Consider the following 57,671-nt stretch of genomic DNA (forward strand, 5'->3'; position numbering starts at 1 on the left):
CAGTTCCCCGCGCCCCTAAAAGCAGGGGGCTGCACGGCGCCCCTTCAGGGGCGCGGGGAACTGCGCGACCGGCCACGACGGCGCCGCAGTCGGCACATGGCGTATCGCGGCACTTCCGGCCGAGCGCCTAGTAGGCACTCCGCAGCGCCTGTTCGAGGATCGTCGCGCCCTCCTCCGCCTCCGCCACCGTCAGGGACAGAGGCGGGGCGATGCGCAACGCGCTCGTGTTGTGGCCGCCGCCCTTGCCGATCAGGAGGCCGCCTTCGCGGGCCGCTTCCAGGACGGCGGAGGCGGACTTGGGGTCGGCCTCGTCGGTGCCGGGCTTGACCAGTTCGACGCCGATCATCAGGCCGCGGCCCCGGACCTCGCGTACGCCGGGCAGCTGGGCGGCGACCGCGCGGAGGCGTTCGATGAGGAGGCCGCCGACGCGGCGGGCGTTGCCCTGGAGGTCGTGTTCCAGGAGGTACGACAGGTTGGCGAGGCCCGCGGCCATGGTGATCTGGGTGCCGCCGAACGTCGAGATGCTGTTGGAGTCCAGGCAGTTCATGATCTCGGAGCGGGCCACCACACCGCCGATGGAGCTGCCGTTGCCGATGCCCTTGGCGAAGGTGAGGATGTCCGGCGGACCGCTCTGGCCGTGTGCCTGCCAGCCCCAGAAGTGCTCGCCGGTGCGGCCCCAGCCGGTCTGCACCTCGTCGGCGATCCAGAGGATGCCCTGCTCCTGGAGGACCTTGCGGAAGGCCGCGTACAGCCCGTCGGGCGGGGAGGTGAAGCCGCCGACGCCCTGGATGGGCTCGGCGATCAGCGCGGCCGGCGGGCGGGTGTGGCCGAGGAGGTCGCGCAGGTCGTCGACGCAGGCCGCGATGAAGTCACGGTCGTTCAGCTCGGCGAACGGTCCGCGGGTGCGGACGCCGCCGTGGACGTAGAGCGTCTGCAGCGGGGACAGGGAGGTCGGGGACCAGCCCTTGTTGCCGGTGATGCCGACCGCGCTGAAGGAGCGGCCGTGGTAGCTGTTGCGCATCGCCAGGACGGTGTTGGTGCGCCGGTATGTCGTCGCGAGCAGCAGGGCCGTGTCGTTGGCCTCGGTGCCGGACGTGGTGAAGAAGACGCGGGCGTCCGGGATGCCGCTCAACTGGGCGATGCGCTCGGCGAGTTCGACCATCGGGCGGTTGAGGTAGAGCGTGGAGGAGTGGATGATCCGGCCGGCCTGCTCGCTCACCGCCTTCGTCACCTCGGGCAGGGCGTGCGCGGTCATCGTGGTGAGGATGCCGCCGAAGAAGTCGAGGTAGCGGTTGCCGTCCGCGTCCCAGACGTGCCGGCCCTCGCCGTGGGTGATCTCCAGGGGCTCGTCGTAGTAGAGGGCCAGCCAGTCGGGCAGGACCTGGCGGTGGCGGGCGAAGAGGTCGTTCACGGCTGTACCAGCCCTTCGTAGGCGTCGGGACGGCGGTCGCGGTAGAAGGCCCACTGCTGACGCACTTCTTCGATGAGGTCGAAGTCGAGGTCCCGGACGACGAGTTCCTCACCCTTGTCGCTCGCGACCTCCCCCACGAACTGCCCACGCGGATCGACGAAATAGCTCGTCCCGTAGAAATCGTTGTCCCCGTACTCCTCCTGGCCCACCCGGTTGATGGCGGCGACGAAGTACTCGTTGGCGACGGCGGCGGCCGGCTGTTCCAGCTGCCAGAGGTAGGCCGACAGGCCGCGCGAGGTGGCTGACGGGTTGTACACCAACTGGGCACCGTTGAGGCCGAGTTGCCGCCAGCCCTCGGGGAAGTGGCGGTCGTAGCAGATGTACACGCCGACCTTGCCGACGGCGGTGTCGAAGACCGGCCAGCCGGCGTTCCCGGGCTTGAAGTAGTACTTCTCCCAGAAGCCCTTGACCTGCGGGATGTGGTGCTTGCGGTACTTGCCGAGGACGGTACCGTCGGCGTCGATCACGGCGGCGGTGTTGTAGTAGAAGCCGGACTGCTCGACCTCGAAGACGGGGACGACGATCACCATGCCGGTCTCGCGCGCGAGTTCCTGCATACGACGCGTGGTGGGGCCGTCCGGGACCGGCTCGGCCCAGCGGTAGTGCTCGGGTTCCTGGACCTGGCAGAAGTAGGGGGCGTTGAAGACTTCCTGAAATCCGATGATCTTCGCGCCTCGGCGGGCCGCCTCGCGGGCGTGCTCCTCGTGTTTCGCCACCATGGACTCGGTGTCGCCGGTCCAGGTGGCCTGGACCAGAGCGGCGCGTACGACGTTGGCCATGAGCTGCTCCTTCTACGCCCGTAGAGGGTCGAAAGTAGGCCTCCTCGGAGTCCTTGCCAAGACCATCGTCGTTAAGCCGCCGAGTCCATCGCGTTTCTTACCCCGGTGGAGGAGTCAGGGGGCTCCGCCATGGGGGTTCGGCCGTTCACCGGGTGCCGGTGCGTGGGGGCTGATCGCGCAGTTCCTCCCCCAGCGCCCCTGAGGGGTCAAGAAGCGAGGCCCGCCACCCGCAGTGCGTGCAGCAAGTCCCAGTGGCGCTGGTCCGAAATCGTCTGCGCCGAGCGGAGCAGCAGGGGCACCAGGCGCCGGGGATCCGGTTCGGCGCTGTGGGCCGCCTCCTCCGGGGTGCGGACCTGGACGTACGTGTCCAGCAGGGCCCGGGCCTCGCGGTGGCGGCCTTCCGCGTCCAGGGCGAGGACGGCCTCGCCGATCTCCGCGGCGGGGCGGGCGACGCCCTGGCGCAGGATCTGACGGCCGTCGTCGGTCCGGCCCGCGGCGGTCAGGGCGTCGGCGGCCGCGACGAGCCGGGCGGGCGGCAGCGAGGCCGCCTCCCACAGCAGCGTGGCCCAGTCGGCGCCGAGCCCGGCCCGCTGGAGGGCGTCCGCGAGCAGCGGGAACCGGGCGGCGGACCAGTGCGCGACCTCGGCCAGGAGCGCGTGCGCCTCCCCGGTGCGGCCCGCCGCCCGCAGCCCTTCGAGCCGCTTGACGGCCGCCGCCACGGCCCGCTCCGATTCCTCGTCGGACTCCGCGGGCGCCGGCTCCGGCCGCGCCGGTACCTCGACGGCCCCGGCGAAACGGGCTCCGCGCGGGGCACGACGGCCGGTGGCGGCCTCGGACACGGACGCCTCCGGCGTCTGCGGTACGACCGTGGGCACGGCCTCGTCCTCCGCCATGCCGGCGAACCGGGCACTGCCCCGTCGCCGCTTGCGCTGCTTGGCCGGGCTGGGAGCCGGGGCCGAAGCCTCGGCCGCGGCGGGGGCGGGAGCCGGGGCCTGGGCGGGAGCCGGGGTCTGGGCGGGAGCGGGAGCCGGGGCCTGGGCCGGCCGGGGAGCCACGGGGAGGGTCTCGCTCGTTGGGCGCCCGGCGAGCTCGGCCCGCTGTTCCAGCCGTCCCATCCGGGCCCGGAGCTCGGCGCACCGGGCGGCCGCGCGTGCGTGGTCGTCGCGGGCCCAGGCGAGGTCGATGTTCAGGGCCTCGGCCTCCTCACGGGAGCGCGCGGCGTCCAGGGCGCGGCCGAGGTGGGCCAGCCGTTCCGCCGCGTACCGCTGTTCCCTGAGGGTGACGTCGAGGCGGTCGCCCAGGTCCTCGCGGGCGCCCGGCCGGGTGTCGTACGCGGCGAGCGCTTCCGCGTGCAGCCGGCGGGCCTGCTCGGCCTCGCGCGCGGCCGCCCCGGTGCCGTGGACGGCGGCCAGATCCTGGAGCAGCGCCTCGACGACGTCCCAGGGCGGCACCTCGCGCCCGGCGAGGCAGCCCTGCATACCGTCGGGGTCGCGCTGCCAGAAGACGGCGCACCAGCCGCCGCCCTGATCCAGGCGCGCCAGCAGGCCGTTCAGGTAGTTCGCGAACTCCCGCACCCGGCCCGGGAGTTGATCCACAGTCATCGCTCGACTCCCACCAGACCGGAACACTCCGGCTTCGTAGGCAACACCAGTCGTGTTACGGCGTTGCTACGGGGAGTTTTCAGCGGGGGCGCGGAGCCCTCATTGCCCGATCTTGACCGATGCGCGTCAGACGACGACCAGGGCGCAGCGCTCCACCAGCTCGTCCATCGACAGACCGAGCGCACGGGCCAGCGCGGCGACCGTGAAGAAGGCGGGGGTCGGCGCCCGCCCGGTCTCGATCTTGCGGAGGGTCTCGGCCGAGATGCCCGCCGCGGCCGCCACCTCCGTCATGCTCCGGCCGCCGCGCGCCTCGCGCAGCAACCGCCCGAGCCGCTCGCCGCGTTCGCGTTCTTCCGGAGTGAGAGGGGTGCGCACCATGCCGCCATTCTAACCCGGTCGAGAAAACCGGTATATTAATTGGCATGGTGGAACTGAAGACAGACACATCGATCGACGCCATGTACGCGTCGGGCCAGGTCGTCGGACAGGCCCTGACGGCCGTACGCGAGGCCGCCGGCATCGGCGTCTCGCTGCTCGAACTGGACGAGGTGGCGCGGGAGGTGCTGCGCGAGGCGGGAGCCTCCTCCCCCTTCCTCGGCTACCGGCCCTCGTTCGCACCCACCCCGTTCCCCGCCGTCATCTGCGCGTCCGTGAACGACGCGATCGTGCACGGCATCCCGACCGGTTACCGGCTGCGCGACGGAGACCTGGTCTCCATCGACTGCGGTGCGGTGCTGGACGGCTGGGCGGGCGACTCGGCGATCAGCTTCACGGTCGGCAGGCCGCGCCCGGCGGACGTCCGGCTCATCGGGACCGCCGAGCGGGCGCTCGCGGCGGGCATCGCGGCGGCGGTCGTCGGCAACCGCATCGGCGACATCGCCCACGCGGTCGGCCGGGTGTGCCGGGACGCCGGCTACGGCATCCCACAGGACTTCGGCGGACACGGCATCGGCCGCCGTATGCACGAGGACCCCGGCGTTCCCAACGAGGGCCGCCCCGGTCGCGGCCTCCCGCTCCGGCACGGCATGGTCCTCGCGATCGAGCCCATGGTGATCGGCGGCGGCCGGGACGGCTACCACGCGGCCGAGGACGGCTGGACCCTGCGGACGAACGACGGCTCCCGGGCGGCGCACGCGGAGCACACGGTGGCGATCACCGAGGCGGGGCCGCGGGTTCTCACGGCCAGGAATTCAGAGAACTGACACAGGTTTTCCCTGTGTGTTTCTTGTCGTGATATGCGGGTCGGCACACCCCAAATGAATTCTCCAGAACACTGAACAACGACGGCGGTCCCCCCGTACTCCTTTCCGTGACGGGCGGAAAAACAGCCGCCCAATCAGCGAAGGAGTTCTCATGGAAAACGTGCGCATGCGCGTTCCGTTCCCCCGGCCCACACGGCGGCAGCCGGTGCCTCCGCCGCCTCCGCCCCATGGTCGGCGGCGGCCCCGGCCGAATACCAACGGCCGCTGATCACGTGACATAAAACGCGCCGGTCGCACCGGCCGGACTCCGGGTCCGGCCGGTGCGACCACGCGACACGAGAAAGGCGGAGATTATCGCGGCAGGACGTAAGGCGGCGCTGCGTTGCCGAATTACTCTGCTGGTTTCCCGTCGGCTCGGCCCGTCCCCCGAACGGCTGGACGTGCCCCCCTCCGGCGGGCGTGCGAAGGTGGTGTGACCGGGCCCTGCAGGGGCACCCGCGTGGACCGGCACGTCGACCAGCGAGCGCGTCCCGCCAGGCGCCGGGACGCCGGAACGGAACGAACGCTCATGACCAGCGGTTACCCCGGACCGGACAACTTCGGACAGGACCCTTTCGGAGAGTTCCTCGCGCGCTTCTTCGGCGGCGGAGCCCGCCAGGGCCCCCGCCAGATCGACATCGGCAGGCTGCTGAGCCAGCCGGCCAGGGAACTGGTCAAGGGCGCCGCCCAGTACGCCGCCGAGCACGGCAGCCGGGACCTCGACACCGAGCACCTGCTCCGCGCGGCGCTGACGGCGGAGCCCACCCGTTCCCTGCTGAGCAGGTCCGGAACCGATCCCGACTCGCTGGCGACGGAGATCGACGGCCGCGCGGGGCCGGTCCAGCACCCGCCCGGGGAGGCTCCCCCGCCGACCTCGCTCTCCCTCACCCCGGCCGTCAAACGGGCCCTGCTGGACGCGCACGACCTGGCCCGGGCAGGAGGAGCCGGGTACATCGGCCCCGAGCACGTGCTGGGCGCGCTGGCCGCCAACCCGGACTCGGCCGCCGGGCACATCCTGAACGCCGCCCGGTTCGCCGCCGCCGGCCTGCCGCCGGACACCGCGGAGACCGACCGCTCGCTCGCCGGGCCGGACACCCGGCGCCGTCCCAGCAGCACGCCGAACCTCGACAAGTACGGCCGGGACCTGACCGAGCTGGCCGGTCAGGGCCGGATCGACCCGGTCATCGGCCGCGACGACGAGATCGAGCAGACCATCGAGGTGCTCTCCCGGCGCGGCAAGAACAACCCCGTGCTGATCGGTGACGCCGGTGTCGGAAAGACGGCGATCGTCGAGGGCCTGGCCCAGCGGATCGCAGACGGGGACGTGCCCGACGTACTGTCGTGCCGCCGGGTGATCGCCCTCGACCTGCCCGGCGTGGTCGCCGGCACCCGGTTCCGGGGCGACTTCGAGGAGCGGCTCAACAACATCGTCAACGAGATCCGCTCGCACTCCGACCAGCTGGTCGTCTTCATCGACGAGCTGCACACCGTGGTCGGCGCCGGCGGCGGCGGCGAGGGTGGTGCGATGGACGCGGCCAACATCCTCAAGCCCGCGCTGGCCCGGGGTGAGCTGCACGTCGTGGGCGCGACCACCCTCGAGGAGTTCCGCAAGATCGAGAAGGACGCGGCGCTGGCCCGCCGTTTCCAGCCGATCCTGGTGCCCGAGCCGACGGTCCCGGACGCCATCGAGATCCTGCGCGGCCTGCGGGACCGCTACGAGGCGCACCACCAGGTCCGCTACACCGACGAGGCCCTGGTCGCCGCCGTCGAGCTGTCCGACCGCTACCTCACCGACCGCAGGCTGCCGGACAAGGCGATCGACCTGATCGACCAGGCCGGCGCCCGGGTCCGCCTAGGCGCCCGCACCAAGGGCACGGACGTCCGCGCCATGGAGCGCGAGATCGAGCAGCTCACCCGGGACAAGGACCAGGCGGTCGCCGACGAGCAGTACGAACGCGCCACCCAGGTCCGGGACCGCATCGGCGCGTTGAGGACCCGCATCACCGAACTCTCCGGCGAGGACGAGGCGGACGAGGGGCTGAACCTGGAGGTGACGGCCGAGGCGATCGCCGAGGTGGTCTCCCGCCAGACCGGCATCCCGGTCAGCAGCCTCACCCAGGAGGAGAAGGAACGGCTGCTCGGTCTGGAGGCCCATCTGCACCAGCGGGTCGTCGGCCAGGACGAGGCGGTCGCCGTCGTCTCCGAGGCGGTCATGCGCTCCCGTGCCGGACTGGCGAGCCCTAACCGGCCTATCGGCAGCTTCCTCTTCCTCGGCCCGACCGGCGTCGGCAAGACCGAACTGGCCCGCGCGCTCGCCGAGGTGCTGTTCGGCAGCGAGGACCGGATGGTCCGCCTGGACATGAGCGAGTACCAGGAGCGCCACACCGTCTCCCGTCTGGTGGGCGCCCCGCCCGGCTACGTCGGCCACGAGGAGGCGGGCCAGCTCACCGAGGTCGTCCGCCGTCACCCGTACTCCCTGCTCCTCCTCGACGAGGTGGAGAAGGCGCACCCGGACGTCTTCAACATCCTGCTCCAGGTCCTGGACGACGGCCGCCTGACCGACTCCCAGGGCCGCACGGTGGACTTCACCAACACGGTCATCGTGATGACGAGCAACCTGGGCTCGGACGTGATCACGAGGCGCGGTGCCGGCATCGGCTTCGGCGCCGACGACGAGGAGGCGACGGAGGCGGCCCGCCGCGAGCGGGTCCTGCGGCCACTCCGGGACCACTTCCGGCCCGAGTTCCTCAACCGCATCGACGAGATCGTCGTCTTCCGCCGGCTCACCGGCGACCAGCTGCGCCAGATCACCGAACTCCTGCTGGAACACACCCGCCGCATGCTGCACGCCCAGGGCGTCACGGCCCACTTCACGGACGCGGCGGTCAACTGGCTGGCGGAACACGGCTACCAGCCGGAGTACGGCGCCCGCCCGCTGCGCCGGACCATCCAACGGGAAGTCGACAACCAGCTGTCCCGTCTGCTCCTGGACGGCACGATCGCGGAGGGCAGCACCGTGACGGTCGATGTCACCGACGGCCGCCTGGAGTTCCGCCCGCAGAAGGCGCCCCTCTAGGGGCGCTGGGGGTACCCCCGGCCGAAGGCCGGGGGAGGAACTGCGCGACCAGCCCCACGCACCCGCACCCGGCAACTACGGCGCAGGATCCACCACCTGAGCCGACCCCCCACCCCGCCGCACCGTCTCAGCCGCCGCCAGCCACTTCCCACCCGGCAACCGCTGGACACCAGTAGCCGCCCCGATCTCCGGATTCAACGAGAACGCATGCCCGATGGCCTCCAGCTTCCCCCACACCGCGGGGTCGTTGTACAGCGCGGGCTCCAACTCGGTCTTCGCCGCATTCCGCTGCGACGCCCGAGGCGCGGCGATCGCGTCCACCAGCGGCAGATGCCGGTCGAGGAACTCGGTCAGCACCTGCAGCACCGTCGTGATGATGGTCGCCCCGCCGGGCGACCCCACCGCGACCACCGGACGGTTCGCCTTGTCCAGGACGACGGTCGGCGAGATGGAGGACCGCGGCCGCTTCCCGGGCCCCGGCAGGTTCGGGTCGTGCACCGCGGGGTTGGCCGGGGTGAACGAGAAGTCGGTCAGCTCGTTGTTGAGCAGGAAACCCCGCCCCGGGACGGTCATCGCGCTGCCACCGGTCTGTTCGATGGTCAGCGTGTAGGAGACGACGTTCCCCCACTTGTCGGCGACCGTGAGGTGCGTCGTGTTCTCCCCCTCGTACGTGGTCGGCGCCGCCGTCCCGGTCGACCCTGGGTTGTCGGGGTCGCCCGGTGCGACCGGGCTGGTCAGCACCGCGTCGTCGCTGATCAGCTTCGCCCGCTCGTCGGCGTACCGCTGCGACAGCAGCCCCTTCGTCGGCACGTTCTCGAACGCGGGGTCGCCGACCCAGCGCCCCCGGTCGGCGAAGGAGATCCGGCTCGCCTCGATGAAGTGGTGCAGGTACTGCACCTCACTGGCCGTGGAGAGGTCGGTGTTCTCCAGGATGTTGAGCGCTTCGCCGACGGTGGTCCCGCCGGACGACGAAGGTGCGATCGAGTACACCTTCAGCCCGCGGTACCCCGTCTCGGTCGGCGCCTGCAGCCTGGCCCGGTAGGCGGCCAGATCCTTGGTGGACAGCTTGCCCGCCCGCGCCTTCCATCCCGAACTCGGGTCCACGGGCGGATTGTCGGCCGTCGACACGATGTCCTTGCCGATGTCGCCCTTGTAGACGGCCCCGATCCCCTTCTTCCCCAGCTCCTCGTAGGTCCGGGCCAGTTCGGGGTTCTTGAAGGTGGAACCCACCACCGGCAGCTTCCCGCCCGGCAGGAACAGCTTGGCCGTGTCGGGGAAGTACCGGAACCGGGTCTCGTTCGCGGCGGTCTGCGACTGGAAGGTGTCGTCGACGACGAACCCGTTGCGGGCGATGCGTTCGGCCGGTTTCAGCACCGAGCCGAGCCGCTCCGTCCCCCACTGGCCGAGCGCCGTCTGCCAGGTGGCCGGCGTCCCCGGGGTGCCGACGCTCAGTCCGCTGCTGACGGCGTCGGCGAAGGCGAGTGGCTTGCCGTTCTCCACGAACAGGTCGGAGTCGGCGGTCAGCGGCGCGGTCTCGCGGCCGTCGATCGTGTGCACCGTACGGGACTTGGCGTCGTAGTAGACGAAGTAGCCGCCACCTCCGATGCCGGAGGAGTAGGGCTCGGTGACGCCGAGCGCGGCGGCGGTCGCGACGGCCGCGTCGACCGCGTTGCCGCCCTTGCGGAGCACCTCGATACCGGCGGCGGTGGCGTCCGCGTCGACGCTGGAGACGGCACCGCCGTAGCCGACGGCCACCGGGGTCTTCGCGGTGGTGGCACCGCCGGAGGCGGGAGGCGCTGCCGCCCCCACCGACACCACGGCGGCCGAGACCGCCAGGACCGTCAGTTTCCGCGCGACAGGGCGACGCATCCGCACCTCCAGTTCCGGAACGTCCGCGCAGCGTATCGGCGGGGCCGCGGCCCCGACAGCCACATTCAGGGCACTGTCATACGACCGCCACACTTCGAACACGGGTACGTTCCGGCCACCTGTGCCCGCTACCATGCGCGCCCATGAATGACGACCTGCGCAACATTATCCTCGGCGTCGTGGCGGCCGGCATCAGCGCGGCGCTCGGCTGGCTGGCCCGTACCTCGCTGTGGCGCCGGAGCCTGCGCCGCAAGCAGGCCTTTCTCGGGCTGCCGGAGAACTCGGAGTCGCTGCTGGTCGTCAACCGCGATCCCGCCACGTCCGAACCGGCCGTCCACCGTTTCGACGTGTTCGCGCTCCTGGAACTGGCCGCGCTCATCAAGGACTGCGGCGCGAACCTCCAGATGGTGACCCAGGACAACGTCCAGCAGGGCTTCGGCGAGCGTACGGAGTTCTGCGTGGGCGGGCCGGGGTCGAACCGGCGCATGCTGGCCCACATGTCCGCGATGCTGCCGGGCGTGCGCGTCAACATCGACCCGGAGCCGGGCCCGGACCGCGGCGCCTTCCAGATCGGCACCGAGCGCTACCGCCTCGACCCGGGCATCACGGAGTACGTACTGCTGGCCCGCCTCACCGCCGGCCAACGCCCGGACGCCCGCCCGGTGTTCCTCTTCTGCGGGCAGCGCGCGATCACCAACCAGGCGGCCACCCGCTACCTCGCCCGCAACCACGAGCGGCTCGCCCGCAAGCACGGCAAGAACTCCTTCGTGCTGCTCCTCAAGGTCGTCAACTCGCAGGCGTACGGCCCTGACGTGGTCGAACTCGTCGAGGACGTCACCCGTGCCGCGCAGGCACCGCTGCCGCCCGACGCGACCGAGACGCCGCGCGCCTCGCACCGCGCCTCCTGACTGCCCGCACCCTTCAACAATCTTTACTCGCACGTAACTTACCGACGGGTTACTTACGGTAAGAGGTCGCGGTTACCGTCGGGTCACTTTGCATTCACACGTATGGGGAGTGACCTGTGGGAACCCATCGCAAGGCCCTGCGCACGACCGCCGTGGGCGCCGTCTCCGCGACCCTGATCGCCGGAGGTGTCCTCGGGTTCACCCCCGCCGCCCAGGCCGCCACGGACGGCGTCCGGTTCGTCGACATCGCCGGCGACGGAGGTACGACGCTCAAGGCGAACGTCGTCACGCCCGCGGGCGCCGACGGCTCGCACCGCTACCCGCTGCTCGTCATGCCCACGAGCTGGGGCTTCCCCCAGGTCCAGTACCTGGCCCAGGCCCGGAAACTCGCCGACTCCGGCTATGTCGTGGTGGCCTACAACGTCCGCGGGTTCTGGCAGTCCGGCGGCGGGATAGAAGTGGCGGGGCCGCCCGACGTCGCCGACGCGTCCAAGGTGATCGACTGGGCGCTCGGCAACACCCCGTCCGACGCCGGGCACATCGGCATGGCGGGCGTGTCGTACGGCGCCGGCATCAGCCTGCTCGCGGCCGCGCACGACAGGCGGATCAAGGCGGTTGCCTCGCTCAGCGGCTGGGCCGACCTGATCGACTCGATCTACTCGGGGCGCACGGAGCATTCCGAAGCGACCGCCCTCCTTGACGGCGTCGGTCAGGTCACCGGCCGCCCGAGCGCGGAGACCAGCCAGGTCTTCAAGGACTTCTTCGCCTCAGACCTCTCCAAGGAACAGGAGCTGATCGACTGGGGAAAGAAACGTTCCGCCGCGACCCATGTCGACCAGATCAACAAGAACGGCGCGGCGGTCATGCTCGCCAACGCCTGGGGCGACACGATCTTCCCGCCCAACCAGATCGCCGACTTCTACAACACGCTGACCGGCCCCAAACGGCTTGAGCTGCGCCCCGGCGACCACGCCACCGCGGAGCTGACCGGACTGTTCGGGCTGCCCAACGACGTGTGGACGGACACCGAGCGCTGGTTCGACCACTACCTCAAGGGCGACGACAACGGGATCGACCGCGAGCAGCCCGTGGAGCTCAAGTCCCGTTCCACGGGCGGCTACGAGGGCTACCCGGACTGGAAGTCGGTCGGCGCCGTGCGGCGGAAGATCGCCCTGGCGGACACGGCCACCGTCCACGCCAACGTCGACTCGGGCGCGGACGGCGGGATCGTCTTCCTGTCCAGCATCCTCGACCAGGTCGCCCAGCTGCCCCCGGTCGCCTCGATCCCGCTGCTCCCCCGCCGTTGGGCCGCCGTCTGGCAGTCCGGGCGGTACACCGACGCACAACAGGTGCGTGGTACGGCCACGTTGCACACCACCCTCAGCCCGAGCGCGGAGAGCGGCACCCTCGTCGCCTACCTGTACGACGTGGGGCCGCTCGGCCTCGGCAAGCTGGTCACCAACGCGCCGTACACCTGGCACGGCCGGACGCCCGGCAAGGCGTTCGACGTGGACCTGGACCTGTTCTCCACGGCCTACGACGTGCCCGCCGGGCACCGGCTCGCGCTGGTGATCGACACGGTGGACCCGCTCTACATCGAGCACAACCCGTCCGGCGCGCAGCTGACCTTCTCCTCGCCGGTGGACGACCCGTCGTACGTGTCCGTTCCGCTGCGCGAGCAGTGATCTCCGGCTGCCGCCGGCCGGGCCTGGCCCTTTGGCTGCTGCCCCCTACGGCAGCAGCGTCCCCGGTTCGGCCGGGGCCACCATGCACATCCCGATGAAGACCGGGGAGATCACCATCTCCACAGGGATGAAGGGCAAATCGTAGTCGAGGTTGGACGCGATCGGTTTCCCGGCATGGAGGAACTCCTCGTAGGTGACGAGACGGCCCGGCGAGGTGTCCTCCAGGGTGCGGGGCTCGCGCACGCCGAGCGCGAACGCGGTCCCACGCGGGCCGCGTTCGCCGCAGAAAGCCCAGGAGAAGGGCTGGCGCCGACAGGTTCACGCGAGCACCGGTCGTAGTACTTGTTGACGTCCCGCAGTTCGATCAGAGGATCGACGGCCATCCGCAGCCCTACCCGCTCTCAGCTGTGTCGTGGTTGCCGCAAACTATCCAGCCGCGAGTGGGCGTAAGGCACGACACGCACTTTTCGGGCATTAGCCGTATTTATGCCGCCTTTATTGCCACGTTCATGGCAGTTCAGGCCTCGGCGACCTCCGCGTAGAGCTGGGAGAGTTCGGGGACGCCGCTCGCGGCCCAGTCGTGGCCGGACTCCACGACCTCGAACTCCCGCCCGGACGACAGCCGTACGACCGGCTCGCCGTCCGCCCGGATCTCCCACTCGGCGCCGGGCACGGTCCGGGTCAGGACGGTGCCCAGGTACAGGCCGGCGTCGGTGCCGAGCCAGGTCAGGGTCTCCTCGTCGTCCCGCCAGCGCGGGAGCAACTGGTCGAGGGCCTCCAGCGAGGCCGGGGTGTCGTCGAGCGCGACGCCCTCCTCGGCCGCCTGGGCGCGCAGGAACTCGCACTCGGCAAGCAGATCGGGATCGGCGTGGTGGGGGACGTCACCGGTCTTGCCGTGCCTGTTACCCAGAAAGGGGAAGTTCATGGTCCCAGGTTGACACTCACACCTCCAGGTCCACCACCACCGGGGCATGATCGGAAGCGCCCTTTCCCTTGCGCTCCTCGCGGTCGACGTAGGCGTCCGTCACGGCTTTGCCGAACGCTTCGTTGCCGTACACCAGGTCGATACGCATGCCGCGGTTCTTGGGGAAGGCGAGCTGGCGGTAGTCCCAGTAGGTGTAGGGGCGGTCGTACTTCAGCGGGCGCGGGACGACGTCGGTCAGGCCGGTCTCGCGCAGGGCGGTGAGGGCGGCGCGCTCGGCCGGGGTGACATGGGTCAGGCCCTCGAAGGCGGCCACGTCGAAGACGTCGTCGTCCGTCGGCGCCACGTTGTAGTCACCGAGCACCGCGAAGGGGCGGCTGCCGCCCGCGTCCCCGGCGACGGCGGCCTTCAGCGCCTCGAACCACTGGAGCTTGTAGGCGTAGTGCGGGTGGTCCACCTCGCGCCCGTTGGGCACGTACACCGACCAGACCCGGACCGGCCCGCAGGTCGCCGAGATCGCGCGGGGCTCGGGCCCGCCGTCGTAGCCCGGGTCGCCGGGCAGACCCTTGACGACGTCCTCCAGGCCGACCTTCGACAGCACCGCCACGCCGTTCCACCGGCCGGTGGCGTGGACCGCCGCCTCGTAGCCCAGCTCGCGCAGTTGCTCGAAGGGGAACTGCGCCTCGGCGACCTTGGCCTCCTGGAGGCAGAGCACGTCGGTGCCGCTGCTCTCCAGCCAGGCGAGGAGCCTCGGCAGGCGGGCGGTGATCGAGTTCACGTTCCAGGTCGCGATGCGCATGTCCCACAACCTACCGGGCCCCTCTGACAACCGGCCTCGGCCGTCCGGCCTCAGACGTCCGCCGAGGCCCCCGGCGCCAGCCGCTGGTGGTCCGCACCGCCCAGGGCGCCGATCTGGCGGTCGTAGATCGGCCGGGCGAGGTCGGTGAGCAGGGCGTCGTGGATGTCGTAGGCGCGCTGCGGCTTCACCTCACGGACGTAGTCGATGACCTCGGAGATCTTGCTCCAGGGCGCCATCACGGGGAGCATCAGCGTCTCGACGGGGTGGTCGGGGACGGTGAGGGCGTCGCCGGGGTGGAAGACCCTGCCGCCGTCGATCAGGTAGCCGACGTTGGTGATGCGCGGGATGTCCGGGTGGATCACCGCGTGCAGCTCTCCGTGCACCTGGACCTCGAAGCCGGCGGCGGTGAAGGTGTCGCCGTGGCCGACCGTGTGCACCCGGCCCGGGAAGGCCGCGGCGAGCTGGTCGGCGACCGACTTCAGGGTCCAGATCTCGGCGCCGGGGTCGGCGTCCAGCGCGGCCCGCAGCCGGCCCTCGTCGAAGTGGTCGGCGTGCTCGTGGGTGATCAGGATCGCCTCGGCACCGACGGCCGCGTCCTGCTCGCTGAACCCGCCGGGGTCGAGGACGAGCGTGCGCCCGTCCTTCTCGAGGCGCACGCACGCGTGGGACTTCTTGGTGAGCTTCATGGTCACCATCCTGCCCCCGGGCCGTCCCGCGGTCCTCGGGGACTCCCCGGTCCCCCGGGGGTACCTCAGCCCTTCGGCACTCACCGGTCCGCGGGGTCCCTCAGCCCTCGGGAGTGGTCTCCTCGCGAATGACCTGCTGGGCGACCCGGAACGCGCTGTTCGCGGCCGGTACCCCGCAGTACACCCCCGCCTGGAGCAGCACTTCCTTGATCTCGTCCGGCGTGAGGCCGTTGCGCAGCGCCGCCCGGACGTGGAAACCCAGCTCCTCCAGGTGCCCGCCCGCGACCAGCGCGGTGAGCGTGACACAGCTGCGCGAGCGCCGGTCGAGGCCCGGCCGGTCCCAGATCTCGCCCCACGCGTAACGGGTGACGAACTCCTGGAAGTCCCCGGAGAACTCGTCGGCCTGCGCCAGCGCCCGGTCCACGTGCGCGTCCCCGAGCACCTCCCGGCGGACCTTCAGCCCCGCCTCGTAGGGATCGGGCCGCCCGAGCGGCTGCGGCGCCACGGCGGCCGGGGCGATCTCGGCGATCGGCGTGACCTGGGGCGCGACCTGCGGCACGGCCTGGGGCGCGGCGGACAGCACCGGCTTCACCGGGGCCGCCGGGATGGCGATCTGGCCGGTGGTCGAGTCGTAGGCGGGCTGCCAGGCGGTGGAGAAGTGCCGCACCAGCAGGTCGGTGACGGCGGCGGGCTGCTCGACCGGGACCAGGTGGGAGGCGCCGGGTACGACCGCGAGCCGGGCGTCCGGGATGCCGGCGACCAGGGTGCGGGCCTCGGCGGGGCCGGTGACCTGGTCGTCGGAGCCGACCAGGACGAGCGTCGGTACGCCGACCCGGGCGAGCTCGTGCCGCACGTCGAAGCCGGCCAGCGCCTCGCAGGCGGCGATGTAGCAGCCGGGGTCGGTGGTGCGGACCATCTGGACCGCCCACTCGGTGATCGCGGGCTGGGCGGCGGCGAACCCGCCGGTGAACCAGCGCTCGGGCGAGGTCCGGGCGATCGGGTCGAGGCCGTTCGTCCGTACGATCACACCGCGCTGCCGGAACTCGTCCGGCGTCCCGAACCGGGGCGAGGTGGCGACCAGTGCCAGCGAGGCGATCCGCTCCGGGTACCGCAGCGCCAGCTCGACACCGACGGCACCGCCGAGCGCGCAGCCCGCGTAGCCGAAGCGCTGCACACCGAAGGAGTCCAGCGTGGCCAGCAGCCGTGCGGTCAGCTCGGCCACGGAACCGGCCGGGTGCGCCGGGGAGCCGCCGTGCCCGGGCAGGTCGTAGCGGAAGACCCGCCACTGCTGGACGAGCTCCGGGATCTGCCGGTCCCACATGTGCCATGTGGTACCCAGGGACGGGCCCAGGACCAGTACGGGGGCTTCTTCCGGCCCGTCAAAGCGGTATTGCAGGGTGTAGGACGTACTCTCACTCACCCGACTCACGCTCCCACATCTCACGGCCGCCCCCATGACGGGGGGTGTGAAGGGACGGGCTGGATCGGGTGAACGCCCTCTCGGGCGACGTGCCGTTCGAGGCATCGGACCGTCTCGCGTCGGGTCTCGCCCTCCTTGATCCGGCGCTCGCAGTAGTCCTGGGTGCGCGAGTCGACCCGCAGACGGGTGCACACGATGCGGTGGAGCGCGGCGTTTGCCTGCCGGTCGCCGCCACGGTCGAGGCGGCGGAACTGCCGGCGTCCCGAGGAACGCTCGACCGGACTGACCCCGCACAGCGCGGCCAACGACGCCTCACTGCCCAGGCGTTCCGGGTTGTCCCCCACCGTGATCAGCAGAGCGACCGCCGTGTCCGGACCGATCCCCACCACGTCGAGAAGCTGCGGGGTACGACACTGGACAAGCCGGGCAGGACACGCCTCCACGTCCCGGATCTGCTCGGAGACCCGGCCGATCCGGTGCGCCGGCCAATCCGCACCGGAACAGCACGGGCTGGGATATCCCGGGCACGGATCGGCACGGTGACCGGGATCGGATGGAACGGAAGTCCGTACGGGCCCGCCAGCACCCTGCTGACCGGCTACTTCGCCTGCCGCGGATCACCATTGACCGCCATGCGCCACTTCCCTCATGAGCGGTTTCACCAACGTTTGTTGGTTTTTTCGGGGCTCAGTCAAGCGGTGGGCCCCCGGCCGCCTCGCACGCCACCCTTGGGCGGCAGCGCCCCCATGCCTCCCGATCGGCGACGGCGGGACGGTGACTCGACAGGCCCCCTCGCGCATCGGCAGCCGAGAATCGAATTCCACGGCATATGCATTCGGGGCGGTTCAGTGAAGAATGAAATGCCTAGCGTGTTCGAATTCACGCCCCATTCACTTTCTTCACGGAATGTAATGCGCACATTGAGGCGGCGAGGTCCGTTCTCACAGTCCCCCCCAGTAAGAAGGTGAGGCAACGAAACGGGCGATTAACTGACGTGTAGCCGACAGGAATCGTCGCCTCTGGTCAACTCCTGGTTACCGCCGTTCACACACAGCGTCAGGAGGGGCCATGTCCTTCTTCGCCAGGGCGTCCTGGCCAGGAGACCATCGCGACGAGATCGTCGCCGGAACGCTCGTCGCGGCGGTGATCGTCGTGCTCGGCTACGCCTCGGGCATCGGCGCCCCGGCGGCGACGACCATCAGCACCGCCGCTCCTCCGGTGGCCGGGGCTCCGTCCGCCTCGCCCGGTGCGTCGGACGATTCCGGGGTCAGTAATTCAGGGGTCGGCGAGTCCGGTATTTCTGTCGGTGGGGCGGGATCCGGCTCTGCGGGGGATTCCTGGCCAGGAAGCGGTGACGCCGGAATTCCGCCGGTCGCCGAAACGCCGCCGACCAGCGGGCGGAGCGGCGAGGGAACGGCTGCCGGAGGCGGCGGACAAGAGTCGGCTCCCGTCCCGTCCGGCTCGGTATCAGATGCGCCCACTCCACCCCCCTCTCCCACTCCGCCGAACGGCTGCCAGGAGGGTGAAGCACACCTGGTGCGGCCGCTCTTGAACGGCGTGATCACTTCGGTGACCGGCCTGCTGGACGGTCTTCTCGACGGGGGCTCCTCCGGCGTCACGGCCTCCCCGTCACCGTCGTCCTCTCCTTGGCGGTCCACCTCCTCGGCCGCCGGGCTGTCGTCGGTGTGCGTCGGCGTGGCGGCCTCGCCCTCGGCCCTCACGGGGGTGCTCCCGTGAGACGCCGCCTCCCCTTCCTGCTTCTCGCCGCGCCGGCCGCGGTCGCCGCCCTGTTCCTCGCCGCGCCGGCCGCGTCGGCACACACCGAGCTGGTCTCCTCGGCGCCGAAGAACGGCGCACGGATCGCGCGCACCCCAGCCGAAGTCCGGTTGGCCTTCAGTGAGCAGGTCGACCTCGCGGACGTCCACGTCACCGCGGGCGGCAGGCGGCTGGCACTGTCCCGTCCGGCCCGCGGCGACGCCAAGGGCAATGTCGTCGAGGTCTCCGTCCCGAAGACCACGGGCAGGGACCGTCTCACCGTGGTGTGGCAGGTGCGCGACATGGAAGACGGCCACCCGACGTCCGGGACCCTGTCCTTCACACTCACGACGAAGGCCGAGGAGTCCGGCGCGGCCGGAGCGGGCACCCAGGCCGCGCCGCAAGGGTCCGAGTCGGTACGCACGGCCTGGACCGTGACCCGCTGGGCCGGGTATCTCGCCCTTGCCCTTTATGTCGGCGGGCTGGCATTCCTGGCACTGCTCTGGCCGCAGGGCGCCCACGACCGGCGTACCCGCCGGATCCTCACGCTGTCCTGGACGGCCGGGCTCGCGGCGAGTCTCCTCGCGCCGGGGCTGCAGGGTGCGTACGGCGTGATGGGCGCGCTCGGAGACGTCCTGAAGTCCTCCACCTACTCATACCTGTTGGGCACCGAAGTCGGCGTCGTCGCCGCATGCCGGGTGCTGATGTGGGTGCTGGCCGTGATCGTGCTGGCCGGGCTGCTCCAGGGTGGTGAGCGGACCGCCCGGTCGCCGGGCTGGCGCGTCGGTGCCCTCGCCGTCGCCCTCGGACTTCTGCGGACCACCGGCATGACCGGCCACAACGCCGAGGGCACGCACCCGGGTTGGGGCGCGGTGGCCGACCTGGTCCACCTACTGGGCGTCTCGCTCTGGCTGGGCGGCCTGACCCTGCTGCTGTTCGGCGTGCTGCCCCGGCGCCGGCCGGAGGAGCTGTCGGCCACCGTGTCCGGCTACTCCACGCTGGCCGGGGTGTCCGTCGCCGCGATCGCCGTCGCCGGAGCGGTCCTGACCTGGCAGATCGTCGGCTCCTTCGGCGCCCTGGTCCACACCGGCTACGGGCAACTGCTGCTGCTCAAACTCGCCGTACTGTCCGTTGTGCTGCTGATCGCCCAGGGCAGCCGCAGCTGGGTGAAGACGCGGCTTGACATCGCCGTGCTGCTGCGCGGTGACCGAGCCACCGTACGGCCCTTCGTCTACTCGGTCGCGGCCGAGACGGGGCTCGTCCTCGTCGTCCTCGCCGCGACGAGCGTGCTGGTCACGTCCGCCCCAGGGCGCTGACCGGCGATCCCTGCACCACCCCTCTCACCCTGCAAGGGAGACGCACCACCATGCACACCGAAGACACCACCACTCCCCCGCCGCGCCACCGCCGCTCCCGGATGGGCAACCGAGTGCTGCTCGCCACCGGCGCAGGCGCCGGCATCGCGGCCGTCGCCTGTCTCGCTCTGCTTCAGGCGTCGAGCGGGTCCGCCGCGCCCGCCACGGCCGCACCGGCGGCCGACGCCCACGCGATGACCTCCATGGACCAGGCGCAGCCCGCCGCTGCCCAGGCCAAGGCGGCCGACTACACCATCAAGATCACCAACTACAAGTTCGCCCAGCCGGCCCTGACCGTCAAGGTCGGCCAGACCGTGAAGTGGGTCAACGAGGACACCGCTCCGCACACGGTCACCACCACCAGCGGTCCGGCCAAGTTCGACTCCGGCACGCTGAACAAGGGCGACAGCTGGTCGTACACCTTCACCAAGGCCGGCACCTACAAGTACTACTGCGCGGTCCACCCGGACATGACGGCCTCCATCACCGTGGTCGCCGACAGCGGGGGCGGTGGCGGCAGCACCGGAGGTGGTACCGGAGGTTCCACGGGCGGTTCGACCGGTGGTTCGACGGGAGGCTCCACGGGCGGTTCGACGGGCGGCTCCACCGGGGGGTCTACGGGCGGTTCCACCGGGGGGTCGACGGGCGGTTCCACCGGGGGCAGCACAGGCGGTTCGTCCGGCGGCTCCAGCGGCGGTTCGACCGGGGGGAGCAGCGGCTCCGGCGGTATGGGCGGCGGCAGCGGTGACGGCGGCAGCGAGCAGTGCGTCAGCATCCAGCAGGTCCTGCTGCCCATCCTCCAGCACATCGACAAGGCCCACCTGGAGGAGTCCCCGGGCCAGCAGGTCCAGGACGCGCTCCAGCTCGACAGCTACATCAAGATGCACACGGCCTGGCTCGAATCGATCCTCACCCCGGCCGTGAACGGCACCGGCTCCGTGGCCGACAGCACGCTCACGGTCATCCTCCAGCACGTCACCTCCGCGCATCTGGAGGAGTCCCTCGGCCAGCAGGTCACGGACATCCTCGACCCCGACCAGTACGTGAAGACGCACACCGTCTGGGCCGAGCACCTGCTCGCACCCACCACGAACTACCTGACCAACTCCTGCTGACCCTCGGAAGAACGTGGCGGGCCGGCCGAGTCACAGTCGGCCGGCCCGCCACCGCAGGCCATTGTCCCTCGTCCCCTCGTCATGTCGAGGTGCCCGAATGAGCACTCAGACCCTGCCCACAGCGCCCCACCCGCCGACCGATCCGGTTCCCGCCCGGTTGCCCCGCCCCGGCACCTACACGGCGGGCGACCGCTGCATCATCGAACTCACCACCCGCCTCGGCCCGTTGGTCACCATGCGCCGCCGCCTCACCGCGGACGAGGCCGCGCTGACCGTCGCGCCGTCAGCGTCCGACACCGTCCTCAGCCTGAAACTGACCGGCGTCGCGCTCGGCGGCGACGAGCTCACCTTCGTCAGCACCGCCGTCGAGCCCAAGCCCGAGGCCGACGACGCCCGGCTGCGCATACCCGGCGCACTCGCCACCGGCGACCCGACCGCCTCCTCCATCCCGGCCACCCTCACACTGCGCGTCGTCGACCGCACCGACGACAGCCTCCTCGTCCTCGGCACCGTCCAGGTCCCGTACGGCCATCTGCGTCGGGCCACCGGCCTCGTCCTGTCCCGCATCCGCCCCGCAGACCGACTGCGTCTACTCGTCGCCGCGGAGTTCACATGTCCCGCCTGACCACGCGCATCCCGCGGATCCTGCTCGCCGCTCTCCTCTCCACGGGCGCCGTCACCTTTCTCGGCGCTCCGCAGGCGAGCGCCGCCGGCCACCAAGTCGTCATGTCCGGCTACGCGTTCGTCCCACGCTCCCTGACCATCACCGCCGGGGACACCGTCACCTGGGTCAACCAGGACCAAGCGCCACACGACGTGAAGACCACGTCCGGCCCTGCGTCGGTCCACTCCCCGATGCTCAACAAGGGCGGCACCTGGAGCTATACCTTCACCACTGCGGGAACGTACGGCTACGTCTGCACCGTGCACCCCGGCATGACCGCCCAGCTGATGGTCCAAGCCGCCGCCACCCGGAAGTCGACCACCGCGGCACCCGCCCACCAGCACAGCAACCCCTCGGGCCCCACCCAGACGGCTGACCGGCGCACCCCTGCCCGGGGCACCGCGTCCACGCACCCGCACAACACCGCGTCGGCGGCACCCGTACCGACCCCGTCCAGCAGCGCGCCCTCCCGTGCTCAGAGCACGGCGCCCGCCCTCCAGACGCAGGTCCCGGCAGCCGCCGACAGCGCCGCATCCGCCCGGCCACTCGACCCGCTGCTCGTCCTGGCGGGCGTCGTCGCAGGGGTCGCTGTGCTGTGCCTGCTGCTCGTCGGCTCCCGCTCCGCGGCCGCGTCCGGAGCTCCCCCGACGGCTGACGGCGAGGCGGACAGGAAGTGAGCACGGCGCCAAGTGCGACGCTTCCAGATGCCGGTGGCGTTGTCACCACAAGAGGCGGCTGCGCCAGGCTCACCCCCTGGCCAGGTGGTGGCAAGCTCCAGTGCTGGCTGTTGGTGTCTGCGTTGACGACGGCGCCCCACCGGCAGACCTGAGAGATCAGGGCCGTGGCGGCTCCCCAGATCAGTATCTGATTGAAGACGGGAATTTCCATCGACTTGCCTGCAGATCGCGGCGGCGCTGCTGGAAATTGTTTCCGCTGGTGCGGCCGCGTGGCAGCTCGAAGGGTCACCGCGATCCTCGAAAGCGGTGAGCCCGAGTACAACGGGGCCGTCAGCACGGGCAACAATCCCTCCCGACCGGCCACACGGCGAAGCCCCACCAGAGACCGGCGGGGTTTCGCCGTGCTGGACGCCCCTATAACGGGGGGGGGGTGGCAGACACCGTCCTGACCGGGTTGAAGACCTCGCCGGGCGGCATATCGCTTGAGGCATCGGATGCTCTCACGTCTGGTCTTGCCCTCCTGGGTGCGGCATTCGTAGTACACCTGGGTGCGCGGGTCGTGGCGCAGCCGGGTGAACCCCATGCGGTGCAGGGCGGCGTTCGCCTGCCGGGGATCTCGGGTTGCACGGGGCGCGGCACGGGTTCGCGTGTCATCCCATGTGAAGTGCTGTTCCTGGCCGCCCGTTTCCGTCCTTCGGCAGGGTCACAGCGCCCGGACCAGCCCCCTCACGGCGACAGGTCCCAAAGGGCGCCGACAGGATCGTCCCGGCATCCTGCTCGCCGCCGTCACGCCGACCCGGTGGTCTGCTCGGGAGCGTTTTCGATCTTCCACTGTGCCGGGAACTGCGGTAGCACCGCCGCCAGGACGACGGCGACCACCGTCAGCGCGGTGAGCGCGAGCACCGGCACCGTGTAGCTCCCGGTCGCCGTCTGCATCGCGCTGACCAGGAACGGCGACATACCGAGCGACAGGGTGGAGATGGCCAGCGTCAATCCCTGCAGCTGCGCGAACGAGGCGAGGCCGAAGTACCGCGCGATGAGGAAGGGTCCCAGCGACGACTCGGCGCCGGTGGCGAAGCCCAGGAGGATCATCGCGACGAACAGCAGCGGCGTCGAGCCGTGATTCGCGAAGGCAATCAGGAGCCCCACCGGCACCGCTGCGAGCATCGGGACCACCACCCGGGGCCGGTCGGTCCTGTCCAGGATCATCCCACCGATGAGAAGTCCGGCGACCGACGCGACGAACAGCGCGGACAGGGAGAGCGAGACCGTCGTCTCGGTGAATCCGCGCTCGTCGAAGAAGTCGACCGCGTTCTGCCGCACGGTCATCGGGCCGGCTGCCGCCAAGGCGAGGGAAGCCGTGATGGAGATCCAGACCCGTGTCCGGACCGCCTTGCGCAGCGGGACACCCGGAAGCCGTGGCAGCCCTGCTCCGGGCCCCGTCACACGCCGCTTCGTCGGTTCCATCGGCTCTGTCAGTTCCATCGGGCCCATCGGCTCAGTCGGCTCCACCAGCACCGTCGGCTCGGAGATGAGGAACACGGTGGTCGGGATCGCCACGACTGAGATCGCCGCAGCCACGACTAGGTAGGTTCCCTTCCAGCCGAGACCGGCGCTGCCGCTGATCAGCCACTGGAACACGGGTGAGAACACAGCGGCGGCCAGGCTGGAGGCGACGCCGATGAGGGCGAATCCGATGCCCTTGTGCTGCGGCAGCCAGGTCGAGACGACTTTGAAGACGACAGCCAGACCTGACATGAAGCCGAACACGGACGCCAGGATCAGCACGACCGCCAGCAGCGGCACGCTGAACCCGCACAGCGGGACGAGGGCCGTCAGCACCGCGTAGAGGACAGCGGAGGGGACCGCGACCCTGCGTGCGCCCAGTCGATCCACCCAACGGCCCGCGAAGGGCAGGACGATCGGTCCGATCAGCAGCGGGATGGAGACGAACACGAGAATGCCGGTTGATTTGGCGACGCCCGTGTCCTTGGCGAACGCCGGCACGATGAACGTCGTCATTGCGGAGAGGCCGGAGGGACTGACCAGCATGAGGAGGAGACAGCCGATCAGCGCCGCCTTGGCGCTCGCTGGTGCCCTCCAGAGGTCGGCGAGGTAGGACTTCCCGCCGGCTTCGGACGAAGACGGGGCGGTGTCGCCCCTCGGCACGGAAGTGGTCATGGGAAAGCCTCCGTTACGGATGCACCGCGGCCCCATTGGCGCGGCGAGCTATTCAGAGGGCGGCTCAATCGGTCATGGGCTGGGGTGGTGACGCTGGGAAACGCTTTGCTCCTGACCAGCTGTGGAATTGGTTCCGCCGGTGGTGCCCGCGGCGCCGGAGCGGCCGCAGAGCGGCGGCCGACGTCGCCACGGCGATCGGGAGGTGCCGGCGGTCACCGTGTTCTTCGGCATCTCCCGGGGTGTCGCCGGTGACAACTGCTGCTTTGTCGTGTCGGCCCGTTGGGCTCGACCGGCACCGGCACCGGACGGGTGGCGCCGTGCCCGGGTCCGTGGAGCCGGACCGGTCCCGGTGCACGATCGACTGCGAGATCGGGAGGGCGCTGGCAGGGGTCTGACAGATTCCGGGCGTCTGAGCGCCGTGGCCGGACTGTCGAGGGCACCGTTGCTCGGCTCACCAGGTGCCGCTGCTCCGCCGTCACGACGAGCGGAAAGGTGTCACTGCGAGCGGAGAGCCGAGTACTTGCTCGGGATCACCGGTGTCGCCGCAGCCCGCGAGTGGAATCGGGTCAGGCGGGGTGCGGCACCGGGTCCGGGAGCTTGCCGCCGGCCGCCGGCGGGGGCGTCTTCCCGGGAGGGGGCGAGCTGAGCGCGGCCATCATCGGCATCGGCTCCAGGCCGAAGATGTCGCGGCCGTTGATCTCGGCCATCGGGTCGATCCGGAAGGCGCCGTGGGTCGCGAGCACATGCACGTCCCGGACGAACCGCTGGATCGGGTTGGACAGGCCCACGGTCGAGGAACCGAGCGCCAGTTGGAGACCGTCGATCGCCTGGAGACAGGCATGGATCTGATGGACGAGGTCCATCGTGATCTCCGGTTCCTCCCACGGGTGAAAGTCCTCGCCCGCCAGCGCTCGCCGGTCGATCTCGTCGGCCTGCCGTTCGATGACCGAAGCGGCCGTGTTGATGACGGCCCTCGCCTTGCCCGCCACGACCTGGGTCGAGGCCATGTCGGCCATGGTCGGATACGGCAGGTTGAACGGCGGCCGCTTGACGGCCTGTTCGACGAAGGCCTTGAGGGCGCCCTGTGCCATGCCCAGGGCGAGCGCCGCGAACGCCGTCGTGGTGGCGACCATGGTTCCGATCGCGGAGTGCATGAAGCCGATGCCCTGGTACTTGCCGCGCAGGGCGTTCATGCGCGCGGGCATGTCCATGGTATGGACGACCCGGTCCTCGGGGACGAACACCTCCTCGTCGGCCCGCACACTGTTGCTCGACGTGGCGCTCAGGCCCATGACGTGCCAGTCGTCCACGATCGTGTACTGGTCCTGAGTGAGGAGCCCCATCGCACGGCGCCGCTCCCCGGTGTCGGGATCGTCGTACTCGAACCCGACCGAGGCCCACTTCGCGATCTTGCAGCCGCTGCCGAAGGACCACTTGCCCTTCACCATGTAGCCGCCGTCCACCTTGCGGCCGTGGCCGACCTTCGGCGCGAAGACGGTGGCGCCGAACAGGAGCGGCCCCTGCCAGGTCTTGATGTCGGCGAAGATCTCGTCCCTCACACGCTCGTCGAAGGTGAGCGCGCTTCGGGTCGCGCTGGACACGATCACCGTCCAGCCGGCCGACGCGTCGACGGTTCCGAGCTCACGTACGACCTCCATGGTGTCGCGAGCGCCGGAGGCGAATCCGCCCAGCTCCACCGGGACGGTGATGCGGAACACCCCGATCTCGTGCAGTACCGAGACCGTCTCGGGTGCGAGTGTGCCCTGCAACTCCCCCTCGCGGGCACGTTCGGCAAGGCCGGGCGCCGCCGCGCGCACCGCGTCGCGCATCCGCCGGCCCTCCTCGCTCAGATAGGGCGATTCGGGAAACCTGCTCACTTTGGGCGACGTCATTGTCATCTCAGTTCTCTTTCTTCAACCTTGGGCATCGTCGGCCGCAATCCGCCGCTGCGCACGCGCGGCGGCGGATTGCGATGCGGGGGAGGGAGCGCCTCGGCCCGGCGTTGTCGGGCACGGGCATGGGGCGCGGCCATCGGGGCCGGCCGGCCCGGGCGCGCCGCTCAGTTCCCCGGCAGGGGCGCGTCCATCTTGCGGAAGGCGCTCCAGTGCTCGGCGAGCCTGCCGTCGCGCACCCGGAAGACCGTCAGGATGTACCAGTCGTAGGTCTCGCCGGGGTTCGTCGGGTCCGGCGTCGGGGCCTTCATCATGACGCAGGCCAGGTCGCCCTCCACGGTCACGTTGACCACCGGCGGCGGGGTGCCGTTGCCGGTCGGAACACGGCGGAAGTGCTCGATGATGTTGTCCCGGCCGTTGCCGGGCGCGTTCGGGTCGTGCTGGACGTAGTCCTCGACGATGTAACGCTTCATCACGTCGACGACGTTCTCCTGCACGGTGTCGTCGCGGACCATGCGCGCGAGATCCGCCTCGAAGTCGACCAGCAGGCGCTTGACGGCGGTCCGCTCGGGCGTGTCGCCCTGGGCGACGGCGGCCTTGTAGTCCTCGCGGTCGAGCCAGGTCTCGTACAGCTCCGGGTCGGTGATCTGTGCGATGCCGTCGACGATGCTGAAGTCACTCATGCGCGGATGGGCTCCTTGTCTCGGGAGGGATCTGTTGAGGCGCGGCGCTCGGGGACGGCGCCGCCGATCATGGCGAAGGGGGGCAGGCCCAGGAGCCGGCGCCCGTTCTGTTCGGCCAGCGGGTCGATGCGGATCGCGCCGTGCGAGGTGAGGACGCGGGCGTCGCGGACGAACCGCTGGATCGGGTTCGACAGGCTCACCGTGGACGAGCCGATCGTCTTCTGGAGGAGGTTGATCGCGTCCTCGCAGAGGTTCGCCGCATAGGCGATGGAGAGGCTGATCTCGGACTCCTCCGGCGGGGTGAAGTCGAGGCCCTCCGCGGTCCGTGCGTCGATCTGGTCGGCCGCACCCTCGATGGTCGCGGCGGCGACATTGATCATGGCGAGTGCCTTGCCCGCCGCGACCTGGGCGGACGCCATGTCGCCGATCGTGGGGTAGGGCAGGGTGAAGGGCTTGCGCTTGTTCGCCTGCTCGGTGAAGCAGTCGAGCGCGCCCCGCGCCATGCCCAGGGTGATCGCGAGGTTCGCGAGCGTCGCACAGAGCAGCAGTGCCAGACCGCGCTGCCCGTAGCCGAAGCCCGTGTAGCGCTCGTGCAGCTGCTGGAGCCGCGGCGGGAACTCACCGAGGTCGATGAAGCGGTGCGCCGGGACGAACACCTCGTCCTGTACCCGAAGGCTGTTGCTGGACGATCCCGACAGACCCATGACCTTCCAGTCGTCGAGGATCTCGTACTGCTCGCGGCGCAGTGCGGCCATGCCCCGTCCGCTGCCGCCGGCCTCGGGGTCGAACTCGACGCCGACCAGGGCCCAACAGGCGTGCTTGCAGCAACTGCCGAACGCCCACTGGCCCTTCACCATCCAGCCGCCCTCGACGGGCCGGGCCTGGCCGACCTTGGTCGCGAACACGGAGGCACCCACGACGGCCGGGCCGGCCCAGTCCTCGGTCTCGGCGCGCACCTCGTCGACGACCTGCTTGTCCATCGCGAGCACGTTCTTCACGCCCACGCCGACGAACCCGGCCCACCCCGCGGAGCCGTCACCCTCGCTGAGGGCGCTGATCACCTCGACCAGGTCCCGTGCGCCGAGCCCGTACCCGCCCCACTCGACGGGCATGGACATACGGAAGACGCCGGCGTCGTCGATCGCTTCGAGCACCTCGGGAGTGAGCGCCCCGATCTTCTCTCCCTCACGGGCCTGGGAGCGGATCAGCGGGATCAACTCACGCACCCGGTCGCGGATCCGACGGCCCTCGTCGCTGAGCCACGGGGAGACAACGGGTGAGGCGGCCACCGGTGGCAACGGCGGGAGCGGGGCATCGGGAGAGGGAGGCGGCGGCGGAGGCGTTGCAGTCATCGGAGCACCATGGTTTCCATTGATATGTACTGCACAGTTCAGTGCATGTGGTGGACATGAAGCGGTACGGGTCGGGAAGCCGAAGCGCCCGGTCGCCCAGTGGCGCCGCCCTCAACCCAGCGGCGGGCCGGGGGCGTTGACACCGCGCTGGGGCACCGCGGCACCGACCATGGGGAAGGGCTCGAGCCCGAGGAGGCGACGGCCGTTCTGTTCGGCGAGCGGGTCGACGCGGATCGCGCCGTGCGAGGTGACCACACGTGCGTCGCGGACGAAGCGCTGGATCGGGTTGGACAGGGCGATGGTCGAGGAACCGAGCGTCTTCTGGAGCAGGTTGATGGCCTCCTCGCAGAGGTTCGCCGCGTAGGCGAGCGCGAGGCTGATCTCCGACTCCTCCTCGTCGGTGAACTCGAGACCGGCCTCGGTGCGCGCGTCCACCTGGTCCGCGAAGCGTTCGATCGTCGACCCGGCGAGCACGATCATCGCCTGCGCGCGTCCCGTGGCCACCTGGGCCGAGGCCATGTCGGCGACGCTCGGGTAGGGCAGGGTGAACGGCTTGCGCCTGGCGGCCTGTTCGGCGAAACAGGCGAGCGCGCCTCGGGCCATGCCCAAGGTGATCGCGGTGCTGCTGAGCGCCACGGTCATCAACAGCGCCCGGCCGCTCTGCTTGAAGGCGGCGCCGCTGTAGCGGTGCCGGATCCGGTCGAGCCGCGGCGGGAACTCGGCGAGGTCGAGGAAGCGGTAGTCGGGGACGAAGATCTCCTCGGTGACCCGCAGGCTGTTGCTGGACGTTCCGGAGAGGCCCATCACATGCCAGTCGTCGAGGATCTCGAACTGCTCCCGCTCCAGCACCACCACACCGCGGCCGGTACCGCCGGCCTCCGCCGGGTCGAAGGCGATCCCGACCATCGCCCAGCGGGCGTGCTTGCAGCCACTGCCGAACGCCCATCGGCCGCTGACCATCCAGCCGCCGTCCACCTTGCGGGCGTCCCCGACCGTGGTCGCGAACACGGAGGCACCCACGAGAGCGGGGCCCACCCAGCCCTCGACGTCCTTGCGGATCTCCTCGATCAGCTCCGGCTGGAGCCCGAGGAAGTTGCGCAACCCGACACCGACGAAGGCACTCCAGGCCGCCGATCCGTCCCCCTCCCCCAGGGCCGCGACCACCTCGACCAGGTCCCGCGCGCCCAGGGCGGTGCCACCCCACTCGACCGGCATCGTCATCCGGTAGATGCCGGCCGCGTCGAGCGCCTTCAGCACATCAGGGGTCAGCGCCCCGATCCGCTCCCCCTCCTGTGCCTGCTCCCGGATCAGCGGCCTGAGTTCGCGGATCCGGTCGCGCAGCTCGCGTCCGGCATCGGTCAGCCACGGCGACTCCACAACCCCGAAATCCGGGGCGACCTGATCGAACATCGGCTCTCCTCGTTGAGATTCAGCAGGAACAACCAACTCATCTGCGTGAAAGGCGAATTGATGACGGCCCCGCTCAAGCGGGGACCGCAGACCTGGCGCCGTCATCGAGCCGCCGGAAGCGGCTTCCGTGGAAGACCAGGGGCTCTGCCGACGGCAGCGTCCACAGACGGTCTATCTCCAGCAGGGCGATGGTGTGGTCGCCCGCCGGGAGTTCGGCGCGCAGCGTGCAGGTGTACCAGGTGACCGCTCCGGGAAGGACCACCGCTCCTTCTCCGGTCGTCTCCCAGTGCACCTGCGCGAACCGCTTGTCCTCCGCGCCCGCGAGCGCGCGGCACACCTCGCCCTGCTGCTCGCCCAGGACACTCAGGCCCAGCCGCGGCAGCTCCCTGAGCTTCGGCCAGGTGCGGGACGAGGTCTGCATGCACACCGAGACCAGGGGCGGGGCCAGCGACACGGAGGTGAAGGAGCTCACCGCCATTCCGACGGGGCGGTCGTCCACCATCCCGCACACCGCGATCACCCCGCTCGGGAAGCGCCCGAACGCCTCCCGCAGCGCCTGCGCGTCCATCAGGGCCACCGGTGTGGGCTGCGGCCCGAGGCCGGAGCCGGGACTGATGAGCCCCTGGGGCCCGTGCTGATCGATCGACATGGTCCTCACCTTCATTCTTCCTGCAAGGCGGTCGGCCTGGGAGGCGGTCGGCTCAGCCCACCTGGGGCACGCCGCCGGAGAACATGGGAAACGGTTCGAATCCGAGGAGCTGGCGCCCGCTGAGCTCGGCCAGCGGGTCGAAGCGGATCGCTCCGTGGGTGGCCAGCACGCGCACGTCCCGCGCGAAACGCTGGATCGGGTTCTTGAGGCTCACCGTGGAGGAGCCGAGGGAGAGTTGGAGCTTGTCGATGGCGTCCGCGCACAGCCGTACCGCGTAGACGAGGTCCATCGTGAGCTCGGACTCCTCGGCACCCGTGAACTCGATGCCGGCCAGGGCGCGGCGGTCCACCTCGTCGGCGTGGCCGAAGATGATCGCCTCCGCGGCGTTGATCATCGCGCGGGCGGTCCCGGCGGCCACCTGGGCCGACGGCATGTCGGCCACGGTGGGGTAGGGCAGGTTGAACGGCTTGCGGGCCTTCGCCTGCTCGACGAAGCAGTCGAGGGTGCCACGGGCCATGCCGAGGGCGACGGCCACGTTGCTGAGACAGGTGATCAGCATGAGCGCACGGGTGTCGTTGCGGAACCCGATGCCCTCGTAGCGGTCCCGCACGCTGTCCATGACCGCGGGGAAGTCGGCCAGGTCGACGAAGCGGTGGTCGGGGACGAACGCCTCTTCCTCGGCGGTGATGCTGTTGCTGGAGGTGGCCTGCAGGCCCATGACCTTCCAGTCGTCCAGGATCGTGTACTGCTCACGGCTCAGCAGTGCCATCCCCCGGCCCGGTCGGCCCTGCGCGTCCTCGCAGGTCACGCCCACGGCCGCCCAGGCCGCGTGCTTGCAGCCGCTGCCGAACGCCCACTTCCCGGAGACCAGCCACCCGCCGTCGGCCCGGCGGGCCGATCCGACGCTGGTGGAGAACACGGAGGCACCGACGACCAGGGGGCCGATCCAGGTGTCGATCTCCTTGAAGACCTCGTCGACGGTCTGCTGGGGGAAGCCGAGGACATTGCGGATGCCGCCGGCCACGAAGACCGTCCAGGCGGCGGATCCGTCGCCTTCGCCGAGCGCCGTGATGATCTCCACGACGTCTCTCGCTCCGAGAGCGTAGCCACCCAGCTCGACGGGCAGCGAGGTCTTGAAGACGCCCGCCTCGTGGATCGCCCTCAGTGTCTCGGGAGGCAGCGCGCCGAGTCCTTCTCCTTCCCGTGCTTCCTCCCGCAGCAGGGGGATGAGCGCGCGTGTCTCGTCCCGGATCTGTCGGCCGCGGTCGCTGAGGTACCGAGAGGGGCGCCGTTCGGCCGCCGCGGCGGCCGGTCCGGTGGCGGAAGGGGTCGGAGAGGGGGGCTTGCTCATGGGGCTCCTTCGGGGCTCAACTGTACTGCACCGTTCAGTCCAGTTGAACCGTACGGTAGGGTTCAGTGAAAGGTCAAGACATTGAGATGTGTACCGGCTCCGAGAGGGGCGGGACTCGACAAGGAGTGAGATGGCTGAGCAGGGACGCCCCCAGCGCACGGGCGCGGGCGGGCGGAGCAAGCGGGGATCCATTCTCGACGCGGCCGTCGAGCTGTTCCTGGAACTCGGCTTCGACCAAACCTCGATGGATGCCGTGGCGGCACAGGCCGGCGTCTCGAAGACGACCGTCTACGCCCACTTCGGCGACAAGCTGGAGCTGTTCCGCGCGGTGATCGCCCGCGGCGGGGACTCCCTGGACTTCGACCTGGACCAGACGATGCTCGCCTCCCTCGACGATCCCCAGGAGAGGCTGGTCCGCATCACCCTCAAGCTCCTCCAGGCCACGACCGCCCCGAACTATCTGGCCTTCATCCGCGTGCTGACGGTCGAGGCGGCCCGTCGGCCGGAGCTGACCGAGACGCTGAGATCCCTCGGCGTACCCCATGTCGTCGATCTGGTGGCCGTGGCGCTCCGCGAGGACGCCCGGCAGCGCGGTTACACCCTCGCCGACGCGGAGGCCTACGCCGGACTGTTCGTGCGCATGACGGCGGCCGGACCGCAGATGGACGCGCTGCTGGATCTGGAGGCCGACCGCGACCCGGCCCATCTGGAGGCGTATGCCCGATGGACGACGGCCATCTTCCTGCGGGGCCTGAGCGCCGAGGACCGTCCGGGGGTGCCCGATTCCGCGATGCACCAGGTCTTCCCCTGGCTGTCCCGGGCGAACTCCTGACACTTGCCGTGGCGCGGAGGACGGGACCTTCCGCGCCACGGCGATCCCGGGCGCCCCTGCGGGACGTCCGGACACCGCACGTTCCGGCCCCTTCCGCGCGCCCCTTTCGGGACGACGGCGACTGTTCGATTCCTGCAGACCTCTTGACCCACGGTCTGCACTGAACCGTACAGTGCATCGATCGGAGTGCCGCTCGGCGCTCGGCGCCCTCGGCGAGCCATCGGCAGCACGAGACCGCCCCGCCTTTCAGCCGGCGGCCGCCATCGCCTCGCGCGAGGAAGGACGACGATGTCCCCGCCCCACACCGAATTCGCTCCGCCCGGCCGACCGGGCACCCCCGCCTCCCTGCGGGAGTCCCTGTCCGCACTGCGCGGCTATCCCAGGCCGGCCTGGAAAGCGGCGATCGCCTGCGTGCTCGCCATGGCCTTCAGTCCCCCGGCTCTCGTCACGGCCGTCACCTTCCTCATCGACCCGGTCGCCAAGGACTTCGGCTGGTCCCACTCGGAGACGCTGAGCATCTTCAACATCCCCACCGTGGCCGCCCCCTTCGTACTCCCCCTGGCCGGCCGCTGGGTCGACCGCTGGGGCGCCCGCGCCGTCGCCGTTCCGGGCACCGCCCTGTACGCACTCTCCACGGCCGCGGTGGCGCTCGTGGGCGCCAACGGCGTCGTACTGACGACGGTCCTGCTGGTGAGCACGGCTCTGGGGTACACCTCGATCCTGGGCGTGGTCTACAAGGTCGTCTCGGAGTGGTTCCCCCACCACCGCGGACTGGGCTACTCCCTGCTCATCGGCGCGACCTCCAGCCTCGCCGGCGCCGCCCTCTCGCCTCTGAGCCAGTTGTCCATCGAGCACTTCGGCTGGCGGACGACCTATCTGCTGATCGGCGGATGCGTGCTGCTGATCGTCTTCCCGGCCCAGTACTTCCTGATGTACGAGCCCCTACGGGCACCCCTCGCTCCCGCAGCAGCCACCGACGTGCCGAAGGGCAAGGACCGGCCCCCGCACCGGGAACTGCCGGGCCTCCCCCTGGGCCGAGCCCTGAAGACCCGCGCCTGGTGGTACACGGTGCTGGTGCTGACCGTGGCGGCGGGCGCGGCGATGAGCGTGCGCCTGAACGCCGTGTCGCTCTTCGGCGAGCAGGGCTATTCCGCGACCGAGGTGTCCCTGTCGGTGTCGGTCATGCTGGTGGCGTCCGTGGCCGGGCAGATCCTCGCCGGCATGGTCCTGGACCGGTCCCGCACCCCACGCGCCTTCGTGCCGTTCATGGTGTGTCTGGTACTCGGCATGGTCATGGTCTTCGTGGCCACCGGGGGCATGTGGGCCCTGTTCGTCACCATGGCCCTGCTCGGCGTCGTGACCGGCGCGGAGTCCACCACCGGGCCGTACCTCGTGGGGTGCTACTTCGGCATGCGGGCCTTCGCCCAGATCCAGGGCATCACGCTGGGCGTCGTCAGCCTCGTCGGCATCGGAGTCTTCCCGGTGCTGGCGCAAGGAGCCGCCGAGAGCACGGGCGGGTACACGGCGACGCTCGTCGCGCTCACCGCCGCGGGCCTGATCGTCCTTGCGCTGTCGGTCTTCCTGCCGGCCTACCCGAGCCCCGCCGCCCACGACTCGGACGCCGACGAGCCGGCAGCCGACAGCGCCGACGAGCGTATGGGCAGCTACTGAACCCGGCTTGCGGGCGATGCACCCGGCGCATTTCAGATCGCCGACAAAACTGAACCGTTCAACTTGACTGCACTGAACCGTACAGTGCGCAATTCACGCGCCACGGAACCCACCGGAGGAAACCTTGCAGGAGTACACGATCGCGGGCGGGGTCGCACAGATCCATGACCCCGCCTTCTTCGAGACGTGGATGTACCGCGACGACTTCACCGACGCACTGTCGAAGTCATCGACGGCCGAGGCGACCGCGATGAAGCGCCTGGTCATCGAGTTCGAGGCGGCTCTCGCCCGGATGATGCCGAGCGGCCGGGTCGACGAGCAGGTCGACGGCGTCCTCGAGAAGTTCATCGTCGACGACTACATCCAGAACGACCCGAACGTGCCCGGCAACGGGCGCGCGTTCCTGGCGGACGGGTTCCGCAGGATTCCCTCGACCGTGGACGCGCCGCCCCCTCCGGTCGCGTTGATCGTCGAAGGCGACCTCGTCTGTCTGCTGATGCAGAAGCCGTGGCCCGATCCGACGGCCCCCGGCGAGACGTACGACTGGTTCATCCCCACCCTCTTCCGGGTCAGGGACGGAAAGCTGGTCGAGCACTGGGGCTCCTACAAGAAGGGCGGCCACGAGGCCGGACCCGCGCCGGAGTAGCGGACCGGGGATCCCCCCGAGCACCCGAACTTCCCGTCCGTCGCGCAGCCCTCTCGACCCACGATATGGACTGAACCGTACAGTATCGCATCAAGCCGAATGCGGGCGTGCGTCGCACCTCGCGTACGGAAGTAAAGGACGACGATGTCCCCGAACCCTCACGCCGATCTCACGGCACCCGAAAAGCCGGCCCCTGCCGCAGGCACCCTGCGCGGGTACGTGACCTCCTTGCGGGGCTATCCCGCCCCCGCCTGGAAGGCCGCGACCGCCTGCGTACTGGCCATGGCCCTGAGCCCGGCCGCCTCCAGCGCCACCATCACGCTGTTCGTCGGGCCCATCGCCCGGGACTTCGGCTGGTCGCAGTCGCACACGCTGACCGTTCTCAACATCCCGATCATCGCCGCTCCGCTGATCCTGCCGCTGGCCGGACGCTGGGTCGACCGCTGGGGCACGCGCGCCGTGGCGGTGCCGTGTGTCGCGCTGTACGGCGTCTTCACTGCGGCGATCGCACTCGCCGGCGGCAACGCCGTGCTCCTGCTCCTGCCGATGCTGGCCTCAGCCCTGTGCGGATACATCGGCATCATGGGCCTGACCTACAAGGTGGTCGCCGAGTGGTTCCCCCGCCACCGGGGCGTGGGCTACTCCCTGTTCATCGGCGGCGCCACCAGCCTGGGCGGAGCGGTCATCGCCCCGCTGTTCCAGCTGTCCATCGACGGTTTCGGCTGGCGCCAGACCTACCTCCTGTTCGCCCTGTGCATCCTCGGGATCGTCTTCCCCACGCAGTACTTCCTGCTCACCGAGCCGCCGCGGGATCCCGCCGACCTCGCGGCGAGGAAGGAAGGACGCGCTCCCAGGGAACTCCCGGGCATGCCGCTCGGCGCCGTGCTGCGCACCCGGGCCTGGCTGATCACGGTCGCGGCCATCGTCCTGACCGCGGGCGTGGCGACGAGCGTGCGGTCGAACGCCGTGTCTCTGTTCGGCGAGCGCGGATATTCGCCGACGACCGTGTCCCTGTCCCTGTCGGTACTGCTCGTGGCCTCCTTCGTGGGCATGTTCCTCGCCGGTGTGGCCATGGACCGTTCCAGGAGCCCACGCGCCTTCGTACCGTTCGTCGCGTGTCTCGTGGCCGGCACGGTGGCGATCTTCGCCGCCAGCGGAGGCACCTGGGCCCTGCTGCCGGCCATGGCGCTGCTCGGCGTGGTGATGGGCGCGGAGTCGTCGGTCGCGCCCTACCTGGCGGGCCGATACTTCGGCATGCGCGCCTTCGCACAGGTCCAGGGCATCACCCTGATCGTCATCACTCTCCTGGGTGTCGGCTTGACCCCGACCCTCGTCCAGGCGGCCGCCGAGTCCACGGGCAGCTACGACGCCCCCCTGATCGCCCTGACCGCCGCGAGCGTGCTCACCCTGGCACTCGTCTTCCTGCTCCCGCGCTACCCGGCCGACGAGAAGCGCGAACCCACGACGGCGGACGAGGCCGCACAGCCCGAAGCGGTCTGACGCACCCCGTGCGCCTCAGCACCCGGTAGCGACCGACAGCCAACCGCACAAAAGATCCCGGTAGGGCACGCGATGCGCGTGCCCTACCGGGCGTTGACGGAGGCTCGGCCGCTGCTAGCCCCGCGGCGCGGGTACGACCGGCGCCGGCGGCCCGGGGGGAGCCAACGGCGGCGGGTTCAGACGCAAGGACTCCAGCGCCTCGCTCCAGCGCAGCAGTTCGTCCAGCATCATCGTGGCCGCGGCCTCCAGCGGCTCGTCGGCCCGGAAGCCGCCCTCCCCCATGAACTTGAAGACGAACGGGATGGCCACGGCCTCGGGGATCGGCATCATCTTGAGCGCCGTCGAGACCTCCTTGAGCACCTGCACGGAGCGCAGGCCGGCCGCGACACCGCCGTAGCTGACGAATCCGACGGGCTTGTACAGCCACTCCCGGTACAGGAAGGACATGGCGTTGAGCAGCGCGGCGGGAGGGCCGGAGTTGTATTCAGGCGTGACGAAGACGAAGGCGTCGGCCTCGTCCACCGAGGCGCTCCACTTGAGCGTGTGCTCGTGGGCGTACTGACCCGCACGCGGATGGCCGGGTTCGTCGAGGAGCGGGAGGCCGAACTCGGCCAGGTCGACGAGCTCGACGTCGAAGCCGCCGTGCTCCTTCGCGGCCTGGGCCGCCCACTGGCCGATGGGCAGCCCCAGTCGGCCAGGACGGGTGCTTCCTATGACAACGTGCAACTTCGGCATGGGTGGGCCTTTCTGCGTATGTATGGATTCGAGGGCGAACAGGACGAGGGAGCCGACGACCGATCAGGTGCGGGCGGCGGGCGGCGGGCCGGGAGGCTTGGGCGGGGCGGACTTGTCGATGCCGCTCCAGTGCTCCACCAGCCGCTGCTCGCGCACGCGGTAGGCGTCGTAGACGTAGTACGGGTAGAGCGCGCCGCTCCCGTCGGGTTCGGCCTGCGGAAGCAGTCCGGCGACGACGACGATGTCGCCCTCGGCGACGATCAGCGCGGGCGGGTTGAGGGGCTCGGCGGGCGTGGGGACGGGGCCGTCGGGGAAGCGGCCGCGCACGAACTCCTCCAGCCCCGCTCTGCCGGGCGGGTAGAAGGAGACGTGCTGGCGGTAGTCCTCGGCGACGAAGTCCTTGACCGCGTCCGGGTTCTGCGCGTCGAAGACACAGCGGTAGAAGTCCACCACCAGGCGCTTGTTCGCCTCGATGTCGATCGACGGCGATGACGAGACGGTGGTCGCCCGCGTCGGCACACCCGGTGCGGGGGGCCGCGGTGGGGCGATCTTGTTGAGGGACGGCCACCGCTCGACGATCCGTCCGTCGCGGATCCGGTAGGTGGTGAACGCGTAGTAGTCGTAAGGGGAACCGGGGACGTCCGGGTCCGGCTGCGGCATGTAGTGGCAGACACAGACCAGGTCGTTCTCCCCGACGACGAACACCGGCTCCCGCGGCCCGGACGCAGCGTCCTCTCCCTGGTCCACCGTCGCTCCACGGCCGAACTCGCGGCGCAGGAGATCGGTGAACGCCTGCGCGCCGTCGGGGACGTCGGCGCCGTGCTGGACCAGGTCCGGGGCGACGTAGTCGACGACCGCCTCGGCGTTTCTCGCGCCGAGGACATCGGTGAGGAACCGGCCGACCAGAAGCTTGTTGATACGTGGCTCTTGCTCGGTTGATGTAGCCATGCGGCTAACTAAACTGTACCGTACAGTGCACGTCAACATGACGCCTGACATCTCCCCGATGCAAAGGGGAGTGTCCTATTTAACGAATCACCTATTCTACATTATGGGACTATGACGGCTTGTCCCGCAGAGAAGGGGCCATCATGACTTTTCTGGACGCCAGCGAATGGCAGGAGCGGATCTTCTCCGGGGAGTGGATCAAGGGGGCGGGAGAGTCGTACGACTCGACCGAGCCGGCCACCGGCAAGATGCTCGGCCGAGTCGGCTCCGCCACCCCCGCCGACCTCGAGCGGGCCGTGGAGCGAGCCGCGTCGGTGCAACGCGACTGGGCCGCACGGCCGTACAACGAGCGGGCCCAGGTGCTGCGGCGCGCGGCGCGCCTCTTCGAGGAGCACCAGGCAGAGATCGCGGAATGGATCGTGCGGGAGGCCGGCACCCTGCGACCGTTCGCCGACTTCCAGACCTCGAACGGGGCGGCCGAGGAGTGCTACGAGGCCGCCGCCCTGGCGGCAGCTCCGTACGGCGAGGTCCTGCGGTCCGTCGAGGACCGGCTGTCCTTCGCGCGGCGACGCCCGGTGGGCGTGGTCGGGGTGATCTCCCCGTTCAACGCGCCCATGGTGCTGGCCATGCGCGCCGTCGCCCCCGCACTGGCGCTGGGCAACGCGGTCGTGCTCAAGCCCGACCCGCGCACCGCCATCTGCGGCGGTGTCACCATCGCCCGGATCTTCGAGGAGGCGGGTCTGCCCGCGGGCGTGCTGCACATGCTGCCGGGCGGGGCCGACGTCGGTGCCGCGCTGGTGGACCACCCGAACGTGCCCGTCATCGCGTTCACCGGCTCCACCCGGGCCGGAAAGGCGATCGCCACCGCGGCCGCCCAGCGTCTGAAGCGGGTCCACCTGGAGCTCGGTGGCAACTCGGCGCTGATCGTCCTCGACGACGCGGACCTGGAGAAGGCCGTCTCCGCCGGTGCGTTCGGCTCCTTCCACCACGCCGGACAGGTCTGCATGGCCTCCAGCCGCCACCTGGTGCACGCCTCGGTCGCCGGGGAGTACGCCGAACTGCTGGCCCAGCACGCGAACGCCGCCCCGGTCGGCGATCCGGCCGGCGGGCAGGTCGCGCTGGGCCCGATGATCGACGAACGGCAGCTTCAGGCCGCCCACTCCATCGTCACCGACAGTGTGGCGAGCGGTGCGCGGCTGGCGGCCGGCGGCACCTACGAGGGCCTGTTCTACCGGCCGACGGTGCTGGCCGACGTGCCGCTCGACGCCCGCGCCTACGCGGAGGAGATCTTCGGTCCGGTCGCCCCGGTCGTGCCCTTCCAGGACCTCGACGAGGCCGTCCGGCTGGCCACGGACACCGAGTACGGACTGTCGCTGGGCATCCTGACCCGGGACGTGGCCAAGGGGCTGGCCCTGGCCGACCGCATCCCCACCGGGCTGGTCCACATCAACGACCAGACCGTGAACGACGAGGCGACCGTGCCGTTCGGCGGCGTGGGCGAGTCCGGCAACGGCTCCCGGCACGGCGGGACCGTCGCCAACCTCGAGGCCTTCACCGAACAGCAGTGGGTCACCGTCCGCGGCGAGATCCCCGACTACCCCTTCTGACCCGCTCTGCTCTCTCACCCCCGCTTCACCCGCACTTGGAGCATGCAGATGACCACTTCCTCGCGGCAGGGCCCCTCCCTGCCCGACCCCATGACGATCGCGCCGCGTACCACCCCGCAGCCGCCCACCCCACGGCTCGCCCAGGACGCCGCCGGCTGGGCGCCCGGCAACAAGTTCCTGGAGGGCCCGTTCACTCCCTGGACGGAGGAGGACGGCGCGTACGACCTGGAGGTGGACGGACGGATCCCGGACGACCTCGCCGGGGCGCTGTTCCGTATCTCCTCCAACCCCCGCTTCCAGCCGCGCGATCCCGACCGCTACCACTGGTGGGAGGGTGACGGCATGGTCTGCGGGATCTATCTGCGCGAGGGACGCGCGGCCTACCGCACCCGCTGGGTGATGACCGACTCCATGAAGTTCGAGGTCGAGCAGGGCGAGGCGGTCTACAGCGGATTCGCCAACGGTGGCACGGCCCACTCACTGCCCGCCGGGGCGCCGAGCGCGAAGAACGTCGCCAACACCAACGTGGGCATCTTCGACGACCACCTGCTGGTCTACTTCGAGGGCGGCCTGCCGTACTCGATGCACCCCGAGACGCTGGAGACGTACGGCACGTACGACTTCCACGGCGGCATCGACGTCCTGTGCACCGCCCACTACAAGATCGACCCCGACAGCGGCGACATGCTGTTCTTCGCCGCCACCGGGCCGACCATCACCTGGTACCGGGCGGACGTGAAGACCGGGCACGTCGTCGACAGCCACAGCTTCGACATCAAGGTGCCGGTGCTGATGCACGACTTCGCCGTCAGCGACAACTACGCGATCTTCTTCGTCACCCCGGCGCAGTTCCGCCTCGACCACATCATGCGGGGTGAGCCGGGCGTGGTCTGGGACGAGGCCTCGCTGCCGCACGGGGTGCAGATCGTGCTCATGAACCGGCGCACCCACGCCGTCAGTTGGCACGAGGCGGGCGGCCACTGGGCCAACACCCACTTCTACAACGCCTACGAGGACAACGGCCAAGTCGTCATCGACGGACACCGCATCACGCGCCTGGGCACCCCGGCCGACCGGCTGGACACTCCGGTGACGTCCCACTCCTGGTTCCCGCCGTCGGTGCCCCACCGCTGGCGTGTGGACCTGGCGACCGGACGGGCGACGGAGGAGCTGGTCGGCGGCGTGGCCGGGGAGTTCCCGAGGATCAACGACGCCTACACCGGCCGGCCGCACCGCTACGGATACTTCGTCACCACCCGTTACCTGGCCGACGACACCATGAGCGACGGTCTCGCCAAGCACGACGCCCTGCGCGACTCCACCACGGTCGTCGAGGGCCCGGACCACCTCACCAACCCCGGCGAGCCGGTCTTCGTGGCCCGCGAGAACGCGGTCGCCGAGGACGACGGCTACCTGCTCACCCTGTGGTGGAACCGCGAGACCGGCCTGAGCGAGCTCCTCATCCACGATGCCGCCGATCTACGACGCACCCCGCTGGCCCGGGTGAAGCTGCCCAGCCGCGTGCCCTTCGGCTTCCACGGCAACTGGGCCGACCACAGCACCCTCGATCAGGCCGTGGCCACCCGCGGCGACGCCAACTGATCCGTCCCTCGCCCTGCCCGTACTGAAAGGAGAACTCCATGGCCATCACCGGCCTGGGACACACCGGCTTCTGGGTGGACGACCTGGAGTCGATGCGTGACTTCTACACCCGTGTCATGGGGCTGACCGTGACCGACGAGGACGAGGAGCGGGGCATCGTGTTCCTCTCCTCCCGGCCCGAGGAGGAGCATCACGAGTTCGTCCTGCAGCGGGGCCGCACCGCCCCTGCCGGCGCCAAGCTCACCCACCAGGTGTCATGGCGGGTCGACTCCCTGGAGACGATCATCGACTTCCATCACCGGTTCCGCGCCGAAGGCATCGAGGTCCAGCAGGAAGTCACCCACGGCAACGCCATCGGCATCTACTTCTTCGACCCCGAGGGCAACCGCAACGAGGTCTACCTCCGCATCGAACGCGACGTACGCCAGCCCTTCCGCAAATCGCTCAACCTCGACCTGTCCCCGGAGGAGATCTTCGCCGAGGCCGAGCGGCTGCTGACCGAGGGCGGCCCGGCCTACCAGCCGGTCCAGTGACGGGGGCGTCCTCGCGACGCCACGCGCCCTGGGGCGACCAGCCTCGAACGCTCGTGCCCCGAGCCCTCTCCAACGTCACTCACACACCCGGGGCGTCGGCCGCTGCGCCGCCCCTTGCCGCCGTTTCGTCCACTTTCTCCGGAGAGCCATCATGAGACTGAGTACGGTCCGTCTGCCCGCCCCCGACTCCGGCGCGCAACTCACCGCTGCTGCCCGCCTGGAGGCCGATGAACTGGTCCTGCTGCCGTACCCGGACGTCGCAGCACTGCTGGCGAGCGGGGAGGACTGGCAGCAGCGCGCCGCAGCGGCCGACGGCAAGCGGGTGCCTCTGGAGGGGGCGTCCCTCGCCCCCGTCGTCCCGCACCCCAACAAGATCGTGTGCCTCGGCCTGAACTACGCCACACACATCAAGGAGATGGGCCGGCCCACCCCGACCCACCCGACGCTCTTCGCCAAGTACGACGGGTCCTTGATCGGTGCCCACGACGACGTCCATATGCCGCCGGTCAGCGACGACCTCGACTGGGAGGCCGAACTCGGTGTCGTCATCGGACGGCGAGCCAGGCACGTCGCCCGGGACGAAGCGCTCGCCTACGTGGGCGGCTACACCGTTGTCAATGACGTGACCGTGCGGGACTGGCAGCATCGCACCCGGGAGTTCCTCTCCGGGAAGACGTTCGAGGCGACCACGCCGGTCGGGCCGTCTCTCGTCACTCCCGACGAACTCCCCCCGGGAGCCTCCGGGTTGACGGTCGGCTGCAGTGTGGACGGCCACACCATGCAGAAGTCCAACACCTCCGACCTGCTCTTCGATGTCGCCACGACCATCGCCTACATCAGCACCGTCATCACGCTCCTGCCGGGTGACCTGATCGCCACCGGCACCCCGGGTGGAGTGGGGGCGGGACGCGACCCCAAGGTCTTCCTGCGCCCCGGGCAGCAACTGGTCACGTTCGTCGAGGGAGTCGGCGAGCTGCGCAACACCGTCGTCAAGGACCGGTGGTGATCTCCGCTCGCCGGGAGGTACCCGCACGGGAAAGTGTCTCCCATGTCAGGAACAGCGTCCCCCGGCTATCGGGAGCGCAACTCCACGGCCGACCGGGCCCTGGACATCCTGACCATGTTCGACGACACCCGACTTGTCATTTCCGGTAGCGCGGTCGCCGAGCGTCTGGGAGTCGCCCGTTCGACCGCCTACCGATATCTGCAGTCCCTGGTGAGCAGCAGGTTCCTGGAGGAGGCGCCGGGCGGCGGCTTCCGGCTCGGGCTGCGTGTCCTGGAGATCGGCCGGCTGGCAAGGCGCAGCTACGGACTGTCCGAGATCGCCGTTCCAGCGATGACCGAACTGTCCGACGAGGGCGCTCCGGCCCGCCCCCCTGCGCGGGGCGGGCCTGAGACAGGAACCGGGCGAGCGTCCGTGCGACGTGATCCACCTGCCCGGGGGTGAAGACGGCCGCTGTCAGCCGGTCGGGACGGACCAGGATCAGACGGCCCGGCAGTGACGCCAGGCAGGCGTCGAGCGCGCCGTCCCCATCGGCAACCGCGGCCCGTCCGCCGCGCTCACGCGGTGCACGGTCGCCGAGCACGACGTCCACGCGCCGCGCGTCGGGCAGACCGGCTGCCGAGACCAGGGTCCAGTCGTCGTCGGACAGGCCGATGCCCAACAGGCTCCAGCCCGGGCCGAGGAGATCGTCGAGGCGCGTGAGCGTGCATCCGGGGCCGCGCAGCACGACCGGCTGGTGCAACAGGGTGCCGGCCAGTGCCTGTCCAGGGCCGTCGGCCGGTACCACCGCTCCGGCCCGCACCCGGGTGTCGGCCCGGTACCGCATCTCGGTCAGGTACCGACGCCCGCGCCGGCTCCGCAGGGCCGCTCGCACGCAGAGATCCCTCACCCGGGCCCGTCTGTGATCGGTCGTCATGACGACACGGCCCAGCCGCACGGACAGCTCGATCATCGCCTGAGCATGCGGGCGGCGCTCCACGTCGTAGGTGTCGAGGAGCGTGTCGGCGGCCCGCCCGGCGAGCACTTCGGCCACCTTCCAGCACAGATTGGCGGCGTCCCGGACACCCGAGTCGAGACCCTGTCCGGCGAAGGGCGGCATCATGTGCGCCGCGTCGCCGAGCAGGCAGCAGCGGCCGTCGCGCAGCCGCTCGGCCAGCAGTGCGTGGAAGGTGTAGGCGACCGCGCGCTCGACCTGTGGCGAGGTGATGTCCCGATACGGGCGCAGCAACTCCCGTACCAGGCCGAAGGGCACCGCGCCGCCGGGGGCGCAGTCGCCCTGGCGCAACCGGAACTCGTATCGGCACCGCCCCTCGCGCCCGGGCACGATGACGAGGGGCCGGTCAGGGTCGCCGACGTGCATGCCGTAACGCTCGTCGTGCGGATCCTCGAGAGTGTCGACGACGAGCCAGACGTCGTCGGGATAGCTGCGTCCGCGCATCGGGACGGACAGCTGTTCCCGCACGGTACTGCGGCCTCCGTCGCACGCCAGGACGTAGGCTGCCTCGATCTGCCGCGTCACCTCGGCACTGCCACCTCACCGGTTGCCAGGGTGGCCCGCACGCGGTCGGGATACCGGCTCAGTTCCACGAGGCGGGTCCCGAAGCGAACGTCGACGTGCGGGAAGCGGTCGAGAGCGGAGCGCAGGACGCGCTCGAGATCGGCTGGGCGAACGGATTCTTGAACGGGTGCCCGTACCGCCGCTCTCCGGTGCCGCGGGCATGGACGAGCGGTCGTCCGCCGACTCCGTAGTACCTCGTGCCCGTCCCCGGCACGATGATCGGGTGGACGGCTTCGTCCAGGCCGGCCAACTGCAGTGTGCGGAGCGACTCGTCGTCCAGACTGATCGCCTTCGCGTCATCGCTCGTGGTCGCGTGACGCTCTACGACCAGCACGCGCACACCGAGCGCGCCCAGGAGGTCGGCCGCGGTCAGCCCGACCGGTCCCGCGCCGACGACGAGCACCAGTGGCGCCGCGCCGGACGACGCCGGGGGTGGTGTAGCCATGGAGGGGCCTTTCGGGAGTGTGAGCCGAACGTGCGGTCGTTCTGTCTGGGCGAGGACCTGCTGGGCCCTGGTCGAGGTGGATCGTCTGCGGGAACGGGAGGGTGAGCTTCGCCCCGCACGGTCGTCCGGCCACGCCGGATCGACACGGCCCCCCTGTAGAAGTGGCGCCGCCAGGTCCTCGACCTGGAATCTGCCTCCCAGACCAGCGACGCTCACCTTGTCTCTATTATCAGGACCCGTGCCACACATATCGAGACACTAGGACCCGGCTCCTTCTCTTGACAACCCCCAACCCTCGGCACGGCCGCAGGTGGCTCCAACGCGAAAACGGGGCCGACGGCGGAACGGTCCGCGCCCCGAGGCACCCGGCACCGGACACAGAAGACGGCTCCGCCCCGGTAGCGCACATCGGGGCCGAGCCATCAGAACGCGCGCGCTTCCCCGAGAAGGCGAACTCTCACGCCCTCGCCACAAGCGGCGCGCGCGGCCGGCCACGAACACCACCCCGGCTCCGACGGCGACCACCAGAGCCGCTCGGCCGGCGGCGGTGTGCCGCGCCAGTCTCGCGGTGACACATGTGTCGTTCACCGCAGGAGGCACACCCGGGCGCCACTGGATGCCACTTCAAGCGCGCCCCCGGACGGCGGCACCCGCGAAAAACCATGACGCGCAGGTCTTGACGCGCAATATGAACTGAACCGTACAGTTCATCATCCGATGCGTCCCACGACGGTCGCCCCAGCTCAACCGAGGAAACACGCCGATGTCCGCCACCCGGTCCGGCCCGAACCCCACGTGGCCCGCCGAAGACACCGAAGGCACCGCCTCCGCGAAAGCACTCCGGCGTGCCTCACGACGACCACCTTCCTCGTCGAGCCCGTGGCCCTGGACTTCGGCTGGTGCCAGTCACACGCCTTGGCGATCGTCAGTGCCCCGACCATGCTCGCTCGCGCTTCCCCTCCCCGGGCGCCGGGTCGGCCCCTGGGGCACGCGGACCATCGCTGCAGTGGGCACCGCCCTTCACGCCACCGCGCTCGTCGCAGTCGTCGGCGCCAACGCCGCGTCAACGCGAGGTCGTCTCCGAGTGGTTCCCCGCGCACCGCGGTTCGGGCCACTCCCCCACTCCGACCGCCCTCGGTACTGCGATTCACTCACCTACCAGGAGAAGACCCGATGCGTCACAGACCCGACCCGTCCGCGTTCCCGGCTCACCGCGACACACAGAGAGGTTCATCGGCTCTGCAACACGCACGGCAGCAGGCCCTGCGACTGGACCGGGCCTTTCTGACGTCGAACGCGATCGGCTTCACCGTCACGTTGGTTCTGGGCGCGACGGCCGGCGATCTGTTGGCCCTTCGGCTGCCCGGCACGCACGTGACCGTGGGGCTGCTGCTCTCCCTGGCCCAGGTGGCCTTGCTGCTGGTGACAGCCCGGCGCTTCGACCGGCGCTGCACCCGTCTGCTGGACCCCTGGCAGCAGGCGTACGGGCAGTCCGGTGCGGGAGCGGCCAACGGCGGTACGGGGGGCACGAGATGACCGGCGGGACGTTGCACATGGCCGTTTCCGGCAGCCCGAATCATGTCTTGATCGGCTTCATGCTGTTCATGATGCTGACCCTCTTCCTGACGGTCTTCTCCAGCCCGGACGAACACACCGCACGGGAGTTCTACACCGGCGACCGAACACTGCCGGCGTGGAAGAGCGCGATGGCGCTGGCCGGAAGCTTCACATCGACAGCCCTGCTGCTCACCGTCACCGGTGTGGTGGCGACCGCGGGCTTCGACGGCATCACCACGGCCACCAGCATGTTCCTCTCTCTCGGGGTGCTCCTTCTCCTCGCCCGGCCGATCCAGCTGAGCGGCGCCTGCACGCTGGGCGAGCTCCTGTCCCTACGGGTGCCCGGAACGGCTCCCCGGATCGCCGCCGCGGTTGCCACACTCGCCATGGCAGGACCGTTCCTGGTCGTGCAGCTGACGGCCGCGGGCAATATCACCGCCTCCCTGCTCGGTTTCACCGGGATCGGCGTCCAGAAGATCTGCACGGTACTGATCGGCTGTCTGGTCGTCGTCTGCGGTCTGCTCAGCGGCGCCAAGGGGCTCACCTCAGTGCAGGTAATGGCAGTCACGGTGATCGGCACGGCGATCTTCGTGATGTGCGCGTACGCCGTCCGGGCGTTCCACGGCGACGTCGACACCCTGATCGGCGCCGCCGCCCAGGGCAGTGCCCATCCGGGCCGGTACCTGTCCCCCGGCGGCACGATCGGCATCGGGAGCAGTTCACGCCTCGACTTCGCCGGAGGTCAGCTCGCGCTGGTCCTGGGCAGCGCCTGCATGCCGCACGTCCTGAGCCGGGTCTACGCGATGAAGGACCCAGCCACCGCTCGACGTTCCATCCGATACGCGGCCGGCATCGTCGCCGTGCTGTGCGCCGCGTCGGTACTGCTGGGATTCACGGCCGCGGCACGGATCGGCACGCGTGAGATCTTCAGCGGGCAAGCGCACTCCGACGGCGCGCTGATGCTCCTCGCACGGAGCCTGACAGGGGGTACGGGGAACGGGTTCGGCGAGCTGATGTTCGCCGCTGTGGCCTGTGCCCTGTTCCTTTCCATTCTGTCGGTCGTCGGCGGCACCACACTGGCCGCTGCCGGCGCCCTGGCCCGGGACTCCTACCCCTACGTCGCGCGGCACAAGCGGTCAGGTCCGTCGGACGAGGTGTTCACCGCCCGTATCGCCGTGGCGCTCTTCGGCGCCCTGGGCATCGCGACCGCGGTGTTCCTCCAGGGTCACTCCGTCGGCTTCCTGGCCCAACTCGCCACCACCGTAGCCGCGTCGAGCGTCACACCGGCCCTGCTGTACACCTTCCGCTGGCGCCGCTTCAACCGGACGGGGCTGCTGTGGGCGGTCTACGGTGGAACGACGCTGCCGATCGGCCTGTACCTGTTCTCCACTGCCGTGTCGGGCAGCCCGACGGCACTGATCCCGACCGCCGACTTCGCATGGTTCGGCCAGAGCAGCCCAGCCATGGTCTCCGTACCCGGGGCCTTCCTGCTGGGGTGGGTGGGCAGCCTGGTGGGACGGCGCCGCGGCGGACGGACCCAGGCTCCGGAGGAGGATCCGCTCGCCGTCGACGCACTCCTGTTGACCGGTCGGCCGCTCGCATCCCGCGCTGTCACCCCCCAGAATCCCTCCACACCCCTCCCCGGAATGCACCGACCACTGTGACGTTCCCCGGGCTCGGGGTCGGCGCGGTGGAAGCGCTCGAAGACGAGCTCGGCCTCGGCGGGTGCGAGGCCCGGCCCTTCGTCCGCCACCTCGATCACGCCGATCGGAAGGTGGGCGTGATCAGTGAGCGCACGCGATGGGCTGTTCGGACCAGATGGTCTTGTGGTTCTGGCCATGGCGGCAGCCCCAGCGGTCGGCGAGCTGGGCGACGAGGAACAGGCCGCGTCCGCCCTCGTCGGTGGTGCGAGCGCGGCGCAGGCGGGGTTGGGCGCTGTTGGAGTCGCTGACCTCACAGACCAGAACGTGGTCGCGGATCAGTCGCAGCTCCGCCGGCGGACGGCCGTAGCGGATCGCGTTGGTGACCAGTTCACTGACGATGAGTTCGGTGGGGAAGAAGAGGTCGTCCAACCCCCATGCGAGCAGTTGGCGGGTCGCCCATGCCCGGGCCTCGGAGACGGCGGCGGGATCGGCCGGTATCTGCCAGTGAGCGGTGTCCTGTGCGTGTATGGCGCGGGTGCGGGCCAGCAGGAGGGTCGCGTCGTCCCGCGGTGCCTCGTCCACCAGATCGTCGAGGAGGGCCCTGCCGGTCTCGTCCAGAGCGCGGTCGGGGCGGCAAGACGTGGCGAGCGCATCGGTCAGCCGCCGGAGCCCGTCGTCGATGTCGTGGGCGCGTCGGTGGACCAGGCCGTCGGTGTAGAGCGCGAGGACGCTGCCCGGCTCGAGGCCGATCGTGGTGGTCTCGTACGGCATGCCGCAGACGGCGAGGGGTGGCCCCGGGAGGATGCCGACGGCTTCGGCGGTTCCGTCGGGCCGGACGAGCACGGGCGGTGGGTGCCCGGCACTGGCCATGGCGCAGCGTCGGGTGACCGGGTCGTAGACCGCGTAGAGGCAGGTGGCGCCCATGACGTCGTGGCTGCCGGGTGATGCTTCCGCTGCGAGGCGCTGGACCAGGTCGGCGATCCGGGTGAGCAGTTCGTCCGGCTCCAGTTCGAGGTCGGCGAGTGTCTGGATGGCGGCGCGCAGGCGGCCCATGGTGGCGCTTGCGGGGATGCCATGGCCGATCACGTCTCCGGCGACGAGGGCCAGCCGGAGAGAGGGCAGGCTGATCGCGTCGTACCAGTCGCCTCTGGTGCCCGCTCCACGGCCTGTTGGCAGGTAGACGCCGGCGGTCTCGGCTGCCGGGGTGTCGGTCGTGGCGGGCGGAAGCAGGCTCTGCTGCAGGGCCATGGCCGCTCTGTGCTCGCGGGTGTAGCGGCGGGCGTTGTCCATGGCGAGCGCACCCCGTGAGGCGATCTGCCGCATAAGGTCCACCTCGTCCGGGGTGAACGGTTCGGACAGGCCGGTGCGCCAGATCACGATCGCGCCGAGGGTGAGGCCGCGGGCGTACAGCGGTGCCGCCATGACCGTATGGGCGTCGGGCGGAAGGAACTGCTCGACCGGCTGCCGGCCGCCGATCAGCGCGACGAAGTCGTCCGGCCCGTAGACGACCGTCTCGCCATGCTGGAAGCGGCGCAGGAGCGGGTGGTCGGACAGGGGTGGGACGAGGTTGCCGCTCCTGATGCCGGCCGGCCACGCTGCAGTGGCCGGCACCAGAGCCGCCACGCGCAGTTGCAGATCTCCTCCGCCCAGCCGCTCGGGGGGTTCGTCACCGTCGAAGACGGCCTGCGCAAGGTCGACTGCGGCCAGATCCCCGAAGGCGGGTACGAGTACGCCCGCGAGGTCGTGCGCGGTTCGCATGACGTCCAGGGAGCCTCCCACACGCTCGGCAACCTCGCGGGCGAGATCCAGTTGTCGGCGGGCACGCAGTTGGTCCGTGTCGTCTATGTACAAAGTCGCGACCCCCGCGGGGCGTCCTCGTGCGTCCTCCAGACGGAAGGCGGACAGCGACAGCGCGTGCCGCCGCATCGCATGGTCCCGCCAGCTCACGTGCTGCTTCCTGCCGAGCACCGGGACGCCCGTCTCGAGGACCTGGCGCAGTACCGCCTCGATGCTCTCGGCGTCCTCGGCGCACAGCACGTCGTGCAGCCGGGTGCCCGGCTGTACGGGACGGCCGTCGAGCGTGTCCGGCATGGCGTTCGTCTGCACAGTGGTGAGGTCCGTGTCGTGCAGAGCGATCGTGATCCGGTTCTGTGCGGTCAGTGCGCGCAGGAGCGCTGCGCCGTGTTGATGGTCGGCGGCGTGCAGGGTGGGGGCCGCGAGCACGAGGACGTCCGTCGAGCCGCTCACCCGCGTGGTCCGGAAGGTGACGTCGACCGTGTTGCCGCACCGGTGCCGCAGTCGTACCCGGCCGGTCGCCGGCACTTGCGTGGCCCTGCGCAGGTCGTGCGGAAGGTCGGCCACCAGTTCCCGCAGGGGGCGGCCGTGGACCTCGTCGGCGCGGAACCCGGTCAGGTCCTGTGCTGTCCCGGTCCACCCCACGACCGCGCCTCGATCGTCGAGCACGGCGGCGGCCAGACCGTCGAAGGCGTAGGGGCCGGCGCCGGAGACGCCCGTCGCTTCTTGGGAGGCGCCTGCCGAGTCGGCGTTTTCACCATTCGATGCGTCCATGTCTGTCGCTTCCTTTGCGAGAGCCCGCGGCTCCGGGAGGGGGGATCCTGTGGTGGCCGTCGGCCACTGACGCGTCAGAGGGCGCCGGCTGTGGAGGGCAGGTCCTGTTCGGCCCAGACGACCTTGCCGTCTGCTGCGGAGCGGGAACCCCACCTGCGCGACAGCCGAGCCACCAGGTAGAGGCCGCGGCCGTGCTCGTCGAGCGTGCGGGGATGGCGTGGGCGTGGCTGGCCGGTGCTGGTGTCGGAGACTTCACAGGTCAGCACCCGGTGCTGGATGAGCCGTAGGCGGCTCGGGCCGTCTCCGTGGCGGATCGCGTTGGTGACCAGTTCGCTGACGATCGACTCCATGGGCGTCACGAGCGGCTCCAGACCCCACTCCCTGAGCTGACGGGCGGCCAGGTGCCGGGCTGTCGGGACGGTGACGAGTTCGTTCGGCAGGTCCCAGGAGGCGACCTGGGCGGGTTGCAGTGCGCGGGTCCGCGCAAGGAGCAGGGTGACGTCGTCGGCCGGTGCCTGGGTCGGCAAGGTCTCCATCGCCCGGGAGCACAGGTCCTCCAGAGAGGCACCGGGCTGTGCCAGGGCGGCACCCAGTCGCCGCAGGCCGACGTCGATGTCCTCGTCGCGGGACTCCACCAGGCCGTCGGAGAAGAAGGCGAGGACACTTTCCTCAGGTAGTTCCAGTTCCACGGACTCGAAGGGCACGAGGCCGAGACCGAGGCCGAGCGGGGCTCCTGCGGGCAGGTCGGGAATGGTGACCTTGCCCTGCGCGTCGACGATCAGGGGTGGGGGATGCCCGGCCCGCGCCATCGTGCACCGTCGGGTGACCGGGTCGTAGACGGCGTACAGACAGGTGGCACCCACCACCGCGGGGACCGGGTCGGAGACGTCGGCGTCCTCGTCGTTGAGTCGCCGGACCGTGTCGTCGAGGTGCGCCAGTAGTTCGTCGGGGGGCAGGTCGAGGTCGGCGAGCGTTCGCACGGCGGTGCGCAGCCTGCCCATGGTCGCCGCGGCGTTGATGCCGTGTCCCACCACATCGCCGACGACGAGGGCCACCCGGGCGCCGGACAGCTCGATCACGTCGAACCAGTCACCCCCCACCCCGTGGTCCATGTCGGCCGGTACGTAACGTGAGGCGACCTCGACGGCGGCACTGCCCTGCACCCGATGAGGGAGCAGGTCGCGTTGCAGTGTGAGGGCGGCGGTGCGCTCGCGCGCGTACTGGAGCGCGTTGTCCAGGCACAGCGCGGCCCGCGTGACCAGTTCCTCGGCGAGGAGCAGGTCGTCCTCCTGGAACGGCGTCTGTTCCACGGAGCGGCCGAACAGCGCCAGTCCCAGTACGCAGCGCCGGGCACGGATGGGGACGACCATCAAGGAGTGGACGCCGCTGTCGCGTACCTTCTGCGCCCGCACCGGGTCGTGGTCGACCCAGGGGCCGGCATGGGTGTCCAGCACCGGCTGCAGGTACGACCGGCCGGTGCGCATGGCGGCGGAGAACGGAGACTCCGGGTGGGGGTGGACCACCTCTTCGCGCGCCCACGGCAACTCCAGGAGACCCAGGTCGACGGAGGCCAGACCGGCGCGGCGCAGCAGTGGCGGGCGGCCACTCGTCGTGGCGGTCCGTGCCGACGGTTCGACGATGAACGGAACCGACTCCACCAGATCGACGAGGGCGTGGTCGGCCAGCAGGGGCACCGCGAGCTCTGCAAGTTCCTGCCCGGTCCTCATCACGTCGAGGGTGCTCCCGATGTGCGTGCTGGCCTCGCTGAGGATGGCGAGGCGCTCCCGCGCCCGCCGGTTCCCGGTGACGTCCACGGTCATGGAGCACACGCCCAGTGGCGTGCCGTCAGCGCCCTGGAGGCAGAAGAACGAGGCCGAGAACGCGTGCTCACGGGGCCGGTCCGCAGACGGCCACGCACGGTACTCGTGCACCGTCGTGGTGCCGCTCTCCAGCACCTGCTGCATCACCACCTCGAGCGCTTCGGCCTCGACGGCGGGCAGCGAGCCCTTCAGACCGCGCCCGAAGCGTCGGTGACAAGGAACGCCGTCGTGACGCTCCATGGCGTCGTTCACCCACACACAGCGCAGCTGCGGGTCATAGACGACGATGCCGATCGGCGCGCGGGCAAGGAGCGACTCCCGCACCGGTCCGCTGCCGGTTGCCCCCGAGGACAGGGAACCTATGTCCGTCACGGACACCAGCCACCGGGTGCCGGCGTCCTGCCCTCGCAGCAGCGAGACCCGCAGCGTCATCCTGAGCGTCTGGCCGTCGCGGTGGCGTATCGCCGCGGTGCCGGACCAGCCACCCCGCGCACGGCACTGCTCGGCGAACGCCGAGGCCCTCCGCGCCTCCTCGGGAGGCGGCAGCACGTGTGCGGCGGACCGGCCCACCACCTCCCCGGCCGGGTAACCGACGAGTTGCTGAGCGGCATGCGTCCACCCCACCACGGTGCCCTCGGCATCGAGCATCGCTATCGCCGCGTCGGGCATCTCGCGGGGGCTCACCGGTTCGGTGAGGAGGGTGTGGTCAGTGTTGGTCATCGCGGGTCTGTCCCATCGGTGCGGAAGTGAGAGCGCAGGCACTCGGCCCGGCGGCCCTGTGTGCAGCCGTGGTGAACGGCGTCGTCCCGGTGAGCGGCACACGATGCGGCATGAGTCACAGTGAGTAAAATGCCCATTTCTGATGAAATAGTCAGATGTAATGCCTCGCACGTCAAGCCCCTCACACATGATCGAATAATCAGATACGCGGGTTGCGGCTCACGGGGCTTTGACTGTCGGCACGTCGACGCCGGTCGGCGAGATGGGCGCCGACCGGTCGGGGGCATGTGGTGTGGCGGCCGGGAAAAGCTCGCCCGAGGCTCACACCACCCGCCCGATGGCGGCCCAGCCCGGCGGTCGTCGGGCGGGCCCGGTGCCGCGACCACGTCGGGGGACCCACACCCGGAGCGCCCGAGGACTGATGCGGCACCGCACGGGAGTCGGCAGGCTGACAGCTTCGCCGTCCAGCCCGGCGGGGAGGGCCGGGACGTCGGCATGGACGACGACGTCGTCGGGCGTGGCGAGACGGGTGAAGCCGTGCGGTTGCCCGCTGCGCAGCCTCATGGCCGTCTCGGCGGGTGTCTCCGCCCTGACGGCCAGTACTCCCAGGAGACCCGAGTCGAGCTGCGCCCGCCTGCCTGGCCCGGCCGGGTCGTCCACTTGGTAGGGGTTGTTGCTCACCAGCACGGCATCCGGCCCGTCAACGGTGACCGCGCCGGTGCGGACCACCAGCTCCGGTCCCTCGTGGCGGGCCAGGAATTCCGGGAGGATGCGCACTGCCGTGCCAAGCTTGTCGTCCCGGTAAGCCGGGTCCTGCACAAGGGCGGCATAAGCACCGAACGAGACGTTGTTGACGAACGCCCGCTCGCCCGCGTATCCCAGATCCACGCGCAGCTCGACGCCGTCCGTCAGGGCCTCCAACGCGGCCGAAGGGTCCTCACGGTCCAGACCGAGATCCATCGCGAAGTGGTTGCGGGTACCCGCCGGAACGACCACGAAGGGCAGGCCGCTGTCGGCGGCCACCTCGGCGACGAGCGCCTGTGTACCGTCTCCGCCTGCCACGCCGAGCAGATCCGCACCCTCGTCCACCGCGCGTCGGGCGACCGTCGCCAGGTCCTGGGTCAGGGAATGATCGATCAGGAACACCTGGGCTCCGAGCGTGCGGGCGCGTTCCGCGATCCCGAACCGGCCGGCTTTCCCTCCCCCCGAACGTGGATTCACGATCAGACAGGGCCGCCGCGCGCCGGTCGTCGGGCGTGGCGCGTTCTCGCTCACGGTACGTGCCCGAAAGCCGTACGCATCAGCCGAGCGCATCTCACTGGCGACAGCGGGTCTGCCGCGCTCACGCCCGCAGTTGACGGCTCCGTCCCGCACCGGGCCGACGGTCCGGCCATTGCGCCTGCGGCCACCTCCACCATGACACTTCCTTCGACAGTTACGGCCTACGGAGTCAGCTTGCAGCTCGGCCCGGGGATCCGCGCCTGGGAGAAGGCGGTGCCCGGAACGCCTTCAGCACCGCCGTGCCGGCGCCGTCTCCCCTACCTGCGTGCCCGGGGCCGGACTGGCGCACGGACCAGGACGAGGCCGCGGACGCGCGCTCACGGTCCGGCTCCGCCGGTCAGTGCTGGGGGTGCGGACCCGGGTGGAACAGGGGGCGCCGCTGGGGGGCCGTGCCGGCAGCCAGATGGCCGATCTCGACGCGTGTCCTGATGGCACGGACCACTTCGGTCAGGCCGACGACGATGGCCATGACGCCCACTACCAGAGTGAGTGTCGCGATGGAGGCGAACGGCATGACGATCATCACGATGCCGGCCATGGTGCCGATGATGCCGAAGGCCACGTGCCAGCCGCGCGCCGGCGTCGTCTGATCGGAGGCCGCCGCGACCGTCTCCAAGGTGCCCCGAAGCAGCCAGCTGAAGCCGATCCACAGGGCGAGCAGAAAGACCGACTCCAGGGGGCCCCGGAAGCAGACCAGTCCCAACAGGACGGAGGCCGCGCCGGAGATGAAGTGCAGTGCGCGAAGGTGCCGGGGGACGTGGGTGCCGAAGGCGGCGGCGAGTTGGAAGACACCGGTGGCCAGCAGGTAGACACCGAAGAGCACGCCGACGACGCGCAGCGTCTCGCCCGGCCAGACCAGGGCGATGACGCCCAGGGCAATGGTGGCGAGGCCCATGGTGAGCAGGATCTGCCAGCCGGCGTTCGCCAGGGCGGCGATGCCTTCGGCCGCAGGACCCTCTTGCGGCTCGGTGCCACGTGGCGGAACGGAACCGGGGGAATCGGAAGGAGATGTCATGGCACCTACCTCCTTCTGTGAGCAGCGAGCAGCGTGGTCACGTCACTACATGTCCATCGTCACCCGATCGGCCTCATGTCGCTCGGCGGGAAGGGTAGGGGGCCGTGGCAGATGAGGTGTTCCGGGCAAGCTCCTCCCTCCTGCGGAGCCGGGGTGCGTTTCCGCCGGACCGCCCGATGCCGGCGGCCAGGCACCGTCGTGGTGTCCGTTCGGGTTGACGACGGCATTCACGCGTGAGGGGTGATGACGGCGCGTCCTTGGATCCTGCCGTCGTGCAGCAGCTGGTATGCCTCGTTGGCGCGTTGCAGGGGGAAGTGCTCGACCAGCATGTTGATCTTTTCCTGCTGGGCGAGGGTGATCACTTCCATCAGTTCGGTGAGGGAACCCCAGTAGGGCGAGGCGACCGAGCACTCGTGCGGTGGGGTGGAGAAGTTGACGGGCAGGGCTCCGCCGCCGAGGCCGACGATGGTCAGGTGGCCGAGCATCCTGGCCACCTGTGCAGCCAGACGCAGCGTCGGGTCCACGCCGACCATGTCCAGTACGAGCTGAGCTCCCTGCTGCGCCGTCATGTCCTTGATGCGTGCGATCGCCTCGTCGCCCGACAGAAGCGCCTCGTCGGCCCCGATGCGCCTGGCCGTTTCGAGCTTTTTGGCGTCGGTGTCCACGGCGACGACGGTGGTCGCCGCGCTGAGCGCGCGCAGGATCTGGATGGTCATCTGGCCCAGGCCGCCCACCCCGATCACGACGGCGGTCGAGCCCGGTCCCAGCAGGTGCAGCGACCGTTTGACGGCGTGGTAGCTGGTCAGTCCGGCGTCGCTGAGCGGGGCGGCCTGGCGGGGATCGAGGTCGCCGAGCGGAATCAGGTAGCGCGCCGCCGGGACCAGCAGGTACTCCGCCATGCCGCCGTCGTGACCACCGCCCAGGCCCGGTCCCTGACCACGCAGGTTCTGGCAGTAGTTCTCCTGACCCTTACGGCAGTTGGCGCAGTTGCCGCAGCCCCAGGAACCGTAGACGATCACCGGGTCTCCAGGCTGGACCCCGGTGACGCCCGGTCCCAGCCGTTCCACCCATCCCGCGTTCTCATGGCCGAGCGTGAAGGGCGGGGTCGTGAAGCCGGGCAGCGGTGCGGGTGCCTGCATGATGTGCAGATCGGAGTGACAGGCGCCGGCACCTGCGACCTTGAGCAGGATCTGCCCCGGTCCGGGCTCGGGTACCGGCACCTCGCGCAGCTCGGGCGGCTGCCGCCACTCGACGAGTTGAAAGGCTCGCATTGCGATCCCTCAGGCACACCCTGGTCAGTCGCGGATGCCGTCGATGTCGACGAGGACGTGTCGCGGGCCGCGGAAGATCTGGTTGTGCCGGTACGGCGGCGGGTCCTCGACGAGCCGGGGGTTCTGCACCCGGCGGACGAACTCGCCCACCGCCGTCTGGACCTCGAGCCGCGCGAGCGGAGCGCCGAAGCAGAAGTGGATGCCCTGACTGAACCCGAGGTGCTGGTTGTCGCGACGCTCGAGATCGAGTTCGTCGGGATCGGCGAACCGGTCCGGGTCGCGGTTCGCCGAGCCGTACGCCAGGAAGATCGGCGCCCCCTTCGGGATGGTGGTGCCGGCGATGTCGATGTCCTCCACGGCGGAGCGGGTGTGCCAGAACTGGACCGACGACTCGAAGCGCAGCAGTTCCTCCACCGCGGGCACGATCAGCTCGGGCCGGCGGCGCAGCTTTTCCAGCGCGCCGGGGTGCCGCAGCAGGGTGAGCACGCTGTGGGCGATGAGATTGACCGTGGTTTCGTGTCCCGCGAAGATCAGGAGCAGGGCGTTGCTCGCGAGGACGCCCTTGGACATCGGTCCTTCCGGGCTGTCGTCGTGCACCATGGCTGAGAGCATGCCGGGGCCGGGCTCCCGGGCGTACCGGTCGAGCAGATCGGCTGCGAACTGCCCGAATTCCTGCACGGCCCGCCGTCCCCCGGCCTGTCGGCTCTGGATCTCCTCGGAGCCGGCCTCGGGGCCGAAGTCCAGGGCGTCCAGGGCCGTCTCGACCCAGTGGTGGAAGCGTGGCTCGTCCTCCAGTGGCACGCCCAGCACCTTGCAGATCACGGTTACCGGCAGGGGGTAGGCGAAGTCGTCGACGGCGTCGATCCGGTTCTTGCCCCTCATGTCGTCCAGCAGTCCGTCGACGATGCGGCGGATGTCGGGCTGCAGGTCGGTGATCAGGTGAGGCGTGTGGGGCGGGCCGACGAAGTGCGGCATCATCAGCCGGCGGTCCCGGTCGTGCTCGGGGGGATCACAGGTGATGATGTTCGGCTCGGTCAGCACTGCCCTGATCGGTTCGGCCGCCGGATCCGCCGAGCCCTCCTCCAAGGCCGCGGCCGGGCCAGGACGCTTGCGCGGGTCCGAACTGACCCGGGGGTCGTGCAGCAGCTCGACGATCTCCCGGTAGGTGCTGACCA

The 57,671-nt window shown here is 70.4% G+C and carries 46 protein-coding genes and 2 pseudogenes (1 of these 48 only partly in view); 20 read left to right on the forward strand and 28 right to left on the reverse strand.

Features of this window, described 5'->3' with window-relative positions:
• Positions 1 to 127: 127 nt before the first annotated feature.
• The 4 genes from ACFY6U_RS01265 to ACFY6U_RS01280 all read right to left on the reverse strand — a co-directional run bounded on the left by ACFY6U_RS01265 (position 128) and on the right by ACFY6U_RS01280 (position 4,229).
• Complete coding sequence (locus ACFY6U_RS01265; RefSeq protein ID WP_390034472.1) at positions 128 to 1,411, reverse strand: aspartate aminotransferase family protein; 1,284 nt, start codon at positions 1,409 to 1,411, stop codon at positions 128 to 130.
• Positions 1,408 to 2,250 carry a nitrilase-related carbon-nitrogen hydrolase gene (locus ACFY6U_RS01270; RefSeq protein ID WP_390034473.1) on the reverse strand — a complete coding sequence of 281 codons (843 nt, stop codon included), beginning with the start codon at positions 2,248 to 2,250 and terminating at the stop codon, positions 1,408 to 1,410. The genes ACFY6U_RS01265 and ACFY6U_RS01270 overlap by 4 nt, the downstream gene beginning before the upstream one ends.
• Positions 2,251 to 2,456: 206 nt before the next feature.
• Positions 2,457 to 3,851 carry a hypothetical protein gene (locus ACFY6U_RS01275; protein ID WP_390034474.1) on the reverse strand — a complete coding sequence of 465 codons (1,395 nt, stop codon included), beginning with the start codon at positions 3,849 to 3,851 and terminating at the stop codon, positions 2,457 to 2,459.
• 126 nt (positions 3,852 to 3,977) lie between these two features.
• A complete protein-coding gene (locus tag ACFY6U_RS01280; protein WP_351500554.1) occupies positions 3,978 to 4,229 on the reverse strand; it encodes a helix-turn-helix transcriptional regulator in 252 nt (83 codons plus the stop codon).
• A gap of 44 nt (positions 4,230 to 4,273) precedes the next feature.
• On the opposite strand from ACFY6U_RS01280, the gene map reads away from it, so the two are divergent.
• Positions 4,274 to 5,053, forward strand: coding sequence for a type I methionyl aminopeptidase (gene map / locus ACFY6U_RS01285; protein WP_390034475.1), 780 nt, complete (start codon positions 4,274 to 4,276; stop codon positions 5,051 to 5,053).
• Positions 5,054 to 5,621: 568 nt separating this feature from the next.
• Positions 5,622 to 8,168: an ATP-dependent Clp protease ATP-binding subunit gene (locus tag ACFY6U_RS01290; RefSeq protein ID WP_390034476.1), complete on the forward strand. Its 2,547-nt coding sequence runs from the start codon at positions 5,622 to 5,624 to the stop codon at positions 8,166 to 8,168.
• 75 nt (positions 8,169 to 8,243) lie between these two features.
• Here ACFY6U_RS01290 and ggt read toward each other — a convergent pair whose 3' ends face one another.
• Positions 8,244 to 10,037, reverse strand: coding sequence for a gamma-glutamyltransferase (gene ggt, locus ACFY6U_RS01295; protein WP_390034477.1), 1,794 nt, complete (start codon positions 10,035 to 10,037; stop codon positions 8,244 to 8,246).
• A 143-nt stretch (positions 10,038 to 10,180) separates the two neighbouring features.
• Between ggt and ACFY6U_RS01300 the strand changes: the two genes are divergently transcribed.
• Both ACFY6U_RS01300 and ACFY6U_RS01305 read left to right on the forward strand, forming a co-directional pair.
• The gene (locus ACFY6U_RS01300) at positions 10,181 to 10,945 is read left to right on the forward strand and encodes a hypothetical protein (protein ID WP_390034478.1); all 765 of its coding nucleotides are present in this window, start codon (positions 10,181 to 10,183) and stop codon (positions 10,943 to 10,945) included.
• A 116-nt stretch (positions 10,946 to 11,061) separates the two neighbouring features.
• Positions 11,062 to 12,630 carry an alpha/beta fold hydrolase gene (locus ACFY6U_RS01305; protein ID WP_390034479.1) on the forward strand — a complete coding sequence of 523 codons (1,569 nt, stop codon included), beginning with the start codon at positions 11,062 to 11,064 and terminating at the stop codon, positions 12,628 to 12,630.
• Positions 12,631 to 12,675: 45 nt separating this feature from the next.
• Here the strand turns inward: ACFY6U_RS01305 and ACFY6U_RS01310 are convergent.
• From ACFY6U_RS01310 to ACFY6U_RS01335, 6 genes and pseudogenes are all read right to left on the reverse strand, one after another.
• Positions 12,676 to 12,909, reverse strand: a pseudogene (locus ACFY6U_RS01310) (amino acid ABC transporter permease); the annotation flags it as partial.
• A gap of 238 nt (positions 12,910 to 13,147) precedes the next feature.
• Positions 13,148 to 13,555, reverse strand: coding sequence for a DUF6278 family protein (locus tag ACFY6U_RS01315; protein WP_390034480.1), 408 nt, complete (start codon positions 13,553 to 13,555; stop codon positions 13,148 to 13,150).
• A gap of 16 nt (positions 13,556 to 13,571) precedes the next feature.
• Positions 13,572 to 14,351, reverse strand: coding sequence for an exodeoxyribonuclease III (locus tag ACFY6U_RS01320; protein ID WP_390034481.1), 780 nt, complete (start codon positions 14,349 to 14,351; stop codon positions 13,572 to 13,574).
• A gap of 50 nt (positions 14,352 to 14,401) precedes the next feature.
• A complete protein-coding gene (locus ACFY6U_RS01325) occupies positions 14,402 to 15,037 on the reverse strand; it encodes an MBL fold metallo-hydrolase (RefSeq protein WP_390034482.1) in 636 nt (211 codons plus the stop codon).
• Positions 15,038 to 15,137: 100 nt separating this feature from the next.
• A complete protein-coding gene (pcaC, locus tag ACFY6U_RS01330; protein ID WP_390034483.1) occupies positions 15,138 to 16,493 on the reverse strand; it encodes a 4-carboxymuconolactone decarboxylase in 1,356 nt (451 codons plus the stop codon).
• On the reverse strand, positions 16,478 to 16,846 hold the full coding sequence (locus ACFY6U_RS01335; protein WP_390034484.1) for a transposase: 369 nt from the start codon (positions 16,844 to 16,846) through the stop codon (positions 16,478 to 16,480). Before ACFY6U_RS01335 ends, pcaC begins: the two co-directional genes overlap by 16 nt.
• Positions 16,847 to 17,993: 1,147 nt before the next feature.
• On the opposite strand from ACFY6U_RS01335, the gene ACFY6U_RS01340 reads away from it, so the two are divergent.
• The 5 genes from ACFY6U_RS01340 (at position 17,994) to ACFY6U_RS01360 (ending at position 22,023) form a co-directional block, all read left to right on the forward strand.
• On the forward strand, positions 17,994 to 18,194 hold the full coding sequence (locus ACFY6U_RS01340; RefSeq protein WP_390034485.1) for a hypothetical protein: 201 nt from the start codon (positions 17,994 to 17,996) through the stop codon (positions 18,192 to 18,194).
• Positions 18,191 to 19,528, forward strand: coding sequence for a copper resistance protein CopC (locus ACFY6U_RS01345; protein ID WP_390034486.1), 1,338 nt, complete (start codon positions 18,191 to 18,193; stop codon positions 19,526 to 19,528). The genes ACFY6U_RS01340 and ACFY6U_RS01345 overlap by 4 nt, the downstream gene beginning before the upstream one ends.
• A gap of 50 nt (positions 19,529 to 19,578) precedes the next feature.
• Complete coding sequence (locus ACFY6U_RS01350) at positions 19,579 to 20,682, forward strand: plastocyanin/azurin family copper-binding protein (RefSeq protein WP_390034487.1); 1,104 nt, start codon at positions 19,579 to 19,581, stop codon at positions 20,680 to 20,682.
• Between the two features lie 97 nt (positions 20,683 to 20,779).
• On the forward strand, positions 20,780 to 21,307 hold the full coding sequence (locus tag ACFY6U_RS01355; RefSeq protein ID WP_390034488.1) for a hypothetical protein: 528 nt from the start codon (positions 20,780 to 20,782) through the stop codon (positions 21,305 to 21,307).
• Entirely contained in the window at positions 21,295 to 22,023 is a 729-nt protein-coding gene (locus ACFY6U_RS01360; protein ID WP_390034489.1) for a plastocyanin/azurin family copper-binding protein, read from the forward strand. Before ACFY6U_RS01355 ends, ACFY6U_RS01360 begins: the two co-directional genes overlap by 13 nt.
• A gap of 786 nt (positions 22,024 to 22,809) precedes the next feature.
• Here the strand turns inward: ACFY6U_RS01360 and ACFY6U_RS01365 are convergent.
• From ACFY6U_RS01365 to ACFY6U_RS01395, 7 genes are all read right to left on the reverse strand, one after another.
• Positions 22,810 to 24,204 carry an MFS transporter gene (locus ACFY6U_RS01365; protein WP_390034490.1) on the reverse strand — a complete coding sequence of 465 codons (1,395 nt, stop codon included), beginning with the start codon at positions 24,202 to 24,204 and terminating at the stop codon, positions 22,810 to 22,812.
• Positions 24,205 to 24,770: 566 nt separating this feature from the next.
• Positions 24,771 to 26,081, reverse strand: coding sequence for an acyl-CoA dehydrogenase family protein (locus ACFY6U_RS01370; protein ID WP_390034491.1), 1,311 nt, complete (start codon positions 26,079 to 26,081; stop codon positions 24,771 to 24,773).
• Positions 26,082 to 26,263: 182 nt separating this feature from the next.
• Complete coding sequence (locus ACFY6U_RS01375) at positions 26,264 to 26,779, reverse strand: nuclear transport factor 2 family protein (protein ID WP_390034492.1); 516 nt, start codon at positions 26,777 to 26,779, stop codon at positions 26,264 to 26,266.
• Positions 26,776 to 28,131, reverse strand: a complete 1,356-nt coding sequence (locus tag ACFY6U_RS01380; RefSeq protein WP_390034493.1) for an acyl-CoA dehydrogenase family protein — start codon at positions 28,129 to 28,131, stop codon at positions 26,776 to 26,778. Before ACFY6U_RS01380 ends, ACFY6U_RS01375 begins: the two co-directional genes overlap by 4 nt.
• A gap of 111 nt (positions 28,132 to 28,242) precedes the next feature.
• Positions 28,243 to 29,541, reverse strand: a complete 1,299-nt coding sequence (locus ACFY6U_RS01385; RefSeq protein WP_390034494.1) for an acyl-CoA dehydrogenase family protein — start codon at positions 29,539 to 29,541, stop codon at positions 28,243 to 28,245.
• Positions 29,542 to 29,614: 73 nt separating this feature from the next.
• On the reverse strand, positions 29,615 to 30,190 hold the full coding sequence (locus ACFY6U_RS01390) for a flavin reductase family protein (RefSeq protein WP_390034495.1): 576 nt from the start codon (positions 30,188 to 30,190) through the stop codon (positions 29,615 to 29,617).
• Between the two features lie 52 nt (positions 30,191 to 30,242).
• On the reverse strand, positions 30,243 to 31,541 hold the full coding sequence (locus ACFY6U_RS01395; protein ID WP_390034496.1) for an oxidoreductase: 1,299 nt from the start codon (positions 31,539 to 31,541) through the stop codon (positions 30,243 to 30,245).
• Positions 31,542 to 31,671: 130 nt separating this feature from the next.
• Here ACFY6U_RS01395 and ACFY6U_RS01400 point away from each other — a divergent pair, with 130 nt between their 5' ends.
• From ACFY6U_RS01400 to ACFY6U_RS01415, 4 genes are all read left to right on the forward strand, one after another.
• Entirely contained in the window at positions 31,672 to 32,373 is a 702-nt protein-coding gene (locus ACFY6U_RS01400) for a TetR/AcrR family transcriptional regulator (protein ID WP_390034497.1), read from the forward strand.
• A gap of 288 nt (positions 32,374 to 32,661) precedes the next feature.
• Positions 32,662 to 34,044, forward strand: a complete 1,383-nt coding sequence (locus ACFY6U_RS01405; RefSeq protein ID WP_390034498.1) for an MFS transporter — start codon at positions 32,662 to 32,664, stop codon at positions 34,042 to 34,044.
• 124 nt (positions 34,045 to 34,168) lie between these two features.
• Complete coding sequence (locus tag ACFY6U_RS01410) at positions 34,169 to 34,690, forward strand: hypothetical protein (protein WP_390034499.1); 522 nt, start codon at positions 34,169 to 34,171, stop codon at positions 34,688 to 34,690.
• 219 nt (positions 34,691 to 34,909) lie between these two features.
• Positions 34,910 to 36,190: an MFS transporter gene (locus ACFY6U_RS01415; protein WP_390034500.1), complete on the forward strand. Its 1,281-nt coding sequence runs from the start codon at positions 34,910 to 34,912 to the stop codon at positions 36,188 to 36,190.
• 114 nt (positions 36,191 to 36,304) lie between these two features.
• Here ACFY6U_RS01415 and ACFY6U_RS01420 read toward each other — a convergent pair whose 3' ends face one another.
• Together ACFY6U_RS01420 and ACFY6U_RS01425 are read right to left on the reverse strand one after the other, a co-directional pair.
• Positions 36,305 to 36,925, reverse strand: coding sequence for an NADPH-dependent FMN reductase (locus ACFY6U_RS01420; RefSeq protein ID WP_390034501.1), 621 nt, complete (start codon positions 36,923 to 36,925; stop codon positions 36,305 to 36,307).
• Between the two features lie 63 nt (positions 36,926 to 36,988).
• Positions 36,989 to 37,873, reverse strand: a complete 885-nt coding sequence (locus ACFY6U_RS01425; RefSeq protein ID WP_390034502.1) for a nuclear transport factor 2 family protein — start codon at positions 37,871 to 37,873, stop codon at positions 36,989 to 36,991.
• A gap of 143 nt (positions 37,874 to 38,016) precedes the next feature.
• Here ACFY6U_RS01425 and ACFY6U_RS01430 point away from each other — a divergent pair, with 143 nt between their 5' ends.
• The 5 genes from ACFY6U_RS01430 to ACFY6U_RS01450 all read left to right on the forward strand — a co-directional run bounded on the left by ACFY6U_RS01430 (position 38,017) and on the right by ACFY6U_RS01450 (position 43,062).
• Positions 38,017 to 39,480 carry a benzaldehyde dehydrogenase gene (locus ACFY6U_RS01430; RefSeq protein WP_390034503.1) on the forward strand — a complete coding sequence of 488 codons (1,464 nt, stop codon included), beginning with the start codon at positions 38,017 to 38,019 and terminating at the stop codon, positions 39,478 to 39,480.
• A 48-nt stretch (positions 39,481 to 39,528) separates the two neighbouring features.
• Positions 39,529 to 41,082 (forward strand): carotenoid oxygenase family protein, encoded by a 1,554-nt coding sequence (locus tag ACFY6U_RS01435; protein WP_390034504.1) that lies wholly within the window; start codon positions 39,529 to 39,531, stop codon positions 41,080 to 41,082.
• A gap of 38 nt (positions 41,083 to 41,120) precedes the next feature.
• Positions 41,121 to 41,615, forward strand: coding sequence for a VOC family protein (locus ACFY6U_RS01440; RefSeq protein ID WP_390034505.1), 495 nt, complete (start codon positions 41,121 to 41,123; stop codon positions 41,613 to 41,615).
• 151 nt (positions 41,616 to 41,766) lie between these two features.
• Entirely contained in the window at positions 41,767 to 42,621 is an 855-nt protein-coding gene (locus ACFY6U_RS01445) for a fumarylacetoacetate hydrolase family protein (protein ID WP_390034506.1), read from the forward strand.
• Between the two features lie 114 nt (positions 42,622 to 42,735).
• Complete coding sequence (locus tag ACFY6U_RS01450) at positions 42,736 to 43,062, forward strand: helix-turn-helix domain-containing protein (RefSeq protein ID WP_390035173.1); 327 nt, start codon at positions 42,736 to 42,738, stop codon at positions 43,060 to 43,062.
• Between the two features lie 556 nt (positions 43,063 to 43,618).
• Here the strand turns inward: ACFY6U_RS01450 and ACFY6U_RS01455 are convergent.
• Together ACFY6U_RS01455 and ACFY6U_RS01460 are read right to left on the reverse strand one after the other, a co-directional pair.
• Positions 43,619 to 44,137, reverse strand: a pseudogene (locus ACFY6U_RS01455) (FAD-dependent monooxygenase); the annotation flags it as partial.
• 58 nt (positions 44,138 to 44,195) lie between these two features.
• The gene (locus ACFY6U_RS01460; RefSeq protein ID WP_390034507.1) at positions 44,196 to 44,621 is read right to left on the reverse strand and encodes an FAD-dependent monooxygenase; all 426 of its coding nucleotides are present in this window, start codon (positions 44,619 to 44,621) and stop codon (positions 44,196 to 44,198) included.
• A 1,173-nt stretch (positions 44,622 to 45,794) separates the two neighbouring features.
• On the opposite strand from ACFY6U_RS01460, the gene ACFY6U_RS01465 reads away from it, so the two are divergent.
• Together ACFY6U_RS01465 and ACFY6U_RS01470 are read left to right on the forward strand one after the other, a co-directional pair.
• Positions 45,795 to 46,157 carry a hypothetical protein gene (locus ACFY6U_RS01465; RefSeq protein WP_390034508.1) on the forward strand — a complete coding sequence of 121 codons (363 nt, stop codon included), beginning with the start codon at positions 45,795 to 45,797 and terminating at the stop codon, positions 46,155 to 46,157.
• A gap of 47 nt (positions 46,158 to 46,204) precedes the next feature.
• Positions 46,205 to 47,842 carry a hypothetical protein gene (locus tag ACFY6U_RS01470; RefSeq protein WP_390034509.1) on the forward strand — a complete coding sequence of 546 codons (1,638 nt, stop codon included), beginning with the start codon at positions 46,205 to 46,207 and terminating at the stop codon, positions 47,840 to 47,842.
• Positions 47,843 to 47,962: 120 nt separating this feature from the next.
• Here the strand turns inward: ACFY6U_RS01470 and ACFY6U_RS01475 are convergent, their stop codons facing one another.
• From ACFY6U_RS01475 to ACFY6U_RS01500, 6 genes are all read right to left on the reverse strand, one after another.
• The gene (locus ACFY6U_RS01475) at positions 47,963 to 50,389 is read right to left on the reverse strand and encodes a SpoIIE family protein phosphatase (RefSeq protein ID WP_390034510.1); all 2,427 of its coding nucleotides are present in this window, start codon (positions 50,387 to 50,389) and stop codon (positions 47,963 to 47,965) included.
• Between the two features lie 74 nt (positions 50,390 to 50,463).
• The gene (locus ACFY6U_RS01480) at positions 50,464 to 52,929 is read right to left on the reverse strand and encodes a SpoIIE family protein phosphatase (protein WP_390034511.1); all 2,466 of its coding nucleotides are present in this window, start codon (positions 52,927 to 52,929) and stop codon (positions 50,464 to 50,466) included.
• A 321-nt stretch (positions 52,930 to 53,250) separates the two neighbouring features.
• Complete coding sequence (locus ACFY6U_RS01485) at positions 53,251 to 54,243, reverse strand: diacylglycerol/lipid kinase family protein (RefSeq protein ID WP_390035174.1); 993 nt, start codon at positions 54,241 to 54,243, stop codon at positions 53,251 to 53,253.
• A 304-nt stretch (positions 54,244 to 54,547) separates the two neighbouring features.
• On the reverse strand, positions 54,548 to 55,225 hold the full coding sequence (locus ACFY6U_RS01490; RefSeq protein ID WP_390034512.1) for an HdeD family acid-resistance protein: 678 nt from the start codon (positions 55,223 to 55,225) through the stop codon (positions 54,548 to 54,550).
• A 227-nt stretch (positions 55,226 to 55,452) separates the two neighbouring features.
• Positions 55,453 to 56,496 (reverse strand): NAD(P)-dependent alcohol dehydrogenase, encoded by a 1,044-nt coding sequence (locus tag ACFY6U_RS01495; RefSeq protein WP_390034513.1) that lies wholly within the window; start codon positions 56,494 to 56,496, stop codon positions 55,453 to 55,455.
• A gap of 24 nt (positions 56,497 to 56,520) precedes the next feature.
• A protein-coding gene (locus ACFY6U_RS01500) for a cytochrome P450 (RefSeq protein ID WP_390034514.1) crosses the window boundary here: on the reverse strand, positions 56,521 to 57,671 show its 3' portion. It continues 118 nt past the right edge of the window; only the last 1,151 of its 1,269 coding nucleotides appear in the window; its start codon lies beyond the right edge, outside the window — the gene reads right to left on this strand; its stop codon occupies positions 56,521 to 56,523.

This window comes from Streptomyces sp. NPDC013157 (assembly GCF_042899865.1).
Classification (GTDB): domain Bacteria; phylum Actinomycetota; class Actinomycetes; order Streptomycetales; family Streptomycetaceae; genus Streptomyces.

Coding starts and splice junctions, on each gene's coding strand:
- ACFY6U_RS01270 (WP_390034473.1), bottom strand. CDS start 2,250: ATGGCCAACGTCGTACGCGCCGCTCTGGTCCAGGCCACCTGGACCGGC.
- ACFY6U_RS01275 (WP_390034474.1), bottom strand. CDS start 3,851: ATGACTGTGGATCAACTCCCGGGCCGGGTGCGGGAGTTCGCGAACTAC.
- ACFY6U_RS01280 (WP_351500554.1), bottom strand. CDS start 4,229: ATGGTGCGCACCCCTCTCACTCCGGAAGAACGCGAACGCGGCGAGCGG.
- map (WP_390034475.1), top strand. CDS start 4,274: ATGGTGGAACTGAAGACAGACACATCGATCGACGCCATGTACGCGTCG.
- ACFY6U_RS01290 (WP_390034476.1), top strand. CDS start 5,622: ATGACCAGCGGTTACCCCGGACCGGACAACTTCGGACAGGACCCTTTC.
- ggt (WP_390034477.1), bottom strand. CDS start 10,037: ATGCGTCGCCCTGTCGCGCGGAAACTGACGGTCCTGGCGGTCTCGGCC.
- ACFY6U_RS01300 (WP_390034478.1), top strand. CDS start 10,181: ATGAATGACGACCTGCGCAACATTATCCTCGGCGTCGTGGCGGCCGGC.
- ACFY6U_RS01315 (WP_390034480.1), bottom strand. CDS start 13,555: ATGAACTTCCCCTTTCTGGGTAACAGGCACGGCAAGACCGGTGACGTC.
- ACFY6U_RS01320 (WP_390034481.1), bottom strand. CDS start 14,351: ATGCGCATCGCGACCTGGAACGTGAACTCGATCACCGCCCGCCTGCCG.
- ACFY6U_RS01325 (WP_390034482.1), bottom strand. CDS start 15,037: ATGAAGCTCACCAAGAAGTCCCACGCGTGCGTGCGCCTCGAGAAGGAC.
- pcaC (WP_390034483.1), bottom strand. CDS start 16,493: ATGGGGGCGGCCGTGAGATGTGGGAGCGTGAGTCGGGTGAGTGAGAGT.
- ACFY6U_RS01350 (WP_390034487.1), top strand. CDS start 19,579: ATGCACACCGAAGACACCACCACTCCCCCGCCGCGCCACCGCCGCTCC.
- ACFY6U_RS01355 (WP_390034488.1), top strand. CDS start 20,780: ATGAGCACTCAGACCCTGCCCACAGCGCCCCACCCGCCGACCGATCCG.
- ACFY6U_RS01360 (WP_390034489.1), top strand. CDS start 21,295: ATGTCCCGCCTGACCACGCGCATCCCGCGGATCCTGCTCGCCGCTCTC.
- ACFY6U_RS01365 (WP_390034490.1), bottom strand. CDS start 24,204: ATGACCACTTCCGTGCCGAGGGGCGACACCGCCCCGTCTTCGTCCGAA.
- ACFY6U_RS01375 (WP_390034492.1), bottom strand. CDS start 26,779: ATGAGTGACTTCAGCATCGTCGACGGCATCGCACAGATCACCGACCCG.
- ACFY6U_RS01380 (WP_390034493.1), bottom strand. CDS start 28,131: ATGACTGCAACGCCTCCGCCGCCGCCTCCCTCTCCCGATGCCCCGCTC.
- ACFY6U_RS01385 (WP_390034494.1), bottom strand. CDS start 29,541: ATGTTCGATCAGGTCGCCCCGGATTTCGGGGTTGTGGAGTCGCCGTGG.
- ACFY6U_RS01390 (WP_390034495.1), bottom strand. CDS start 30,190: ATGTCGATCGATCAGCACGGGCCCCAGGGGCTCATCAGTCCCGGCTCC.
- ACFY6U_RS01395 (WP_390034496.1), bottom strand. CDS start 31,541: ATGAGCAAGCCCCCCTCTCCGACCCCTTCCGCCACCGGACCGGCCGCC.
- ACFY6U_RS01400 (WP_390034497.1), top strand. CDS start 31,672: ATGGCTGAGCAGGGACGCCCCCAGCGCACGGGCGCGGGCGGGCGGAGC.
- ACFY6U_RS01405 (WP_390034498.1), top strand. CDS start 32,662: ATGTCCCCGCCCCACACCGAATTCGCTCCGCCCGGCCGACCGGGCACC.
- ACFY6U_RS01420 (WP_390034501.1), bottom strand. CDS start 36,925: ATGCCGAAGTTGCACGTTGTCATAGGAAGCACCCGTCCTGGCCGACTG.
- ACFY6U_RS01425 (WP_390034502.1), bottom strand. CDS start 37,873: ATGGCTACATCAACCGAGCAAGAGCCACGTATCAACAAGCTTCTGGTC.
- ACFY6U_RS01430 (WP_390034503.1), top strand. CDS start 38,017: ATGACTTTTCTGGACGCCAGCGAATGGCAGGAGCGGATCTTCTCCGGG.
- ACFY6U_RS01435 (WP_390034504.1), top strand. CDS start 39,529: ATGACCACTTCCTCGCGGCAGGGCCCCTCCCTGCCCGACCCCATGACG.
- ACFY6U_RS01440 (WP_390034505.1), top strand. CDS start 41,121: ATGGCCATCACCGGCCTGGGACACACCGGCTTCTGGGTGGACGACCTG.
- ACFY6U_RS01445 (WP_390034506.1), top strand. CDS start 41,767: ATGAGACTGAGTACGGTCCGTCTGCCCGCCCCCGACTCCGGCGCGCAA.
- ACFY6U_RS01450 (WP_390035173.1), top strand. CDS start 42,736: ATGTTCGACGACACCCGACTTGTCATTTCCGGTAGCGCGGTCGCCGAG.
- ACFY6U_RS01460 (WP_390034507.1), bottom strand. CDS start 44,621: ATGGCTACACCACCCCCGGCGTCGTCCGGCGCGGCGCCACTGGTGCTC.
- ACFY6U_RS01465 (WP_390034508.1), top strand. CDS start 45,795: ATGCGTCACAGACCCGACCCGTCCGCGTTCCCGGCTCACCGCGACACA.
- ACFY6U_RS01475 (WP_390034510.1), bottom strand. CDS start 50,389: ATGGACGCATCGAATGGTGAAAACGCCGACTCGGCAGGCGCCTCCCAA.
- ACFY6U_RS01480 (WP_390034511.1), bottom strand. CDS start 52,929: ATGACCAACACTGACCACACCCTCCTCACCGAACCGGTGAGCCCCCGC.
- ACFY6U_RS01485 (WP_390035174.1), bottom strand. CDS start 54,243: ATGCGCTCGGCTGATGCGTACGGCTTTCGGGCACGTACCGTGAGCGAG.
- ACFY6U_RS01490 (WP_390034512.1), bottom strand. CDS start 55,225: ATGACATCTCCTTCCGATTCCCCCGGTTCCGTTCCGCCACGTGGCACC.
- ACFY6U_RS01495 (WP_390034513.1), bottom strand. CDS start 56,496: ATGCGAGCCTTTCAACTCGTCGAGTGGCGGCAGCCGCCCGAGCTGCGC.